Source organism: Catellatospora vulcania, assembly GCF_009720385.1.
In the GTDB taxonomy this organism is placed as follows: domain Bacteria; phylum Actinomycetota; class Actinomycetes; order Mycobacteriales; family Micromonosporaceae; genus Catellatospora; species Catellatospora vulcania.
In genome coordinates this window covers 453320-510990 of the sequence record NZ_ML769302.1, presented here as the reverse complement: position 1 = coordinate 510990, position 57671 = coordinate 453320, and the positions used below count along the sequence as shown (strand labels likewise).

The window sequence follows — 57671 nt, the reverse complement described above, 5'->3', positions numbered from 1 at the left end:
GCTCGGCGACCTTGCGCTGCTCGGCGATGATCACCTGCTGGCGCTCGGCCTCGGCCAGCGGGCCGGCAGCGGCGGAGACGGCCTTGGCGGCGTCGATCTCGGCCTGGATGCCGGCCTGCTTGAGGGCCAGGTTGCGCTGCGCCTCGGCGATCGACTCCTCGGCCAGCAGGCGGGCCTGCTCGGCCTGCTGGCGGGCCAGAGCCTCGGCGATGGCGGCGTCCTTGAGCACCCGGGCGGCCTCGGGCCGGCCCAGGTCCTGCAGGTACGAGCCCTCGGCGAGGATGTCCTGCAGCTGGAACGTGTCGAGCACCAGACCCTGGTTCGTCATCGAGTGCTCCGCCTCCTCCGCGACGGCGGAGGCGAAGGCGGCCCGGTCCCGGATGATCTCCTCGATGGTGAGCCGGCCCACGATGGAGCGCAGTGCACCGGCGAGGACCTCACGGGTGAACTCCTCGATCTCGCTCTGCTGGTGCAGGAAGCGCTGGGCCGAGGCGCGAATCGCGTCCTCGGTGCCGCCGACCTTCACGATCGCGACGCCCTGCAGGTTGGCGCGGATGCCCTGCTTGCTCACCGCGCCCGTGATCTCGACGTGGATACGGCGGCTGGACAGGTCGAGGACCTGCAGCTTCTGGACCACCGGCAGCACGAACACGGAGGCGCCCATGACGACCTTCTGGCCCGACAGGTCGGTGGAGCGTGCCCCGTCGGCGGTCTCGGTGGTCCGGCCCTTGCGGCCGGTCACGATGAAGGCCTCGTTGGGCCCGGCGACCTTGATCCGGGACAGCACGAAGAGGATGAGCAGGAGCACGAGCAGCACGCCGCCCGCGATCGCAATGGTGAGGGCTGTCATTGCCTTCCTTCTTATGGGGGAGCTACTGCTCCGGGACTTCCTGAACGATCACGCTGGTGTCGCTGACGGCGGACGTCACGACGACCTTGGTGCCCAGCGGCACGGGGCGCTCGGCACGGGCGGACAGCTTGACGGGCTGGCCACCGATGCGTACGCGGACCTCGCCGAAGCCGCCGGCGGGTATCGGGGTGACCACCACGCCCCTGGTGCCGACCAGGTCGGCGCGGGTCGGGGTGGCGTCGGTGCGCATGTTCGACATGCGTTTTACCAGGTAGCTGGCCAGTAGAGCCAGTGGTATCGCGGAGACCACAGCGATGAAGATCACCGCGGCGATGCCGAGGGCGTCGCCGGTGAGCTCGTTGACGACGGCGGCGCTGAAGCCGAAGCCGCCGACCAGAGAGGCCACGAGTTCCGTGGAGACGAAGCCGTCGCCGAGGTCGAGGAGGTCACCACCGAGGACGGCCACCGCCGCGATGACGATGCCGAGTGCCCCGATGATCAAAAAGATCAGTGTCGCCGTACCCACGCCGGGAACCGTAGCGACCTCGGGCAACTGTGCCCAGTCACGGCAACATGCTCGCCGGCTACCGCGGCCTTGCTCGGTGTCATCCTCCGCTGCGCTACGGATGACACCGAGCGGCCGCTACCGCGGGCGACGGCGGGTCAGTCCGCCACCCAGCTGATGACCTTGATGGCGCCGATGCCGGCCAGCACCATGGCGAGGCCGATCACCAGGAAGGTGAACAGGCACGGGACCACCACGCCGCGCTTCTTGGTGGGGGCACGGTACGACCCCGCCCACTGGGTCGGTTTGCCCGAGCGTTCCGCCTCGTCGGCCAGCTGCACCAGGCGCTGCGCCGCGGTCTCTGACAGGTGCACGGTGTCGCCCTGGAAGTGCAGCAGCCGCAACCGCTGCCAGGGATCGGGGTTGGCCTTGGCGAACGCCGTCAACTCGGCCTCGCGCACCTCGTCGGTCAGGAAGCCCCACCGGCCGGCCTCCACAGGATTACCGGTCTGCCGGTAGATGGAGGAGAGCAGCGCGCGGATGTCGATGTCGTCGGGAAGGACGGCCAGCAGGGTCCGCAGACGCTGCACAGCCAGATGGGTATGCCCGGCCGCGAGATCGGCGCGCACCCGGGCGAGTACGTCCGCCTTTGCCACTCACTGATCCTTATGGACCGGTGGCATGTCACGCCAGGGGCATTTATAACGGCCGGGTCACAGATCACACCGATGTTTCGGCGCTAGAAGATCCAGTCCAGTGCGGTCCGGGCGCCGACGACCACCAATGCGGACAGCGCGACCAGTGCCGCGACGGCGGCGGCGGTCTGCAGGCGTGATCCACGGCGGGAGTCCGGCTTCGGCGCCTGTGCCGAAGCGGCCGCGGCCAGCAGCGGTGCCAGCCTCACCCGGGAGACGTCGGTCGGCGCGGGTGCGCCGGTCGGCCAGCGCAGCGCGTCGAGGCGACGGTGTGCCGGGTAGCGGGCCTCGAACGCCTCGATTTCGGCGGGTTCGGCCGCTTCGTCCAGGTAGGACCAGCGGCCGGCCTCGACGGCGTTGCCGGTGGCCCGGTAGATCGCGGCAAGCCTGCGCCGCAGATCCAGGTCGGTGGGATGCGCGGCGACCAGGCTGTGCATGCGCTGGACCGCCGGGTAGGTATGGCCACGTGACAGGTCCGTGGTCACCCGATCCATCAGATCTGACTTCCCCATGACCCCACTATGCATATCCGCGGGCCGAGGGTCCATACACCGAGCGTGCCTTAAAGCTGCGCGTCAGGGGCCTATTAGTACAGACGATGGCCTATCTACCGCGTGACGTACGTCAATTTCCGCAGTAGACAGGCCATCGTCACATGAATGAGTGTGCCCGCTCACACTTTTCAAGAACGGGTCCGAAATCAACGATTAACAGTGCCCTTGATGAAGTTCTCGACCGACTCGTGCGCGTCGTGGTCGTTGTACTGCACCGGCGGCGACTTCATGAAATAGCTCGAAGCGGACAGAATCGGGCCACCGATCTTCCGGTCCAGTGCGATCTTCGCGGCCCGCACCGCGTCGATGATGACGCCGGCCGAGTTCGGCGAGTCCCACACCTCGAGCTTGAGCTCGGCGTTGAGCGGGGTGTCCCCGAACGAGCGGCCCTCCAGGCGGATGTAGGCCCACTTGCGGTCGTCGAGCCACGGCACGTGGTCCGACGGGCCGATGTGCACGTCGCTCTTGGACATCTCGTGCGGGATCTGGGACGTCACCGACTGCGTCTTCGAGATCTTCTTCGAGACCAGGCGCTTGCGCTCCAGCATGTTCATGAAGTCCATGTTGCCGCCGAAGTTGAGCTGGTAGGTCCGCAGCAGCTCCACGCCGCGGTCCTCGAACAGCTTCGCCAGGGCGCGGTGCACGATGGTGGCGCCGACCTGGCTCTTGATGTCGTCGCCGACGATCGGCAGGCCCGCGTCCTCGAACTTCTTGGCCCACACCGGGTCGGAGGCGATGAAGACCGGCAGCGCGTTCACGAAGGCGCAGCCCGCCTCGATCGCGGCCTCGGCGTAGAACTTGGCCGCCTGCTCCGAGCCGACCGGCAGGTAGCAGACCACCACGTCGGCCTGGGCGTCCTTGAGGACCTTGACCACGTCGGCCGGGGCGTCGTCGGACTCCTCGACCATCTCGCGGTAGTACTGGCCCAGGCCGTCCATGGTCGGGCCACGCTGCACGGTGATGCCGGTGGGCGCCACGTCGCACAGCTTGATGGTGTTGTTCTCGCTGGCCACGATGGCCTCGGCGACGTCACGGCCGACCTTCTTGGCGTCGACGTCGAACGCGGCGACGAACTCGACGTCACGGACGTGATACCCGCCGAAATCGACGTGCATCAGGCCGGGTACCCGTTCGGACGGGTCGGCGTCCCGGTAGTACTCCACGCCCTGGACCAGGGACGAGGCGCAGTTACCGACACCGACGATGGCAACGCGGACGGAGCCCATAGCTCCTGCCTCCTTCTTCATCTTCGGGCGGACAGCCGATCGGCTGCGCCGCCCAACTCACTGGGCGGAGTCGTCAGGGCCCGGTCGGGCCGTGAGCGGTCGTGCGGAATCTGTGGTGCGCGGGCTCGGTCGGAGCTCGCCCTCGGCCCCGCGCGGCTGCGGGGTGCGGCCGGAGCGCTCGTTCGCGATGAGCTCCTCCAGCCAGCGGACCTCGCGGTCCGCGGCATCCAGTCCGTGCCGCTGGAGTTCCAGGGTGTACGCGTCGAGCCGCTCCGCGGCCCGGGCGAGCACCTCCCGGAAGCCCTCCCGGCGTTCCTCCACCTTGCGGCGGCGGCCCTCCAGGATGCGCAGGCGGATGTCGACGTCGGTGCGGGAGAAGAAGGCGAAGTGCACGCCGAACGCGGCGTCCTCGTATGCCTCCGGCCCCACCTGCGCCAGCAGGTCCTGGAACCGCTCCTTGCCCTCGGCCGTGATCTTGTAGACCACCCTGCCCCGCCGACTGGTCAACGGCGGCACGTCGGCGTCGCCGGCCGGGGTCTCCCCGGCTTCGGTGATCCAGCCGGCGGTTTGCAACCGTCGCAGTGTGGGGTAGAGAGAGCCGTAGCTGATCGCCGCGCGGATCGCGCCCAGCTTGGTGCTGAGTTGCTTGCGCAGCTCATACCCATGCATCGGGGACTCATGCAGCAGGCCGAGGATGGCCAGGTCGAGCATGTCGGCCACCCCCTCTGATCGGTCTCGCGGTCTGGGTCTTCGTCGCGATGTATCGCGCCGATACATCGTTACGTTAGAACGCCGCGACCTGTCCAGGCAATACAGCGGTGCCGACGATCACCAGAAACGATGATCATTGAGCGCTGGGCTTGGCGCTGGTCACGCTGCGTAACGGCGGTCGCGGCACGCCGAAGGAGGGGCTACCCTGCTTTTCATGCGCGCGCAGCAACGAGTCAGTGCGTCGCCTCGTGCCGCCCAGCGGCAGGGCGACGGATTCGTTGACTATTCCCTCCAGCGGCGAGCTCTGCTGCGTGAGGTGTACGCGGGAAGGGTCGGCACGTCAGAGGTGTGCGATGCCTCGCCCTACCTGAAGAGCGCGGCTCGCTTCCACGGCGAGGCCACCGAGAAACGGTGCCCGATATGCCGTCGCGAGTTCGTGATCAACGTGCACTACATCTACGGCGATCAGCTCAAGAATTCCGCGGGACAGGCGCGCTCCCGCGCCGAACTCGCGGTGCTGGCCGACACGCTGGGTGAGTTTCAGGTCTACGTGGTCGAGGTGTGCCGCGGCTGTGACTGGAACCACCTGGTGGAGCAGTACCTCCTGGGACGCGCACACAGGACAGCCCCCCAGCTGTCAGCGGCTGCCGCCACCGCCCCATCCCCGACCGGAACGGTGTGACAGATGACTTCGTACGGCGACCCTCACGCCGGTAACGGGTATGACGACGAGCAGTATCGTCAGTCATACCCGCCGCCGCCCGTGCAGAACACGGGCCGCGCCTCGGTGCCATCCGACGACTACGGCTACGACTACTCGTCGGGCGACCAGGCGGACTACGGGCAGTACTCCGCCAACGGCGGCGGATACCCCCAGGGCGGCGGCTACAGCGGCGCGGACCAGAACGGCTATGGAGACCCCGGCTACGGCCAGGCTCCCGTGAGCCCCCCGATCAGCCCGGCTGCCGGCCGGGCCACCGTCGGCGCCTCCGCAGGGCGGGCGACCGTCGGCGGCACCGCCGGGCGTGCCACCGTCGGCGCCCCTCCGGGACGCGCGAGCGTCCCCGGCGTCGCGGGCCGGGCCAGCGTGCGGCCTGCCGGCCTCGACACGGGCGAGGACGAGCTCCCCTCCGGCAAGGGCAAGAACGCCAAAGCCGGGAAGAACGGCAAACCCGGCAAGAAGAAACGCAACAAGCTGACCATCGCGCTCGCCTCGGTGGCCGTGCTGATCATGCTTGCCGGCGGTGGGATGATCGCGTTCACCTCGTTCCTGAGCGGCGTGCCCGAGCCGGGCTCGTTCAAGCTGCAGCAGAACACCCTCATCTTCGCCTCCGACGGCAAGACGCAGGTCGCCCAGCTCGGCACGGAGAACCGCCGCCTCGTCGACATGAAGGTGCTCGACAAGAAGATCAAGGACACCCTGATCGCGGGCGAGGACCAGGAGTTCTACAACCACGACGGCATCGACCTGTGGGGTATCGCGCGTGCCGCGTGGAACAACCTCACCGGCGGCGCCACCCAGGGCGCCTCGACGATCACCCAGCAGTACGCGCGCGCCGCGGCGGACGACCTCGAGGTCAGCTACGCCCGTAAGCTGCGCGAAGCGGTCTGGGCGCGGGAGCTCGAGCAGGAGTACACGAAGGACGAGATCCTCGGCTTCTACGTCAACACCGCCTACTTCGGCCGCGGCGCGACCGGCGTGGGCGCGGCGGCCAAGGCCTACTTCGGGGTCGACGCGGAGAAGCTGACCATCGATCAGGCGGCGATGCTCGGCGCGGTGCTCAAGCAGCCGGAGCCGCAGTGCGGGGACGTGGAGCTCAAGGACTGCCAGTACAAGGGCTACGACCCGCAGAACGACGAGGCCGCTGCCAAGGACCGCTGGAACTACGTGCTCAACAGCGTGGTGAAGATGAACACGCTGACCCAGGCCGAGGTGGACGAGGTCAAGGCCAAGGGCTTCCCCAAGTGGATCCCGTTCACCCCCGGCGGCAAGAACAACGCCACCTGGGGCATCAAGGGGTCCAGCACGGGTCCGGTGATCAACTACATCAAGAAGGAGATGGAGACTCCGGAGGTCAAGAAGGCGCTGGAGGCCATCGGCATCACCGACTGGAAGAACGGTGGCCTCAAGATCACCTTGACCATCGACGCCAAGGCCCAGTCCGAGCTGGAGAAGCGGGTCAACCGCGAGTACATCGTGGTGGAGATCTGCAAGGACAAGGCAGGCAAGACCGTTCAGTACACCCTCGCCGAGGACGGCAAGACCAAGCTCGACAAGGTCGACGGCAAGCCGCTGCTGACCGACCCCAAGAACCCGAAGGACCCGAAGAAGATCACCTGCCGGTCCGAGGTCACCAAGGCGACCAACACGCCGACCTCGCTGCTCAACAAGTACCCGAAGAACGTCACGGCCGCCGCGGTGTCCATCAACCCGCAGACCGGCGGCGTGCTCGCCTACTACGGCGGCATGGACGGCACCACCTATGACAAGGCCGGCAAGAACGGCGAGGGCGGCCCCTACGTGACCGGCGGGCACTCCCCCGCGTCGTCGTTCAAGATCTACACGCTGGCCGCGGCGGTCAAGGCCGGCGTCTCGGTCGAATCGCACTGGGACCCGACCCCGTTCACGCCGAAGGGCTCCAAGACCAAGCTTCGCAACGCGGACCGGTCCAACCCGCCCTGCGGCACGAACTGCACGCTCGCCAAGATGGCGCAGCTGTCCTTCAACGTGCCGTTCTACAAGGTCACCGAGAAGATCACCCCGGCAGCCGTGATGGACATGGCGTCGGCGGCCGGCGTCAGCATGATCTGGGACGACAGCGGCAAGGGCTTCGACCTCACCAAGAAGAAGGGGAACGAGGTTCCGCTCGGCCCCCACGTCGGCTTCGGCCAGTACCCGATCACCGTGCTCGACCATGCCACGGGCATCGCCACGTTCGCGGCGAACGGCATCTACCACAAGCCGCACTTCATCGAGAAGGTCGAACGCAAGGTGACCGAGGGCGACAAGAGCGTCTGGAAGCCCGTCGCCGGCACCGGGGCGAAGACCAAGGGCGAGCGCCGGATCGACGCGAACATCGTCGGTGAGGTCAACACCGTGCTGAAGAACTACAGCGGCACGAAGTTGAGCGGCCGGGACTCGGTTTCCAAGTCGGGCACCTGGCAGGCCGGCAACCAGTGGGCCGGGCAGAACTCCAGCGCCTGGTACGTCGGTTACACGCCGCAGATCGCGACCGCGGTCTGGGTCGGCAACTACCTGCACGAGTCCGAGCCGATCAGGGACCCCGACGGTAACAAGATCGGCAGTGGCAACCTGCCGAAGACGATCTGGACCTCGTTCATGAACAAGGCCGACGACGTGCTCAAGTTCGGCCCCAAGCCGATCGAGTTCGGCTGCGGCGGCTGCATCGGCGACCAGGACGCCGGCGACGGCAAGGAGACCACGCCGACACCGGACCCGGCTTCCTGCTTCCTCAACCCGAACCAGCCGGGCTGCGAGAACCAGCCGGGCAACCCGGGCAACCCCGGCAACCCGAACCCCAACCCGTCGCCGACGCCGTCGGGCACCGCCGGTGGTGGCATCTGCATACCGAAGCCGGGCAAACCTTGCCCGTGACAGCCTGCTGACGAAGAGGGACCCCCGCAGGGGGTCCCTCTTCTTTTTCCGGGGTGTGGCCGCCCGTCAGCCGGCCGGTGTCGGCGAGGGCTTGCCGGCGCAGGGCCGACGGGCAATGTTGGCCGGATGATGATGCGCTGATGGCATTCGAGTGGCCCGGCTTGCGAGCCTGCTGTGCGTCCGGTCGAGTGGACCGGCACCTGTACAGCAGAGAGGTCTCACCATGAAGAACAAATTGCGCAACGCCGTGCTGGCGGTAGGCATCGGCCTGCTCAGCATCCTCGCTACGGCGACGCCGGCCTCCGCCGCCAGCCAGTGCGGCAGTTCGTGCGACTACCAGGACCCGCAAACGTTCTGGGCCATCACCGAGCCCGGCGGCAACGGCCAGGGATGCGCCTACGACCCGGCCGTCTACACCGCCAAGTCGAAGGCGTACAACGTCGGCGGATACACGGGCGTGCTGGAGCTGCGCTACAGCCCGCGGTGCCGCACGGTGTGGACGCGCCTGCAGTCGGGCAGCGAGTGGGGCTACTACAACGACCTGCGCATCGAGAGCTTCTACACCAGCGGCACCCAGCGCACCTACGACAACGGCAGCGCCGGTTCGGGCAACCACTTCTCCAACATGCTGAACGACGCCGGTTACCTCGGTCGTGCCTGCATCATCACGTACGCCGACGAGATCTACATCGGCACGAACACCTACTCGTCGAAGATCTGCACCGACAAGTTCTGACGCAGAGCAGGGGTACGAACACGATTTGCCACGGCCCTTCCGCAGGCTTGACAGTCTGTGGAAGGGCCGCAGCGTGCGAGGTGAGAGGCCGGCTGCCGCCCGCTCACTTCAGCGCGGCGAGCCGCCGGTCGATGTGGCTGACGAGCTGCGCGATCTGGCTGAGCCCCTCCACCGCGGAGGTGAGCAGCTCCCGCAGCTGCTGGAAGTCCTCACCGTTTCGGGAGACGTCGCCGGGGACTGCGCCCAGCAGGATCTCCCGCTCCAGCCTCTCGATCTCCGCTCCCGGGCACAGGCCGAGCTCGTCCCGGACCCGCCGACGCAGGTCCCGCACGATGTCCAGCGCGTCCGAGGTCCGGCCGCCGCGGTGGAGCAGCCGCGCCAGCGTGGCGACGAGCCCTTCGTGGTACGGCAGGAGAGAGATCCACTGCCGGAGGTCGGCGAGGAACTCCGCGTCGATCCGGTCGCTCCGCTCGGTGATCTTGGCGTACTGGATGACGGCGCAGACCTGCAGCTCCTCCAGGTGGATCTTCGCCGGGGCCAGCTCCGCGGCGTCCACGTCCTCCAGGACCCGGCCGTTCCAGAGGAGCAGGGACCGGCGCAGCAGTTCGCGGGCTCGCTCGGTGTCGCCGTCCGCGGCGCACAGTTCAGCCGACCGGACGAGTCCTCGGAAGACCACGGCGTCGAGCATCCCGTCGTCGACGTGAATGCGGTAGCCGGTGGGCTGCCGGACGATGTCGACACCCGCCAGGGATCCCGTGAGCTGGCGCCGGAGCAGGCTCACGCAGTTCTGCACCTGCTCGCGGGCGGTGGCAGGCGGGCTGTCCGGCCAGATGACGTCGATGAGCCTGCTCGTGCTCAGCAGCCGGTTCGGCTGAAGCAGGAGCGCGGCGAGGATCTTGCGGTGGCGCGGGCCGGCGAGTGCCAACTCGACGCCGTCGGTGCCTCGTACGGCCAGAGGCCCAAGGATCTGGATGCCCACCGGTGTTGCTCCCATGTGCTACTTGCTGCCGGCCCCCGTGACCAGCGAGACGTGAGCCTAACGGTTATCCGGCGTACGTCCAGTCCTAGTCACCGGGCTTCAGATGGAGACGACCGGGGGGCCGTTCGGGGGATGCCTGTGACGCCGGTCTCTGCCGGGCAAATCGGTACACATCGGAGCGGCGCGGAGGTCGTCCACCGCCGGCACCGGTGGCACACATCACACGTGGTCCGGTCGGAATGGCCGTTCGATGGACTCGCGGTGGGCCTTCGGTGGGGCGTTCCCGCACCGTCGGTCCCGCAGGCAGCCACTTGTCTGCGGAACCCCTTCCCGGCCCTCCTCGCACGTCGGGTCCGTGCCGTACATGACGCACCGTCCCCTGGAGGACACGGCCGGACCGAACCGAACGGAGAGTCATGTCCCCAAGACGATGGCGCCGCGCGGGGCTGCTGGCAGCGGCGTGTACCGCGATCGCCATGCTCCCGCAGGCTGTGCAGGCCGCGCCGCCGGCTCCCTCACCCACGGCGGATCCGGCCGCTGCCGCAGACGCGTCGCCGAAGCTGCGAGGGTCGGTGGATCCGGCCCGGCGCGACACGGTTCTTCGCAAGGACTGGGCGAAGTCACCCGACGTGGCCTGGACGACGTCCGGCGATGCGACGGGCTTCCACGTGATGACGGCGACCGCCGCTTCCGGCTACAGCTGGCGCACGGTGGCGACGCTGTCGGAGCCCGGGTTCGACACCGACCAGTGGATCGGCAACGCCTGTCTCACCGGGTCGGCCAAGCGCGTGGTGGTCGTGTACGCGCCGCGTACCTTCACCAACAAGCAGGAGCTGTTCGATCGCGGCGGCTTCACCGCGGTGGTGGACCTGGCCTCCGGCCGGGTGACCAAGGTGCCGGTGCAGTCCTCCCTGGCCTACTTCAACCCCGGCTGCGGCGTCGGCGAGACCGCGCTGATCTCCCAGTTCGGCGGCGCGGGCAAGGCGCAGACCCGGCTGCTCGAGCTTGACGCCGCCCGCGGCAAGCTCGCCACTCCGATCACGACGGAGGGGCAGCTGACCTCGGCCGTGCCGACTCGGGACGGCATCGTCGCGGCGGGCGCGGGCCGGCTGTTCCGCGTGGCGCGCGACGGCGGCCAGACGGAGGTCGCGCCGACCACCGGTGTGGCGTACCTGCTGAAGCCGGACGCGGACGGCGGCGTGGTGTTCCTGGAGCATGCGGGCGACCAGGCGAGGGTCCGCCGGCTCGCCACTGCGGTGAAGGCCGGCGCGGCCCGCACCCTGGCCGAGGGCAAGCTGGCAGATGTCGACCTCGCCGCGGGCGCCGCGGGCCGGGTCTTCATCACCGGCAAGACCGGCAAGGTGGCATCCCTGCCGGGCAGCGTGCGCCGCACCGAGGCGCCGCGGGGAGCGACCTTCTCCTCACACGGCGACATCGCGCTGAACCGGGTGCACTGGCTCGGGACCGAGGACCCGCGGGTGCCCGTGGCCGACCCGGGGGCGCCGCGCGCGGTCCGGATCGACGCCCGGGTGCTCGCGACCGGAGCGGACGTCACCTTCGGCGTCGGCACGGAGACGGCACCGTCCGCGGCGACCGCGTCGGGCGGGGCGCTGCACCCCCGGCTCGCGGCTCTGGCCGGTCCGGCACCCACCGGCCTTGCCGCCACCGGTCCCGCGGCGCTGGCCGCGGCGACCGGTGACCCCAGCGCGCCCGTGGAGGACGAGCGCTACTGCTCGGTCCCCCGCAACGACCCGCGCAACCAGGCGCTGCAGCCCAAGCCGCGTCAGGTCGAGTGGGCCATCAACCAGGCGATCACCAACACGCCGTACGCCGCTCGTCCGGCCAACTGGATGAATCTCGGCATGCCGGCCTACTCGCCGCTGAGCCTGTTCCCGCGCGTGGAGCTCGTCGGCGGCGGCCGCGTCCCGGCGCAGGTCTACCTGGGCATCGTGGCGCAGGAGTCGAACATGTGGCAGGCGTCGCGGCTCGTCGTGCCGGGTGTCACCGGCAACCCGCTGATCGGCAACTACTACGGCACCGACGTCTATGACGAGGACACCACCGACGACTGGGACGTCCGCTGGGACAAGGCGGACTGCGGTTACGGCGTGGGCCAGGTGACCGACGGCATGCGGCTCGCGGGCAAGGAGAAGCCGGGCGAGGTGGCGCTGCCGTACAACACGCAGCGGGCCGTCGCCCTGGACTTCGCGGCGAACGTCGCCGCCGGCGTCCGGATCCTGCAGGACAAGTGGAACCAGACCCGCAACGGCGGGTTGACCGTCCACAACGGCGACGCTCGGAAGATCGAGAACTGGTTCTACGCGATCTGGGCCTACAACAGCGGCTTCTACCCGCAGAGCGACGCCTACAAGAACAACGGCGCATGGGGCGTGGGTTGGGGCAACAACCCGGCCAACCCGAACTATCCGGCGAACCGGCTGCCCTTCCTGGAGGGCGGTTACAACGACGCCCGCATTCCGCAGTTCTGGCCCTACCAGGAGAAGGTCATCGGTTTCGCGGCGTACCCGCCGACCCTGCCGGACAGCGCGACCACGGAGGTCGCGGCCTACCGTGCGGCCTGGTGGGGCGGCACGAACCCGATCGCGAACCGGACGAACGCCAAACCTCCGGTCACCGAGTTCTGCGATGCCAGCAACGACTGCATCCCGGGCAGCACCTTCGTGCCGGACGACCCGGCGGTCACCCCGGCCAAGCCGGGCCCGTGCGCCCACAAGAACGCGGCCGGCCAGTACGACCTGCACTGCTGGTACCACCAGCCGAGCACCTGGAAGGCCGACTGCCCGAACGAGTGCGGCAACGAGGTGCTGCGGTTCGACCCCGGCTACGCTTACCAGGACGACGCGGTCAGCTTCGTGCCCAACTGCAGCACCTCCGGGCTGCCCGCGGGCGCGCTCGTAGTCGACGACGTGCCGAACGGGACGCCGTCGATCCGCCCGGGCTGCACCCCGCCCGCCAGCCATGGCGCCTTCGCCCTCAACTTCGAGCGGGACGCCCTGAACCAGTTCGCCGGCAAGGTGGACTTCCACCAGATCGGCGGCGGATTCGGCGGGCACTTCTGGTTCGCCCACACCAGGAACCCGTCGTACGCCGGCGGGAAGATGAAGGTCACCGGCACCTGGACCCTCGACCGGTCGCTGTCGGCCTGGACCCGGGTCATGGTGCACATCCCCGACCACGGCGCGCACACCCGCCAGGCCACCTACGAGATCGACCTGGGCAACGGGTCCTTCACGAAGCGCCGCGTGGTGGCGCAGCGCACCCGTGAGCACCGCTGGGTGTCGCTCGGGGTGTTCCCGGTGAACGGGACCCCGCGGGTCCGGCTCACCACGGACACGCCGGACGGCGCGGGCAGCGAGGACGTCGCCTGGGACGCGGTGGCCTTCGAGGCGCTGGCGGGCAAGCCGCGGCACCAGATCGTCGCGCTCGGTGACTCCTACTCGTCGGGCGAGGGGGCTTCGGCCGCCGACGGCGTGGACTACTACAAGGAGACCGACTTCAAGCTGCTGCAGTACGTCGACGGTGAGATGAAGCCCTTCTACCAGAACGTCTGCCACCGTTCGAAGTACGCGTGGTCGCGGCAGGCCGCGCTGAGCGACGATCCGGACTCGATCGGCAAGCGGGCCGACGAGTGGGACCCGACGATGGACTACCACCTGCAGGCGTGTTCGGGCGCGCAGAGCGAGAACCTGCTGCCCTACCACACGGTGCCGTACGGCCAGCCGAAGCCGACCAACGCCTTCGGGCAGACGGGCACGCCGGGCTCGGGCGAGCTGTCGCAGCTCGACCAGGGCTACCTGGACGAGAACACGACGCTGGTGACGCTGTCGATCGGCGGCAACGACGCCCGGTTCAGCAAGGTGTTCACGCACTGTGTCTTCGGCGGGGTGGGGCTGCCCAGCCTGTGCCAGGACGACACGCTGGACGGCGAGCCGAAGCCGATCGGCGAGTACACCGAAGAGCTGATCAACGGCAAGGTCAAGGACTCCATCAAGATCGTGCTGCAGGAGATCCACAAGCAGGCGCCCAACGCCAAGATCATGCTCATGGGGTACCCGAAGCTGCTGGAGAACTCGGGTGGCTGCGTGCCGGGCATCGGCACGTCGGAGGCCCCGTGGCTGAACGCGACCGGTGGGCTGATGGCCACCCGGATGAGCGAGGCCGTCGACGAGGTGCGGCTGGCGACGCCGGGCCTGGCGATCGAGTTCGCCAACCCGGTCGCGTCCGGGCTGTTCGACGGCAAGGGGGTCTGCGGCAACCCGGAGACGATCAACGCCGTCGTCACCGACCTGACACCTGGCGAGGACGGCCCGCTGCCGGACTTTCTGCCCGAGGACTGGAACGCCAACGGGGCGTCCCAGCAGTCCCTGCACCCGAAGATCTCGGGTGCGCGGATCTACGCTGACATCATGCAGAACGTCGTCCGTACGAAGTTCGGCCTGTGAGCAGCAGGTTCCACACCGTGGTCGCCGGGGCGCGCGTGCGCGTCCTGGCGGCCACGGCCGTCATGCTCGCCCTGCCGGGGGCGGCCGGATGCCAGAGCCTCGATCCTGATCAGGCCGCACTGGACCTGGCCACCGAACGGGTTCGGGACCAGGCGCGGACATCCGCCGCCGCGATGCAGGCAGTGCTGCGGGAACGCACCGCGCCCGCCGACCAGGCGCTGCTTCACTCGCTTGAGCAGGCGGTGACCGTGCCGGGGTACGGCGTCGGCACCGTCTTCGACCGGGCCGCCGGCTCTGCCGAGGGCATCCGGCTGGACGTGGCCTTCGACCAGGCCGGCGAGGTGCGCCACGCGCGAATGCTGGTCCGGCTCTGCGTACGCATCACGGGCCGGCCGGGACCGGAGGCCGAGGCGGTCATGGACGACGTCGCCTGCGGTCCGGCACTGCCCACCCACACCGATCTGGGCACGGTGGACCGGGTGGTGAGCCTGTCGGACTGACCCGCGGCCGTCATGCCCGGGGCCGCCTGCCTTGTCTGTCGCACGGTCATCCGCTGCGCGGCTCGGTCAGGCGGCCCCGGGTGCTTCCTGCCGACCGCACGCGGCACGCGGGGCTTGCTGCACTTCCCGGATTTCTGAGGCAGGATGTCGGGCTATGAGTGATGTTCGTGAGCACGTGGTGTCGCCCGGCAGGGAGGACGGCTTCGTCCGAGGGCTGACCGAGGCGATCGGCGGACCGCGCGGCGAGCACGCCGTGCCCGAGACACCCTCGCGCGGCGGGCGGTTCTGGACGGCCGCGCGGATCGTGCTCGCGCTCACCTGCCTGACGCTGGCGCTGCACTGGGTCCAGAAGTCGCCCTGCCGGGACGGCGCCTGGGCGGACTACAAGCAGTACACCCACTTCTGCTACACCGACGTGCTGGCGCTGTACTACGCCGAGCACCTCAACGAGGGCCTGGTGCCCTACCTCGAGTACCCGGTGGAGTACCCGGTGCTGACCGGCGCGTTCATGGGTGCGCTGGGGCTGCCGATCCACGCGCTCGGCGAGAAGAACAGCGCGATCCCCCAGGCGACGCTGTTCTACGACACCAACGCGTTCGTGCTCAGCCTGTTCGCGATCGCCTCGGTCGCCATGATCCTTTCGCTGCGCCGCCGCAGACCGTGGGATGCCGCCCTGTTCGCGTTGTCCCCCGTGCTGCTGGTCACCGCGACGGTGAACTGGGACATGCTGGCGATCGTGCTCGCCGTGGCCGGCATCTGGCTCTGGGCCAAGAAGTATCCGGCCGCGGCGGGGGTGATGCTCGGTCTCGGCATGGCGGCGAAACTCTGGCCTGCCTTCCTCTTCCTGCCGATCCTGATCGTCGCCCTGCGCTCGCGGCAGTACGCGGCGCTGGTCAACTCGGTCGCGGCGGGGGTGATCGCCTGGCTGGTGGTGAACGTGCCGGTCATGTTGATCAACTTTGAGAACTGGCGGCGCTTCCTCGACCTCAACTCCGAACGCATCATCGACTGGGGCACCTCCTGGTACGTCGCCCGCCACTTCGACCCGTTCGGGCTGGAGCTGTGGGGCGACGTCCCGACGGTGACCAACGTGTCGCTGGGCCTGTTCGTGCTGGGCTGCGTGGGCCTGCTCGTGTTCGGCTTGCGGGTGAAGACGCCGCCGCGGCTGGCGCAGCTGGCCTTCCTGGTCGTCGCGATCTTCCTGATCACCAACAAGGTGTGGTCGCAGCAGTTCACGCTGTGGCTGCTGCCGCTGCTGGTGCTGGCCCGCCCGAAGTGGCCGGCGTTCCTGGCCTGGCAGCTGGCCGAGGTCTGCTACTTCCTCGCCTTCTACGGCGAGCTGATGGGCGCCTCGGGCAAGCAGGTGTTCCCCGAGGGCGTCTTCGTGCTCGCCTCGGTCATGCGGCTCGGCACCGTGATCCTGCTCGTGGTGCTGGTGATCCGGGACATGATCCACCCGGAACTGGACGTGGTGCGGCGCACGTACGCCGACACCGACACCCCCGATCCGGACGGCGGCCCGGCCAACGAGCCGTTGCCGGCCGACCCGGCGGCCGAGCGGCCGGTCCCCGCGATCGCCTGACGCTCCGGCGACATGACAAGAGCCCCCGCCACCGGGATCGTCTCCCAGGTGACGGGGGCTCCGTCGTGCCGCCTGCCTACGACAGGGTGAAGACGACCGCGTCCGGGGCGTCGGTGCGCTGCACGCCGAGGCCGTCGGCGGGCGCGGTCAGCGCCGGCTCGTACGGCGTGCCCTTGGCCTCCTCGCGCAGCACCAGCACGGTCTTCACGCCGAGCTCGCGCAGCCGGCTCACGCTGGCCTGGTCCGGGAACGTCTTGGTCAGCTCCCGGATCTCGCTGAGCGTGGCCGGGGTGAAGCCGCTGTTGCCGTTGACGATCGGGGTCAGCCGGTCCGTGGACCAGACCATCACCTTCATGTCCATCAGCGCGTCGCTGGGCAGCACCAGCATCGGGCCCTGCGCGGTCGCCATGGACGGCGGCTGCAGCGGCACCACCGGGTGCTCGGTCACGTTCAGACCCTCGGCCAGCACCAGCAGCAGCGGCAGGAAGGTGGCCAGCCGCAGCAGCGGGTGCGGCCGGGACGGCACCCGGTCCTCCGACACCGTCTTGGCCTGCTCGACGAAGGCGGTCACCGCGCCCGCGGCGAGGATCGCCAGCAGCAGCGTGGTCCAGATGACGAGCCGGCCGGGGGTGCGGATGCCGCTCCAGCCCGGGAGGATGTCGTACAGCGTCATGTAGCCGGGGCGGCCGCCGAAGAACTTGGTGCCCATGGCCAGGGCCACCGTCAGCACCACGCCGCCGAACAGCAGCAGCCGCTGGCGCACGGTCCAGATCGACATGATCAGGCCGGCGAAGGCCAGCCCGTAGAGGACGAAACCGGGCAGCAGGCTGGTCTCCCCCGCCGCCTGGCCGAGCACCTCCCGCGCGCCGGAATGCGCCTCGCCCCACGGCATGGACTGGGCCGGGCTGGTGAAGAAGCCCAGCACCGGCGGGGAGTAGAAGTTGACCTCCCAGTCGGAGCGTTCGGCGTACGGGTGCAGCTCCAGGACCTTGAAGTAGGCCAGCGCCATCAGGCCGCCGGTCGCGGCGAAGACGAGGCCGCCGACGGCGTCGTAGGTCAGCAGCTTCGCGCCGAACGGCTTCGGCTCGCTCCAGAACCACTTCCGGCGTACGAAGTAGGTGATCACGCAGGTGAGCACGATGCCCGCCAGGGCGTACGCGAACGGCAGGCCGATGCCGAAGCCGAGGCTGATCTGCCAGGCGGCGACCAGCCAGCCCGCCAGCGCCCAGCCCGGCTTGCGCAGCTCCGGCCGGTAACCGTGGCGCAGCGAATACCCGTGGCCGCGGGCCAGCATGGCCAGTGCCAGGGCGATGCCGCCGACCGACATCACGTGCATGTGCCCGGCCTGCGCCAGCCGCCACGGCGCGTACGCGAACGCGGCGCCCGCCACGGCCGCCCCGGTCTTGCCCGAGCCCAGCTGCCGGGCGAGCACGTACGCCCCGAAGAAGGCGAGCGCGTGCAGCAGCACGTACATGATGTTGTAGCGGACGAGCGCGGCTTCCAGCCCGGTGCCGAACAGTCCGGCCGGGGCGTACCCGAGCAGGGTGTCGGAGAAGGCGAAGCTGTACTTCTCCGGGTAGAAGCTGTTGGAGTTCCACAGCTGCGACCAGTCGTTCTTGAGCACGTGCCCGGACCACGCCATCTGCCACGCCTGCAGGGTGGGGTCACCGGTGTCCTGCGGGATCGTGTACGCCGGGTAGCGCAGGGTGGGCCAGGTCATCGCGGCGGCGAGCACCAGCGACGCGTAGGCGGCCAGGGCCCACTCGTGCAGCAGGGCGTACCGCGTGCCCCGCAGCACCCGGCGCAGCCGGGTCGGGTTCTCCTCCTCCGTGTCCGGCGCGAACCGGGCGAAGGCGTCCTCCTCGACCGGCTGAGGCTCGGGTGCGGCGTGGCGAGGGGCGGCCGGTTCCGTGACGGTGGTCGGCTCCTTGGCGGGCGCGGCGTCGGTCCCGTTCACAGGTTCCCCTCTACTGGTGTGCGCGCAGGTACGCGATGTCGGCGGACTGGCCCTCCGCACCGCCTGGTGTCTCCACCACGGCGGGCGCGCCGGCGGCGCGCACCACGGCGGCCACCAGCTCGGGGTCGATCATCCCGGGTTCAACGTTCTTGACTGTCAGATTGTCGTGCCGATCACGGCCGGAGTCGAATCCGTCTCGCGATCCGTTCGCGTGCACGAGGTCGATCCGCCCGGTGATGGACTTCACCCGGTCCACGATGTCGAGCAGCTCCTCGCCGCCCGCGTGGGCGTGGCAGGTGTCCAGGCAGAAGCCGACGCCGAAGTCGCCGACCGCGTCCCACAGCCTGGCCAGCTCGTCGAAGCGCCGCGCGCACGCGTTGTCGCCGCCGGCGGTGTTCTCGATCAGGACCCGGACGGGCAGGCCGCCGTCGTCGTGTGCCTTCTGCAGCGCCTTGCGCCAGTTGTCGATGCCGACCGCGACGTCCTCGCCCTTGTTGACGTGGCCGCCGTGCACGATGAGGCCGCTGGCGCCCACTGTGGCGGCCGCGGCGGCGTGCTGGCCGAGCAGCTTGCGGCTGGGGATGCGGATCCGGTTGTTGGTCGATGCGAGATTGAGCACATACGGGGCATGCACGAAGATCTCCACCGGGCTGGCCCGCAGCGCGTCGGCGTCCGGCCGGATCTCCGGGGCCTTCCAGCCCTGTGGATCGGCGAGGAAGAACTGCACGACGTCGGCGTTTCGCGCGGTCGCCTCAGCTAGTGGATCTTCATAATCGACGTGAGCCCCGATAAGCATTCGACCAGTATTACCGCTCCCCGCGGCATGCGCTGTGGTCGCATGCGCAACCGGAGCCGGTTTGTTGCGTTGATTCCAATGCCGCACCGTGCTCCCCCAGCCGGGGAACCTGCGGGGCGTGCCTCCTCGCCCCCCGCGAGGCGACCGGATCCGGGGCGCACGCCCCAGGGGGAGATGCGTCATGTCGTACGCCATCCGTCGACGAGCCGCGGCCTTCGCGGCGGCCGGCCTGCTCGTGGGCCTGCCGCTGCTCGGCGCCAGCCCGGCCGGGGCCGTGGAACCCGAGGCGGCGCCCGGCGTCAGCTTCAGCGGCGGCGGTCTTGGCCTGCTGCTGTGCGGCTCCAAGCCGGCCACCACGAAGATCACTGTCGCCGCCGAGTCCAAGGTGCGCCTGACCAACGGCCTGGGCCAGGGCGCGACGCTGCAGATCGACGGCAAGGACAGCGCGACGGTCTCCGACGGCGAGACGGTCGAGGTGCAGTTCCACCGCGGCCCGGTCAAGGTGGCCATGGTGCCCGAGTGCCTGCTGAACCTGAACCCGACCTTCGAACCGCTGACGGTCGACGTGGTCAGCCGCTCGACCTCCCCGTCGGGCAGCAGCTCCGGCAGCAGCGGCGGCGGGCAGGGCAGCGGGTCGACGCCGAGCAAGAAGCCGTCCGCCAAGCCCAGCCCCACGAAGGGCGCGGGCCAGTCGGCCGGCGGCAACCGGCAGACCACCCCCGCTGAGGTGCCCGGCGACGGCGGCGAGACGGTGAACGTGCCGGACCCCACGGGAAGCCCGCTGTTCGAGGACCCGGCACCGCAGGGCGGCGAGACCGAGCCAGCGCCGGAGGAGTCGCCGAAGGGGACGGTGGTCGGTCAGGATTCGTCGAAGATCGACGCGACCCTCTCGTCCGTGAACTCTCCGGATAAGGGTCCAATCGGACTTCTTGCAATTATCGCGACAGTGTGTGTCGTTGGTGTCGCAGCCGGGGCAATCCGCGCTATTATCGCTCAGCGAGCAACTCGGGCAGAGTTCGCGTAAAATTTAAATACTCCGCGGGGCGCTTCTTTCCAACATCGTCGGTGTGGTCGTTCCTCCCCAGGTCCCACCCAGCAGTTCGGACGGAAACGCCCCGCGGTCCTCCTCACGAGACGCGGTCACCTGGATCAGGTGGCCGCGTCTCGCTTCGTCTGTCGACATCCCGACCGGCCCCGCCCGCCGGCCCCGCCTTGATCGTCCGACTTGCCAGGCAATCGGGCGTATCTTGGCCGCTCATACGCCCATCTGCCTGGCAAGTCGGGTGATCTGGGCCGGATCGGGCGTGGGGAGCAGGCCCGGCCGGGGACGGCGACGGCGGGGGCGGGCGGCCGACCAGGTAACATAGCCGGGTTCCGTGTGCCGCGGGCAGATCCCGCGGCATTCGCATGGAACGACGCAGACCTCCTGCTACGGACAGTCCGTAGCCGAAGAGGCCGGTCACCGGCCTCGCCAAGCCCATAGGAGGTGAGTACGTCTTGCGTCACTACGAAGTAATGGTCATCCTCGACCCCAGTCTCGAGGAGCGCACCGTCGCCCCGTCCCTGGACACGTACCTCAACGTGATCCGCACGTCGGGTGGTTCGGTCGAGAAGCTCGACGTGTGGGGCCGTCGCCGGCTCTCGTTCGAGATCAACAAGAAGGCCGAGGGCATCTACGCCGTCATCGACCTGCAGGCCACGCCTGCGGCCGTTGCCGAGCTGGACCGCCAGCTGCGACTCAACGAGTCGGTGCTGCGCACCAAGGTCATCCGTCCGGAAGTTCGCTGAACTTCCTGACAATCGCGACGCCCGGACCACTTCACGTGTGCTGTCGCATCCCTGTGGGAACCTTTGCGGCAGAACAAATGTGAACCGAGGAGAAGGTCATGGCTGGAGAAACCACCATCACGGTCATCGGCAATCTTGTCGACGACCCTGAGCTGCGCTTCACCCCGTCGGGTGCGGCTGTGGCGAAGTTCCGTCTCGCATCGACCCCCCGCACGCTGGACCGCGCGTCCGGCGAGTGGAAGGACGGCGAGCCGCTCTTCCTGTCGTGCAACATGTGGCGGCAGTTGGCGGAGAACGTAGCCGAGTCGCTGCAGAAGGGCTCCCGCGTCATCGTCTCCGGACGGCTGCGTCAGCGGTCGTACGAGACGAAGGAAGGCGAGAAGCGCACGGTCTACGAGCTGGAAGTCGACGAGATCGGCCCGTCGCTGCGGTATGCCACGGCGAAGGTGCAGAAGATGTCGCGTTCCGGCGGCGGAGGCGGTGGGGGCTACGGCTCCGGCTCCAGCGGCGGCGGCAACAGCTCCAGCGGCGGCGGCGGAGGCTTCTCCGACGACCCGTGGGCCACGGCTGCTCCCGCAGGCGGTTCGGGTGGCAATTTCGACGACGAGCCACCGTTCTGACAGGTGACCGAACGCGGTCCCCGGTCAGTGGAAAAAGACTGAGGTAGAGATCATGGCGAAGGCTGCGGCCCTGCGCAAACCGAAAAAGAAGGTGAACCCTCTCGACAAGGAGGGGATCACCTACATCGACTACAAGGACACCGCGCTGCTGCGCAAGTTCATCTCCGACCGCGGCAAGATCCGCGCTCGGCGGGTGACCGGCGTGACCACGCAGCAGCAGCGGCAGATCGCTCGGGCGGTCAAGAACGCCCGCGAGATGGCGCTCCTGCCGTACACCACCACCGGTCGCTGAGAGGAGGGCACCTGATGAAGATCATTCTGACGCACGAGGTGTCCGGTCTCGGCACGCCCGGTGACATCGTTGAGGTCAAGGACGGCTTCGGCCGTAACTACCTGCTCCCCCAGGGTTTCGCGATCCTGTGGACCAAGGGCGCGGAGAAGCAGGTCGACTCGATCAAGCGGGCCCGCGGGGCTCGCGAGGTCCGCGACCTGGGTCACGCCAACGAGCTCAAGGCGCAGCTCGAGGGCCTGAAGGTCACCCTGTCGGCGCGTGCCGGCCAGGGCGGCCGTCTGTTCGGCTCCGTGACCGCGAACGAGGTCGCCGAGGCGGTTCGCTCCGCCGGTGGCCCCGCGCTGGACAAGCGCAAGATCGAGCTGCCGGCCGCCATCAAGTCGACCGGCGGCTACACGGTGCAGATCAAGCTGCACCCGGACGTGACCGCCAAGTTCAACCTGAACGTGGTCGCCTCCAAGTAAGGCACTCGCAACACGCGGCAGGCCCCCGGACCACTCGGTCCGGGGGCCTGCTTCCGTTCCCGGTCAGAACAGGCGCTGGGCGGTGTGGATGAGGTCGGCGAGATCGTCGACGGGCCGCTCGTCTAGGCGGCCGGCGGCGTCGTCGGCGATCTTCGCGAGGTCGGCCAGCTGCACGGCGCGGGCGCCGTCACCTCCGCGAAGCGCCACGGCGAAGAATGCCGCCGCGTAACACACCCGCAGCCGCGCGTCGGCCGAGGCGAAGTCGCCGGACAGGTCGCCGACGGCGATCGACTCGTACGTCTCGGAAGGCTGCTTCGTGCTCGGGTCCAGCCACCGCACCCGCACCTCGGCGACCCGGCCGGCGGCCTCGGGCGTCAGGCGCACCAGGTAGAGCGCGGTCACCGAGTGGCCGGGGCCGACCTCGCCGCCGTCGACGCGGTCGTTGCGGAAGTCGTCGTCGGCGACCTTGCGGTTCTCGTAGCCGACCAGCTCGTACGACGCGACGCTCTTCGGGTCGAACTGGACCTGCGCCTTGGCGTCCATCGCCCGCAGCGCCAGGGTGGCCGGCAGCCGCCTTACGAAGACGTCCCGGGCCTGGCGGCGCTCGGAGACGTACACCACGAACCCGTCGCCGCGGTCGGCCAGCCGCTCCATCAGGTCGTCGCCGTAGTCGCTGCCGACACCCACGCCCAGCAGCGCGATCTCCTTGTCCGCCTCCTCGCGGACCTGGCGCAGCATGCGGTCCGCGTCGGTGGTGCCGGTGTTGGCCAGACCGTCGGAGAGCAGGATGACCCGGTTGCTGTAGCCCTGCCGGAACCCGTCCCGCGCGGTCTCGTAGCCGGTGACCAGGCCGTCGCCGAGGTTGGTGCTGCCGCCGGCCCGCAGCGAGTCGATGGCGTCGTGCAGGCGCTGCTTCTCGGCGACCCGGGTCATCTCGCGGACCACCTTGGCCCGGTCGTTGAAGGTCACGATCGCCACCGCGTCGGTGGGCCGCAGCTGGTCGACGAGCGTGTGCAGGGCGTCCTGCACCAGGCCGAGGCGGTCCGGGTCGGCCATGGACCCGGACACGTCGATGACGAAGGTGAGCGCGGCGTCCTTGCGCTGCTCGCTGTCCTCGCCGCGGGTCTGCAGGCCGATGCGCAGCAGCCGGGTGTCGCCGGAGGCCTCGTGCGAGGCGGGCAGCCGGGTGCCGTCCACGTGCACGGCGAAGCCGTCGCCCTTCGGCTGCGGGTAGTGCTGGTCGAAGGAGTTGACGAACTCCTCGGGCCGGACGGTGTCCGGGTCGGGCCGGCGGCCGTCGCGCAGGCGGCCGGCGGCGTAGCCGTACGAGGCGGTGTCGACGTCGAGCGCGAAGGTGGACAGGTCGTCACGCTCGGGACGCTGCGGGCCGGCCTCGTTCTGCGCGCCGTCGCCGCCGGCGGGTGGGCGTGGCGCGCTGTCGGGCGCTTTGCTCGAACTGCAGCCGGCCAGGGCGAGCACGGTGCAGAGTGCGACCGCGGAACTCTTCAGTCTCATCGGGACCTCCCGTGAAGCCGGTTCCGGGCCGGATGATTCCGGCCGGGTCGGATACCGGACTTCATGGGAAGCGCAGCGATGATCATTTACCGCTTATGACGCGTACCTGAGACGAAAGCGGAACCGGTCGTGACCAAACCGTGCGCTTGCCGTGATCTGGCGAGAACGCCTCAGATGATGCTGAGCAGGACAGTCGTCGCGCCGCCGGCCACCACGGCCGAGCAGAACCCGATGGTGACCGCACGCCAGCTGTCGCTGACCCAGCGCAGCACCGCCGCCATGGCCAGCGCGCCGAGCAGGGCCAGACCCCAGCGGGGGGCCTCGGCGATGAGATCGCCGAGGGCGCCGGACCGGGGCGACTCGCAGCCGCCGAGTCCGGCCGCGATGCAGGCCGGGTCGGAGTCGCCGGACAGCAGCAGCGCCCGCACGATCAGCACCAGCAGTGGCACGGCGTAGAAGCCCGCCGCCCAGAGCATCGCGGTCCAGTAGTCGCGCTCGGTGCGGTGCGGCTCGTCGTAACCCGTGTCGTAGCCTGTGCGGGTCTCCGGTGGCCGGAGGTTGGTGAGGTTGTCCGGCCAGCGGTCGTCGTAGCCGTCGTAGTTCTCGTCGGTCACGTACGTGTGGAATCCGGCGTCGGCGGCGGGGCCGTAGCCGGGGCTCGAGCCGTAGCCGGCATCCGCATCCTGGTGGTCGGCGGAGCGATAGCGGTCGGCCGCGTTGCCCTGCCGGGGAACCGTGGGGTCCGACGGCTGCGGCCAGCCGCCCGCCCTGATGTTCGGCGCGGCAGGCTGCTGCGCTCCCCAGCCGTCACCCTGAGACGACCAATCCGGATATCCCACGGTCGGAGCCTGGCGGAGACCGATATCCCGGGCAATCCCCCGAACCGGCGAGAATAGGCAACCAGCGATCTTATGATCTACGCCACGCCGCGCGAAAATCTTGGAAAGAATCTTGTTTGCACAGCCTGTGCGCATCGAAAGACCAGGTCAGAGCGTTATCCACAGCGTGTGGGCGAAAGTTGTCCACAGGCTGTGCACAGGGTCCCCCACAGGCTGGGGCGGGTTGTCCACAGGTTGCCCCCAGCCTCGTCCACGGGGGTGTTTGTGCGGGGTGATTCACGCGCCTAGGGTCAATCGAATCGGGTTGTGAGGGAGGCGCCGTGACATCGGTCGGGGACGGCGTACGCGGGCAGTTCACCGCGGTCCAGGCAGCCCCGGCGGCCGAACAGGTGCCCTTCGAGAAGACTCCCCCGCAGGACGTGGCCGCGGAGCAGTGCGTGCTCGGGGGCATGCTGCTGTCCAAGGACGCCATCGCCGACGTGGTCGAGATCCTGCGGGCCAACGACTTCTACCGGCCCACCCACTCCACCGTCTTCGACGCCGTGCTCGGCCTCTACGGCCGCGGTGAGCCCGCCGACGCGATCACCGTCGCGGCCGTGCTCGAGAGCGCCGGCGACCTGGCCCGCATCGGCGGCGCGCCGTACCTGCACACGCTCATCTCGACGGTGCCCACCGCCGCCAACGCTTCCTACTACGCCCGCATCGTCAGCGAGCGCGCCGTGCTGCGCCGCCTGGTCGAGGCCGGCACGAAGATCGTGCAGCTGGGCTACGGCTCCGCGGCGGGTTCGGGACGCGACGTCGACGACGTGGTGGACCTCGCCCAGCAGGCCATCTACGACGTCACCGAGCGCCGCGTCAGCGAGGATTTCGCGATCCTCGCCGACATGATCCAGCCGACGCTCGACGAGATCGAGGCGGTGGGCGCGGCCGACGGCAGCATGCGCGGCGTGCCGACCGGCTTCAGCGACCTCGACCGCCTCCTCAGCGGCCTCCAGCCGGGCCAGCTCATCATCGTTGCCGGCCGCCCTGGTCTCGGAAAGGCGCTTGCTGTCGACACGCCCCTGCCGACGCCGGACGGCTGGACGACCATGGGCGAGGTCAGGGCAGGCGACCGGCTCATCGGTGCCGACGGGCGGCCGACCACGGTGCTGCGCGCGTTCGACGTCATGCACGGGCGTCCGTGTTACGAGGTCGAGTTCTCTGACGGTTCGATCATCGTCGCCGACGCCGAACACCTCTGGACGACCACGACCCGGGCGAGTCGCCGACAGCGTGCCGAGACGAAGGCCACCCACCAGTGGCCGCTCGACGCGCGGATCGACGCCGAGGCTGTGCTCCGGGAGGCGATGGAGCGTCCCGACGAGCTGGTGACGCTCCGCGAAGCGGTGGAACTCGCCGGGCAGCGGTTCCGGCACGTGCTGCACCTGGTCGCCGCCGAGGTCGGCTCCGCGGAGAAGAAGGTCCAGCAGTACGAGCGCAACGGCAAGCCGTGGCACCGGGCCATGCCCGCCTACTCGCTGCAGGCGCTTGCCGCGGGCCTGTCGCAGCGCGTGAACCGGCTGATGAACGCGGAGACCACGGCCCCGCCCGCGGAGCCCGTCACCACGGAGCAGATCGCGGCCACGCTGCTGCATCCCACCGACGGCAGGCTCAACCACGCTGTCGAGAACGCGTCCGCCCTGGTCCTGCCCGACCGGGACGACCTGCCGATTCCGCCGTACACGCTGGGGGCCTGGCTCGGCGACGGTCACTCCGGTGCCGCCCGCATCACCTCGGCAGACCCGGAGCTGGTGACCTACCTCGAGTCCGACGGATTCGTCGTGAATCCGGAGTCCGGCCAGCTTCTCTACTCGATCCAGGTTCCCGAGCTGCCCCCGCTGCCCGAGCGGGTGTGCGTGGTGTGCGGCAGGAAGTTCGCCCCCAAGGCCGCGAGCGTCTACACGTGCGGCCGGTCGTGCGGCGGCCGGTCGAAGGGCATGGTTCCCACGGACACGCGAGACGGTTGCGCGACGTGCGGAAGGGTCACTGCCGGCACCGGTGGCCCGGCCCGTCGATGCGCACCGTGCCACGAGCGCTACGGATCGTTCGTCGGCTACCTGCGCGCGGCTGGCGTGTTCGGCGACAAGCATGTGCCGACCGCCTACCTGCGCGCGTCGGAGGCCCAGCGGCGGGCGCTGCTGGCCGGGCTGATGGACACCGACGGGACCGTCGCGCCGGCCGGAAACCTGCAGTTCACGGTGACCAGTAAGAAGCTGTTCGACAGCGTCCGGGAGCTGGTCGTCAGCCTCGGCTACCGCTGCTCGGTGAGCACCAAGCAAGTGAAGGGCCGGACCGCCGAGTCCTCGACCGCGTACACGCTGAACTTCTCCACGGCCGACGAGATCTTCCGCCTGGAGCGCAAGAAGCTCGCCCACAAGGAGCGCTGCCGGACCAGAAACCTCGAACGGACGGGCAGCCGGTACATCGTCGCGGTCCGGCCAATTCCCAGCGTGCCCGTGCGCTGCGTGACGGTCGACAATGACGATCACCTTTACCTCGCGGGCAGGTCGATGATCCCGACGCACAACAGCACCGCGAGCATGGACTTCGCCCGCCACGCTGCGGTTCGGGCCGACATGGCCAGCGCGATCTTCTCGCTGGAAATGTCGAAGACCGAGATCGTGATGCGTCTGCTGTCGGCCGAGGCGCGGGTTCCGCTGCACGTGCTGCGCTCCGGGCAGCTGTCCGACGACGACTGGACCAAGCTCGCCCGCTGCATGGGCGAGATCTCCGAGGCGCCGATCTTCGTCGACGACACGCCCAACATGAACCTGATGGAGATCCGGGCCAAGGCGCGCCGTCTCAAGCAGCGGCACAACCTGAAGCTGATCGTCGTCGACTACCTCCAGCTGATGAGCTCGCCGAAGAAGACCGAGAGCCGCCAGCAGGAGGTCTCCGAGCTGTCGCGTGGCCTGAAACTGCTGGCCAAGGAGGTCGAGTGTCCGGTGATCGCGGTCAGCCAGCTGAACCGTGGCCCCGAGCAGCGCACCGACAAGCGCCCGCAGCTGTCCGACCTCCGTGAGTCCGGCTCGATCGAGCAGGACGCCGACGTCGTGATCCTGCTGCACCGCGACGACTACTACGACAAGGAGTCGCCGCGGGCCGGCGAGGCGGACTTCATCGTGGCCAAGCACCGCAACGGCCCCACCGACACCATCACCGTCGCCGCGCAGCTGCACTTCTCGCGCTTCGTGGACATGGCGATCTGACCTTAGGCGCGACGTCGTGCGCAGGCAGTGGGACGTGCTCGCGGTGATCTCCGCGGGCGGTGCGCTCGGCGCGCTGGCCCGCTATGCGATGAGCCGGGCGCTGCCGGCCTCCCCCACCGGGTTCCCGTGGGGGATCTTTCTGGTCAACGTCACGGGCTGCCTGCTGATCGGGGTGCTGATGGCGCTGATCGCGCACGTGTGGCCGGGGCGGCGGCTGCTGCGCCCGTTCCTCGGCACCGGCGTGCTGGGCGGGTACACCACCTTCTCCGCCTATACCGTCGACATCGTGCGGTTGGCGGACGCCGGAGCGGTCGCGGTCGCAGCGGCGTACCTGGTGGGCACGCTGCTGGCCGCGCTGCCGGCGGTGTACGGCGGGATGGTGGTGACCAGGTGGCTGGTACGACGGTGAGCGGTCTGCGCCTGACGATCCTGGTCGGTGAGGGTGACCGGTGGCGGCACCGCCCGATGTACACCGAGATCGTGCACCGGGCGCACGCGGCAGGGCTGGCCGGCGCGTCGGTGCTGCGCGGCGTCGAGGGCTTCGGCAGCCACTCGCGCATCCATACCGACCGGTTGCTGTCGCTGGCCGAGGAACTGCCCATGATGGTCGTCATCGTGGACGCGGAGGAACGAGTGCGCGGTTTCCTGCCGCAGCTGGCCGAACTGGGCCTGGAAGGCCTGGTCATGCTGGACCCGGTCGAGGTGGTGCGGTGAGCGGGTCTCGCGAGCGAATCCGGCAGGCTCGGGCGCATCGTGACGACTCGCGAAGCGAGCAGGAATGATGACCGTGCTGCTGGTGGCGCTCGGCGCGGCCGTGGGCGCACCGCTTCGCTACCTGGTCGACCGGGCGGTGCAGGCCCGGCACGACGCGCTCTTCCCGTGGGGCACGCTCACCGTGAACGTGGCCGGGTCGCTGGTGCTCGGCCTGCTGACCGGCGGCGCGCTGGCCGGAGCGGTGTCCGGTGACGTGACGGTGCTGCTGGGCACCGGGTTCTGCGGGGCGCTGACGACCTACTCGACCTTCGGGTACGAGACGGTCAAGCTCGTCGAGTCGGGCGCCTTCGGCCAGGCGTTCGCCAACGTCGCCGTCAGCGTGACGGCCGGGCTGGCCGCTGCCGCGGCCGGCTACGCCCTGACGGTCTGAACCCGGTCAGCCCTCGCTCCGCTGATCATGAAGTTGTGGCGGTGACACGCCGTCGACCCGTGCCATAAGTTCATGATCAACGCGAAGGGGGAGGGACCAGAGGGCCAGGGCTGCGGGGTAGAGGAGGTAGCCGAAGCGGGTGGCGGGCATCAGCAGGATGGCGAGGAGCAGGCCGGTGGCGGTTACCAGGGCCGCCGCGCCGGCGTCGCGGGGTGGGCGGCGCAGCAGCCACAGGCCGACGGCCAGGCCGGCGAGCACCAGCAGTGCCAGCGCGACCAGCCGCCCGCCGGGCACGTGCTGCGCGATCAGGTAGCCGAGCAGCGGTGACGCGGCCGGGCTGGTGACCAGTCCGTGCCCGGTCGGGAAGAGGACCACGTTCTCCAGGAACGCCCCCGGGTCCACCAGCAGCGCGGGGACCAGGGTCAGCACCGGCAGCCCGACGGCGCCCGCGGCATAGCGGCCACCTCGCCCGCGCACCAGGGCGTACGCGCCGAGCACCAGGACGATCGGCCACGCCAGCAGCTTCATCGCCGCTGCGGCTCCGACGGCCGCTCCGGCCCAGCCGAACCGGTCGCGGGCGGCGAGCGCGAACGCCAGCAGGCACAGCGCCAGCACCGGCAGGTCGTCCCCGCCGGTGGCCAGGGTCAGCGCGCACAGCGGGAGCACCGTCGCGGCCTGCACCGCGCGTACGAGCAGCGCGTCGCGGCTCGCGGTGCCGTCGCGCAGCAGCCGCACGGCCGAGGCGACGGCGAGCGCGGTGACCAGTGCGAACCAGATCCGGGCATCGGTCCACCAGGTGCCTCCGAAGACCGCGCGGGGCAGGCCGAACAGCGACATGCCCGGCTGGTACGGCGTGTAGCCGAGCAGCGGGTCGGCCAGCGCGGCGATGCCGTCGCGCCCGAGGTAGGGCGTACCGCTGTCGAGCAGCCGGCGGGCCGACGCCTCGACGACGAGCACCTCCTCCTGCGCCCGCCCGCTCGCCCCGCCCGCCCGCGCCACGGCCTGCGCCACCAGCGGCACCAACGCCACCGCCGCCCATGCCCCTGCGGTGACCCATGCCCGCGCGACCGCCCCGGTCCCCCGCGCCCCCGGCAAGATCGTCGGACCTGCCTGGCACTCGTGCGTATCTTGGGCGCGCTTTCCCCCACCTGCCTGGCAAGTCGAGTGATCGTGCGCGGGCGTGGCGGCGCGGCGGCGGCGCAGCGCGAGCTGGACGAGGACGGCGAGGGTCGCGGCGGCGTAACCCCAGACGGCGACCGCGCCCCAGGCTCGGTGCGAGGTGAGCGTGGACGAGGTCGCGGTGGACCAGGCGAACAGCGCGGACAGGGCGTAGAGGCCCAGGTCGGCGGCGAGACCGCCGGCGGCGTGGTCGACCGACCGCCAGATCCGGCCCGGGGCGCGGCTCACGCCGTCGCCTCGTGGAGCGCGGCGCTGTTCGACGCCGCCGTGCCGGTGATCCGCTCGCTCATGCGGAGGAGTCTTACACCCGCTCGCCGCCGGCCGTGCCGGTGGTGCCGGAGGGCCGGGAGGCCCGGCCGGGGGTGCGCTTGGCCGGCATCCGCACGACTGCGGCCGGGTTGTGCAGCGGCTCGGCGAGCCGGACGGGGCCGTCGTCGGCGCTGACCAGGGCGAGCACCTCGTCGATCGGCATCGGCTTGGCGAACAGGTGGCCCTGGCCGGCCGTGCAGCCCAGGTCCCACAGCATGTGCCGCTGGCTGTCGCGTTCCACGCCCTCGGCGACGACCAGCAGGTCCAGGTGGCGGCCCAGCTCCAGGTGGGAGCGGACCACGGCCGCGGCGCTGGGCGTGTTCTCCATCTGCATCACGAACGAGCGGTCGATTTTCAGTTCCTTCGCGGGCACCCGCGACAGCACCGACAGCGAGGAGTATCCGGTGCCGAAGTCGTCCAGCGCGATCATGCAGCCCAGCTCGGCCAGCTCGGCCAGCACCTTGTCCACGATGTCCAGCTGGCTGACGTTGTGCGACTCGGTCAGCTCCAGCACCAGCGCGTCCCCGGGCAGGCCGTGGTCGTCCAGGCGGCGGGTGACCAGCGCGGGCAGCCGGCGGTCGAGCAGGCTGCGCGGCGAGATGTTCACCGCGACCGGCCACCGGCAGCCCAGCGCGCGCCAGCGCGCCGCCCCGGCCAGCGCCTGGTCGAGCACCGCGTCGGTGAACGCGGTGAGCAGGCCGGACCGCTCGATGGAGCCGAGGAAGCTGCGCGGGTCGACCATCCCCTTGTCCGGGTGCTGCCAGCGGGCCAGCGCCTCTGCGCTGATCGGCTCGCCGCTGGCCAGGTCGACGATGGGCTGGAACTGGAGGATGAACTCCTTCTCCGCCACCGCGCGCGGGAGCATGCCGCCGACGACGAGCCGGGCCCGGTCGGCGGTGTCGTTGTCGGGGGCGTACGCGGCGACCGAGCGCCCGGTGCGCTTGGCCTGGTACATCGCGATGTCGGCGCGGCGCAGCAGCTCCACGAAACCGCCTTCGCTCGGCCCGGTGGCCACGCCGGCGCTGGCCGACACGACCAGCGGCATGCCGTCGACGTCGACCGGCTCGTGCAGTGTGGAGAGCAGGTGCTCGGCCTGGTAGAGGGCGAGGGCCGGGGCGGGCAGGTTGCGCAGCAGCACCGCGAACTCGTCGCCGCCGAGCCGGGTGACCAGCGCCTCGGGCCCGGCCGCCGCGGACAGCCGCTGCGCCACGGCGATCAGCACCTGGTCGCCGGCGCCGTGGCCGAGCGCGTCGTTGACGTCCTTGAAGTGGTTGAGGTCGAGCACCAGCAGCGCGGTCACGCCGCGCCCGCCGCGCCGGCGGTCGAGGGCGTCCTCGGTCTCCAGCTGCAACCGCCGCCGGTTGGGCAGGCCGGTGAGCAGGTCGTGGGTGGCGTCGTGCTGGTGCTGCCCGGCGAGGTGCTCCAGCTGTGCGTACGAGGCGGCGTTGCGGATCGCGGTGCACAGTGCGCCCGCGAACGCCCGCAGTGTGAACTGCTCCCGCTCGGACAGCGCGACCGGGACCTGGAAGCACAGGCGCAGCTCGCCGACGCGCTCGCCGTCGTTGTCGCCGACCAGCGGGACGACAGCGGTGGTCGCCTCGTCCACCGGGCTCTGATCGGGTTTGCCGTGGTAGGTGATGGCGCTCTGGGTGCCGCGGACCGACTGCTGCACGCCGTCGAGGCACACCTCGATCTCGACCCGGTCGGCGGAGAACAGCCGCGCGCCGTTGTGGACGGCGGTGTGCAGCACGGTCTCCATCTGCACGACGTTCATGGCGTCGGTCGCCTCGGCCAGCTGCTGCCAGGCCAGCCGCTCGGCCCTGGCGCGCAGGCGGCCGCGGTAGGTCAGGTGAAGGCTGAACACGATCGCCGGAATGGCGATGAGCAGCTGCGCCTCAGCCGCGAGCACGGCGAGGGCGAGCACGGCCACGGCGAAGCGTACGAACGCGGAGCCGAGGCGCAGGTCCAGGTCGGCGAGGAAGCGGTCCCGCATGCTCGTGCCGGTCGCGAGCGCGATCACCGGGATGATCGCCATCTCGTCGGCGATCAGTGCGGCGAGGTAGGCCAGAGCGAGCGGCCCCAGGTGCTCCAGCGGCGGCTGGACGGCACCGCCGGCCAGGGCCAGGGTCCCGGCCGCGACGGCGCACGTGACGATGCCCTTGGCGACGCCGAACACGAACTTGATCGGCGGCAGCTTCCGGGTGGACTTCTCGATGGTGAGGCCGACGGCGGCGCACAGCACCGCCCACTGCGGCGGCAGCAGCACCGCTGCGATCAGCAGTGCCGAGTCGGCCCAGGTGACGTCCAGGTTGTTGGATCCCACCCGCACCCGCACGGAGATCAGTGCGGCGAAGGTGATCAAAGCGGTCAGCGCGACGGCCTGCAGGGCCGTACGGGAGTCGACCCCGCTGCTCGTCGCGGTGCCGACGGCGACGAGCACCACGGCACCGGCGATGAGCGCGACGATGCGAACAAGCAGCTTGAGCTGCCGATCGGTCTGCTGCGGAGCAGGGGTCTGGCTGGCCAACGTCGGACCTCTTCCGTCAGAGACAGATGGTCGTGAGTGTGGACAGCCTAAGGGATTGTCAGTGCCACTCGAAGGTGCGCATCTCCGGCTCCTCTCCGCTCGACCTTGTTGCTTGCCAATGTCTGATGCAGAGCGTAGTTTCTGCACGGTCGATTTCTAGTGGTGGGTTCACATTTCAAATAACAATGGCGATTTATCACGAATAGTGGTGAGTCGCCTACGCACTGTGTTCGCATCCCATATTCGCCCGCCCAGCAACTAGGCTCATGTCGTGACAGAAGGAACAGCTCCCTCCTCACCTCAACTGACTCATGTGGACTCCCGCGGGGAGGCCCGGATGGTCGACGTCGCGGGCAAAGAGATCACGCTGCGTGTCGCCGTCGCGGCAGGGCGCGTCGTCACCACGCGTGACGTGCTGGATCTGCTGCGCGGGCGCGGCGTGCCGAAGGGCGACGCGCTCGGCGTGGCCCGGCTCGCCGGCATCATGGCCGCCAAGCGCACTCCCGATCTCATTCCGCTCTGCCATCCCATTGCCATCCACGGCGTCACCGTGGACCTCACCGTCACTGACGACGGGGTGGACATCCAGGCGACCGTCCGCACCGCTGACCGTACCGGTGTCGAGATGGAGGCGCTGACCAGCGTCGCGGCAGCCGGGCTCGCGCTCATCGACATGATCAAGGCGGTGGATCCCGCGGCGTCGATCGACGGCGTGCGGGTGCTGCGCAAGGAGGGCGGCAAGACCGGCCTCTGGGAGCGCGGAGCCATGCCGGCGGGTTCCCGGCAGCCCGCCGCGCCAAACATCGGAGCGCCGAAGGTCAGCGTCATCGTCGCGTCGACCCGGGCGGCGACCGGCGTGTACGCCGACCGCGGCGGCCCGCTGCTCGCCGCAGGGCTGCGGGAGTTCGGCTGCGAGGTGGACGAGGTCGTCGTGGTGCCCGACGGGGAGCCCGTACGCGAGGCGTTGCGGGCGGCCCTGGCCCGGCGGCCCGACGCGATCGTCACCACCGGCGGCACCGGCATCAGCCCGACCGACCGGACCCCGGACATCACCCGCGAACTCGTCGACTACGAGGTCCCCGGCATCGCCGACGCGGTACGCGGCAGCGGCGCGACCCCGCTGGCGGCCCTCTCCCGCGGCGTCACCGGCGTGGCCGGGCGGACCCTCGTGGTCAACCTTCCCGGCTCGACCGGCGGGGTCCGGGACGGGCTCGCCGTGCTGGCGAAGGTGCTCCCGCACGCCGTGGAACAGCTGCGCGGCGCGGACCATCCGGCCGCAACCGCCACCGGCACCCAGGTCTAGGGTCGAAACATGAGCGAGCGCAGCGAGCGAATCATGTGCTTCTCGGGCTGTGCTGACGACGAGCGAAGCGAGGAGGAAGCATGAGCGCTCCCCCCGAGGACTGGGCGTCGGCCCGCCGCAGCGTGCACGCCGCAGCCTGGCGGGCGCAGCTCGCCCCGGTCACCGTGCCGCTGGCCGAGGCCGACGGGCTGACCCTGGCCACCGCCCTGGCGCCGCGCAGCGACCTGCCGGCCTTCCCCACATCGAGCGTCGACGGCTGGGCGCTGCGCGGCCGCGGCCCGTGGCGGATCACCGGCCGGGTGCTGGCCGGCAACGTGCCCGCGCCGCTGTCCGGCGACGGTGTCGCCGTCGAGATCGCCACCGGGGCGATGGTGCCCGAGGGCACCGAGGCCATCCTGCGTGTCGAGCACTCCACCCGCAGCGGCGACCTGGTCGACGGGACGCCGAAGAGCGAGCGGGAATGGCGGATGCCGGGCGAGGAGGCCCGCGCCGGTGAGCCGCTGCTGCCCGCAGGCACGCCGGTCACCCCGGCCGTGATCGGCCTGGCCGCCTCCTGCGGCCACGACACACTGCCCGTGCGCCCGGCGCCCCGGGCCGCCATGCTGGTCTTCGGTGACGAGCTGCTCACCTCCGGACCGCCCGCCGACGGCCGCATCCGCGACGCGCTGGGCCCGTCCGTTCCGGCCTATCTGCGCAGGCTGGGCGTGGTCTGCAAGCCCACCGCCGCGCCGATCAAGGACACCCTCGACGCGCATGTCGAGGCGCTGCGGGCGGCGTTGGAGAGCGGCGTCGACCTGGTCTGCACCACCGGGGGCACCATGCACGGCCCGGTGGACCACCTGCATCCGGCGCTGGCCGAGCTGGGTGCGGCGTACGTCGTCAACACGGTGGCGGTGCGGCCCGGTTTCCCGATGCTGATCGCGGCGGTGCCGCACGGCGGGCGGACCCGTTTCGTCGCCGGGCTGCCCGGCAACCCGCAGTCGGCCGTGGTCGCGCTGGTGTCGCTGGTCGTCCCGCTGCTGGCGGGGCTGGCCGGCCGGCCCGAGCCGGGGCTGCCGCGGGTCACCCTCGGCGAGCCGGTGCCGGGCCGCGGCGACTACACCCACCTGGCGCTGGTACGGATCGACCCGGTCGACGGGCTCGCCCGGCCGGTGTCCCACGTGGGCTCGGCGATGCTGCGCGGCCTGGCCGGCGCGCAGGGATTCGCCGTCATCCCGCCCGGCGCCACGGGTCGCGCCGGGGACACCGTCGAACTGGTGGAGGTCCCGTGAACCGGGTCGTGCTCGCCGAACTCACCACTGAGCCGCTGGACGTGGCCGCGCACGAGGCCGCGGTGGCCGACCCCCGGGCCGGGGCGGTGGTCAGCTTCGCGGGTGTGGTCCGCGACCACGACCACGGCCGGTCCGTGGACGCGCTCACCTACGAGTCCCACCCGAGTGCGGCCGAGGTGCTGCGCGAGGTCGCCCAGGAGCTGGCCGACGACCCCGACGTATACGCCGTGGCGGTGTCCCACCGGTACGGCCCGCTGAAGATCGGGGATGTGGCGCTCGCCGCCGCGGTCTCCACCGCCCACCGTGCGGCGGCCTTCACCGCCTGCGCCCGGCTGGTCGACCTGGTCAAGCAGCGCCTGCCCATCTGGAAGCACCAGACCTTCACCGACGGCACCGACGAGTGGGTCAACTGCCCCTGACGGGCCCGCAAAAACAGGGAAACTGCTGCTTCCGTGGTACTGGAAGCAGCAGTTTCCCTGAAACTGCTCAGCGGTCCGCCGGTGCTCCCGCCTTGGCGGGGGCTGGGGCGGTGGGGCGGAGGGGCGTGAGGGCCGGGCGGGCGGTGGGGACGCGCGGGGCGGTGGGACCGCCGAACGCGGGCTCGGCGCCGGGTCGGGACGGCAGGGCCGCGACCAGTGCGATCAGCGCGATGGCGAGCGAGTTCTCGGCCAGCATGCCGAACAGGCCGTCGGCGTAGTGCGACACCGCCGGGAGCTGGTGCTCGTACGGCCAGATCGGCGCGATCAGGAACAGCAGGTAGAGCGCGATCGCCGCACCCGCGTGCCGCGCGCCGACCAGCGCCGGGAACCAGATCGGCTCCCGCAGCCCCGGTGTGGCCCGCCCACGCGCCGCCAGCCCGCGACCGGCCGCCCGGCGGCGCAGCGCCTGGTCGGCGAGCGCGACGACGGCCGGCACGACCCAGACCAGGTGGTGCGTCCAGGAGATCGGGCTGACCACGTTCGCGGTCAGGCCGACCAGGGTGAACGCGATCAGCTCGTCGCCCTCGGCGTGTGCCGCGGCGGCACGGGTGAGCCCGACCGCGAGCAGCACCAGCGCGAACGCGATCCAGAGCGGGCTGGGCGCGGTCGCCGTGTCGTACAGCCGCGACAGCAGCCCGGCCAGCGACTGGTTGGGCGTCATGTCCGCGACGCCGACCCGCTCGGTCTGGAAGATCACGTGTCCCCAGTACAGGGCGGACTCGTGCGGGACGATCACCCAGGCGGCTGCCGTGGCGGCCAGACCGGAGACCGTGGCCGTGAGCGCGGCCCGCCACTGCTTGCTGACCAGGAAGTACACGATGAACAGCGCGGGGGTCAGCTTGATCGCCATGGCGATGCCGATGCCGATGCCGGCCCAGCGCCAACCCTTGCGCAGCGCCACCAGGTCCGCCATGATCACCGCGAACAGCAGCAGGTTCACCTGGCCGAAGCCGAGCGTCTCGCGCACCGGCTCGATGGCGGCGAACAGCGGCAGCGCGACGGCGACGGTCAGCCAGCGCGGCCAGCCGCACCGGTCGGCGACCGGGATCAGCAGCGCGGCGAGCACCATGCCCAGCGCGACCAGGCCGAAGAGCAGGTTGAACAGGCCCGCCGCGCCCGGTGTCAGCGCTGCCATGGGCAGCATCAGCAGCGCCGCGAACGGCGGGTACGTGAACCCGAGCGTCGTGTCAGGTGCGATGAACTCGTACAGCTCGCCGCCACCGCTCCACCACACCACCGCGCCGTGATAGATCTTCATGTCGAAGAAGTCGTACCACCGTCCGAAGTTCTGCTCCGTCACCCAGGCGGCGTAGCAGATGGCGGCGACGATGCCGACCCGGACGAGCGTGCGACGATCCCACTGCGGGGATCTCCAGTCACGGATGAATCGGGGGGTCCTGGTGAGGCGGGGCTGACTGCCAACGCCGGGTGCCGGCATGGCGTCGCCACCTCCTTCAAGGGGTCGGGTATCGGCATCGTCGCGTGACGACGATCCGGGGTCGGGCCGTTCGTGTCTGCTGAGCAGCCTAGAACGGTGCACCACTCCAGTACCTCCCGTGTTACCCGACCGTGTCCGATCCCACACGACTTTGCGACATTTCTAGCTGGTTAACGCAGCCTGCGAAGTTAAGGTGATTGGCGTCACACCAGTACCTCTGGCTGCGAAAACACGCGCTCTCTATGTCGCAACGGCATGAACGGGAACGAAGAAACGGGATATTCGGGCGGCTCACCCCGCCCCTACCCGGGATCAACCGAGATGTAACTGCGTCGACGCCTTCTCCTGTGCCTTGCGCAGAGACTTCTTCGCGGTCTTCTGCGCGTCGTGCACGGCCTTGCGTCCGCGCCAGCCGAGGCTGGGGGAACCTGCGGTGTCGACGGCGGCCAGCAGCAGGCCGGCCAGCAGTCCGAGATTCTTGGCGAAGTGCACCAGCTCGTCGTTGCGCTTCTCGGGGTTCTCGATGCGCCAGAACGGGTGCCCCACCAGCGTGGCGGGGATGAGGGTGCCGGCCAACAGGGCGGCGGCGGGCCGCGGCGCGGTGCCGGTGGCGAGCATCGCCCCGGCGACCACCTGGACGCCGGCGTTCACCCGGACCAGGGTCTTGGTCTCGGTGGGCAGCCGGGAGTCGACCGCCTCCAGCAGCGGCACGACCTGCTCCGCGAGGGGCTCCGCCTTGACGGCGTACCGGTCGGGTTTCAGCAGCGCCTGTGCCCCGGCCGCGATGAACAGCCCGCCGAGCAGGGCACGCGCGACCCCTCGTACTGGTCTCATACCGTCATTATCAAGGACGTTCGCCCATGCAAAGGACGAAATCCAAACCCTCCAGCTCGCTGTCGAAGAAGTAGTGGTAGCGGTAGTCCTTGACCTCCGCGCACTCGCCCGTGTCGCTGGTGGCGTCGAAGCGCGCCAGCACCTCCAGCGCGCCCGGCGCGCATTCGGTCAGCACCAGCTCCGGGTTCTTCTCGGTGCCGTGATTGGCCACGCAGTCACCTGGCTGGGCGAACCGGGCGGTGCGCGGCGGGCCGGAGGGGGTGGCGGTGGCGACGGGGATCGGCGGCGCGTCGGCGCCGAACGGGTTCGGCACGATCTTGAGCGCGACGAGCACCCCGGTGAAGATCACCAGGGATGCCACCAGCAGTGCTATGCCGATGACGGCGGGACCGCGGCCACCCATGCGCGGCCGGGGTGGGGCCTGCACGATCGGCAGCAGCTCGGTGGGCTGTGCCAGGGGCTCGGTCGGGTATCGGTCAGGGGTGTGCAAAGCGGTGCTCCGCGGGGACGAGATCGGGGTGCGTGCCAAGGTACCGTGCCCGGCATGTCCCTCGATTCCTCCGTCCCGATGTTGTCACTAGCCGCGGGTGCATTCTTCGGAGCGATGACGCCACGGGCGGCCTACCGGCTGTCGGTGGCCTGGGGGGAGCCCGCGCTGGCCGGGTGCGCGGGGTGCGGGACGCCGTTCGCCGCCGGCCCGGCCGGCTGGTGGCGGTTCGCGGCCAGGTGCGCCGCGTGCGGCGTACGCCAAGGGCCGAGTCCCTGGTGGACGGTGCCGGTGGGGGCGCTGGCCGCCGGGGCGACCGCGGTGAGCCTCGCGGGGCAGGGCTGGGCGCTGGCCGCCGGCCTGCTGCTGAGCGTCGCCGGGGTGCTGCTGGTGGCGATCGACCTGGCGGTGCAGCGGCTGCCCGACCCCATCGTCTGGCGGCTGGCCGTGGCGGTCGCGGCGCTGCTCGCGGTCGCGGCCGCGACCGGCGGGGGCTGGAGCACGTACGGCCGCGCACTGGCCGGCGGCGCGGCGCTGCTGGGCGCCTTCGGACTGCTGGCGCTGCTGACCGGCGGCCAGATCGGGCTCGGCGACGCGAAGGTCGCGGGCGTGTCCGGCCTGCTGCTCGGCTGGCTCGGCTGGGGGGCTGTGCTGTCCGCTGGCCTGCTGGCGCTGCTGCTGAACGGGGTCGTCGCGGTCGTGCTGCTGGCCCTGCGCCGGGTGACCTGGCGCGGCTCGCTGCCCATGGGCCCGGCGCTGCTGGGCGGCGTCCTGCTGGCCGTGGTCGCGGCCGGCGGCCTGGCGCAACTGTCCTGAGCTGCGCAAGCATCACCCGGTCGAGCGACACGGCACACCGGTTGTCGGCAACCTGACTGCGGCGGGCCGGCCATCGCCGCGGCCCTCCCGCGCCCCTGGGCGTCCCGTGCCGGGCCGATCCGTTTAGGACCGTTTAGCAAGTCTATGGCATGGGCCGATCAAGTGACCCATGTCACGGGAGGGACGTCGCCACCCGGCGGATGCGGCTCTCACGATCACGTTGAGTGTTCAACTGATCGCCATCGGCGGGCACCTCGATCGCGACGTGGGCCTGTCGTGACAACGGAGTGACGGGCTGTAGCTCACTGGGCAGGCTCCCATGAGTCGGCCGCTCGGTCGGCAACCGTCGTGGACCGGCCGCCGGGATGCGGTTCGGCCTTTGCTGGGGGTGCACTCGCACATGCTCAAGCTCATCACCAAGACCCAGGCCGCCTGGGCGAACCGTGACCGTGGCGCCACCGCTGTCGAGTACGGCCTGATCGTGGCACTGATCGCGGCGATCATCGTCGGCGTCGTCGCCACGCTGGGCACCGACATCGCAGCCGCCTTCCAGACCGTCGTCGACGAGATCTAGGTCCGCGCAGTGGCAGGGCCGGCCTCGGCGCAGGCCCTGCCGCCACGTCCCGCGAAAAGGTGTGAGGCAGCCATGACAAGGCGCGACCGTGGCGCGGCGGCGGTGGAGATGGCTCTCATGCTGCCGCTGCTGCTGCTGCTCGTGTTCGGCATCATCGACTTCGGGCGGATGCTGAACACCCAGATCAGGATCACCGAGGCGGCCCGGGAAGGCGCCCGCGCGGTCACCATCACCAACTCCGGCTCCGCCGCGTCCACCCGGGTCGCCGCGGTGCTCGGCTCCACCCCGCGCACGGTCACCATCACGAATCCGTGCGGCAACGCGGCCTCCACCGCCGACGCGCGGGTGCGGGTGGACCACACCTTCGCCTTCATCACCCCGATCTCAGGGCTGGCCTCGCTCTTCGGCGGCACTTCCCTGGGCACGGTGCAGCTGAGCGCGACAGGAGTCATGCCATGCCGCTCGTGAGCCGACGCGACCGGGGCGCCGCCACCACCATCGTCACCATCCTGCTGGCCGGCGGCGTGCTGCTCGGCATGACGGCGCTGGTGGTGGACGTCGGGCGGCTCTATGCCGAACGCGAGGACCTGCAGTCGGGCGCGGACGCGGCGGCCATGGCGGTCGCCCTCGACTGCTCCCGCCGCAACGACCCGGTCCGCGACGCCGAATGCCGCGCCGCGGCCGGCACCACCTCCGCCTACGCCAACAGCAACGCCGCCGACGGGGTCAGCAGCTTCCGGTACGTCTGCGGCTCCGACTCCCGGCTGCCCTCGTGCACCGGCGCCGGGCAGGGCAACCTCACCGACTGCCTGGGCCAGCGCCCGTCGAACGTGTCCTGGGCGGAGGTGCGCACCCGCACCCAGCTGCCCGGCGGCAGCTTCATCCTGCCGCCGGTGTTCGCCCAGACGCTGGCCGGCGGATACAGCGGCACCAGTGTCGAGGCGTGCGCCCGGGTGGGCTGGGGCCCGCCCGCGGGTGGCTTCGCGCTGACCTTCTCGCTGTGCGAGTACCAGGCGGCGGTCGGTGCGGGCGACTTCGTCACCGGGACGCCCACCGCCGGCGACGAGCGGGTGCTGCACGTGCACGGCCACCCGGCCGCCAACCCGTGCCACTCCGGCCCGTCCGGGGCCAACCTGCCCGGCGGCTTCGGCTGGGTGAACCACAACTCGTCCTGCCTGACCACGATCACCGGCAGCACGTACGGGTCGGACCCGGGCAACGGGACGCCCAACGACTGCAAGGACGACCTCACCGCGCTGATCGACGCCCGCCGGCCGGTCGGCATCCCGATCTACGACAACGTCACGGGCAACGGCAGCAACGGCGTCTACACCCTGCGCGGGTTCGCCGCCTTCGTGGTCACCGGCTACCGGCTGGCCGGCATGAGCCCGCGCGAACGCGACTCCTGGCTCACCGGCGGCAGCTCGTGCAACGGCAACGACGACTGCGTCTACGGCTACTTCACCAACGCGATCGTCGAGTGGACCGGCTCGTTCGGCAACTCCTCCAGTCTCGGCGCGACGGTCGTCAAGACCATCGGCTGACCCCGTACCCCTAAGGAAGTTTCATGACCCGGCGCATTCTCGGCGTGGTGCTCGCGATCGTCCTGGCGGTGCTCGGCACCGCGGCGGTGCTCCTCTACGTCAGCAAGGCCCGCGACTCCGTCGCCGCGGGGCAGACGGCGGTGACCGTCGTCGTCGCCACGCAGCGGATCCCGGCCGGCACCAGCGGCGCCTCGGTGAAGGCGCGCGGGCTGACCGAGGAGGTCGTCATGCCCGCCGGCGCGCTGCCGCCGGACGCGCTCACCGCGCTGTCCGGCGAGCTGGACGAGCTGGTGCTCACGCACGACGTGCAGCCGCGCCAGCTGCTGCTCAAGGGCATGTTCGGGGCCGCCACGAAGCTGTCGGGCGGCGTGGCCGTGCCGGAGAAGATGATGGCGGTCAGCCTCAAGATGGCGGTCGAGGAGGAGGTCGGCGGGTTCGTCCGGCCGGGCTCGCAGATCGCGGTGTTCGCCACGTACACGCTGGTCGACGCGGAGTACAAGAAGATCACCGGGGAGAACAACAAGGGCACGAAGCTGCTGCTGCCGCGGGTCGAGGTGCTGGCCGTCGGCGCGTACGGCGAGGACGGGGTGACCTCGGCCCAGCAGAACGACGCCGCGGTTGCCGAGAACGGCAAGGTGACCCTGCTGGTCACCGTCGCGGTCACCCAGGAGCAGGCGGAGCAGCTGGTGCACTCGGTGCGCATCGCCGAGCTCTACCTCGCGCTGCTGACCGACACGTCGGAGACCCGGGTCAAGCCGGGCGTCGCGGTGGACAACCGCACCGTCGGGCGCTGAGGACGATCCGATGACGATCATCTACGAGTTCGATCCCCGCTTCGCCCATCACCTGGCCACGCTGCTGGGCGACGCCGTGGTGGTGGATACGGCGCCGGCGCTGGTCGAGCAGGTGAACGCCGACCGGGACGAGCACCTGGTGCTGTTCGGGCCGAGCGTGCCGCTGGCCGACGCGGTGGCGTTCGCCGGGCAGTGCCGGCTGCGCCGGCCGGAACTCGGGGTGGTCCTGCTCCGCCCGGAACTCGAGGTCGACGTGCTGGCCGATGCGCTGAAAGCAGGTATACGCGAAGTGGTCGACCCGTCGAATCATGCGGCCGTGCTGGCCGCGAGCGCCCGCTCCCGGGACCTGTCCCGGCAGCTGGCCGGGGCCAACCGGGCCACCGGCCGGGCCCCGGTGCCCGGACCGCCCGCCCAGCAGCCGTCCGAGGATCCGAACGAGCCGGTCGACGGCCAGGTCATCACGGTGTTCGCGGCCAAGGGCGGGTGCGGCAAGAGCACCATCGCCACCAACCTGGCCGTGGTCCTGGCCCAGGGGACCAAGGCCACGGGCCGCCGCCGGGTGTGCCTGATCGACCTGGACCTGGCCTTCGGCGACGTGGCCATCATGATGCAGCTGTCGCCGCAGCGGACCATCGCCGACGCCATCCCGGTCGCGGACCGGATCGACGAGACCGGGCTGCGCACGCTGCTGACCCGGTACGCATCCGGCGGGGCTGAGGTGGACGTGCTGCTGGCCCCGGTGCAGCCGGCCGTCGCCGAGGAGGTGACCCGTGACCTCGTCACCGAGGTGGTGCACCTGGCCCGGTCCATGTACGACTTCGTGGTCATCGACACCGCCAGCGCCTTCACCGAGCAGATGCTGGCGGCGCTGGACGCCACCCACCACTACGTGCTGGTCGGCACGCCCGAGCTGCCCTCGCTGAAGAACCTGCGGGTCACCCTCGACATGTTCGACCTGCTCGACTACCGGCGCGAGGCCCGGACCGTGGTGCTGAACCGGGCCGACTCCAAGGTCGGCATCACCATGACCGAGGTCGAGAAGGTGATCCGGGTGCCCATCGCGGGGTTCATCCCGAGCAGCCGCGACGTGCCGATCTCCGCCAACCGCGGGGTCCCGCTGGCTGCCGGTCAACCGCAGCACCCGGTAAGCAGCGCGATCCGGGAACTGGCGGTCAAACGGTTCCTCGGCGCACCCGCACCCGCCAAGCGCGGCATGTTCGCACGGAAGAAGGGCTGAACCGATGTCCCTGCAGGATCGACTCGGCGTACGCGGCGTCCCCACCACGGGTGCCGGCGTCCCCACCGCGGGCACCGGTGTGCTCAGCGAGCGCATCGGCGGCGCCAACGAGGCCTCCGGCGCGGTGGGCGGCGGGCACGCGATCCCCGTGTCGTCGGTGCCGGTCAGCTCGGTGCAGTTCGGCCGGCGCAACACCCGGCGGGCGTACGACCCGCTGGCGGCCGTGCGCAAACGGGCCCACCAGGCGCTGCTGGAGCTGCTCGGGCCGCAGCTCTACGACACCGTCGCCGACGACGCCGAGCTGGAACGCCGGGTGCGCGAGGCGCTGCCCGAGGTGCTGGCCAAGGAGGAGGCGCACCTCACCGCGGGCGACCGGGCCACGGCGTACCGGCAGATCCTCGACGAGATCCTGGGCCACGGCCCGATCGAGCCGCTGCTGCGCGACCCGGAGATCACCGAGATCATGGTGAACGCCTGGGACCGCATCTACGTCGAGCGGTTCGGGCACATCCACGCGGTCGACGCCGCGTTCATGGACGAGACCCACCTGCGCCGGGTGATCGACAAGATCGTGTCCCGGATCGGCCGCCGCGTCGACGAGTCCTCGCCGATGGTCGACGCCCGGCTGCCCGACGGCAGCCGGGTCAACGCGGTGGTGCCGCCGATCTCGCTGGACGGGGCCGCGCTGACGGTGCGCAAGTTCGCGGCGGACCCGTACACGGTCGAGGACCTGGTCCGCTTCGGCACCATGCCGCAGCGCGTCGCCGAACTGCTGCGCGCCTGCGTGCAGGGCCGGCTGGACATCCTGATCTCGGGCGGCACCGGCACCGGCAAGACCACGCTGCTCAACGTGATCTCGTCGTTCCTGCCCGCCGACGAGCGGATCATCACCATCGAGGACTCGGCCGAGCTGCGGCTGGCCCAGGACCACGTGCTGCGGCTGGAGTACCGCCCGCCGAACGTCGAGGGCCGCGGCGAGGTCACCATCCGCGACCTCGTCCGCAACGCGCTGCGCATGCGCCCCGACCGGATCGTCGTCGGCGAGGTGCGCGACGGCGCGGCGCTGGACATGCTCCAGGCGATGAACACCGGCCACGACGGCTCGCTGACCACGGTGCACGCCAACACCCCGCGCGACTCGCTGGCCCGCCTGGAGACGATGGTGCTGATGGCGGGCATGGACCTGCCGGTGCGGGCGATCCGGGAGCAGGTCGCCAGCGCGGTCGACGTGGTGGTGCAGCTGTCCCGGATGCGGGACGGCACCCGGCGGATCACCCACATCACCGAGGTCACCGGCATGGAGGGCGACGTCATCACGCTGCAGGACCTGTTCGTCTTCGACCACCGGGCGGGCACGGACCAGTACGGCCGCCACCAGGGCGCGCTGGTCAGCACCGGGCTAAGGCCGCGGTTCGTCGACCAGCTGGCCGACCACGGGATCACGGTCTCCCCGGAGCTGTTCGGCAGGGGCCAGTGAAGCGCGCGGCGGGTATCCCGGTGCGCTTCGGTGCGGTCCTGCTGGCGGCCGGTGCGGCGGTGGCCGCGGCGCTGCCCGCGAGCGCGGCCGAGCCCGGCATCACGGTCTCCGGCCTGCGGCAGGAGGCGGGGCTGGTGGAGTTCTACCTCTCCGCGACCGACCTGCCGGTGGGCACGGCGCTGGACCAGGTCGGCGTCGCCGTCGGCGACCGGGCGCTGCCGGTCACCAGTGAGCAGATCAGCGCAACCCAGGGGGCGACCGCGCCGCGCCGCGCCGTCGTGCTGGTGCTGGACACCTCCGGGTCCATGGCCGGTGCGCCGATCGAGGCGGCCCGGGAGGCCGCTCGGCGCTACGTGCGGGCGCTGCCCGCGGACGTCGAGATCGGTCTGGTCACCGCGGCCGCACCGGCGAACGTCGTACTCCCGCCGACGCGGGACCGCGCCGCCGCGGACAAGGCGGTCGACGGCCTGGCCGCCAAGGGCGAGACGGCGCTGTACGACGGGATCCGCGCCGCCGCGGGCCTGGTGGGCAAGGGCGACTGGGGGCAGCGGCGGATCGTGGCGCTGTCCGACGGCGCGGACACGGCGTCGACCGCCACGCTGGCCGCGGCCCGTAAGGCCACCGTCGCGATCCCGGTCGACACGATCGCATTCCAGACCCCCGCCGCCATGGCGGGCATCCTGGGCAGCCTGTCCAAGAACACCGGCGGCGCCGCCTACACGGTGGCCGATCCGGCGGCGCTGGGCGACGCGTTCGCCGAGGCGTCCGGATCCTTCGCCGGGCAGCTGCTGGTGCGGGTCACCGTGCCGGCGGAACTCTCGGGGCAGCAGGTCCGGCTCGCGGTGAGCGCGGCGGGCGCGCGCACCGAGGTGCCGGTCACCCTGGCCGTGGACACCGGGGCGACGGTCCCCCTGACGGGTGTGACCTCGCCCGGCCCGGGACCGACCTGGCTGCTGGTGCTCGGCGGACTCGTCTTCGCCGCGCTGCTCGGCGCATTCCTGCTGGTGGTCTCCCCCATGCTGGCCGCGGCCGAGCGGCGGCGGCGGCTCACCCAGGTGGACCAGTTCGTCGCCGCGCCGCGGCGGGCCACCGCGCCGGGGGACTCCGGCCAGGTCGCGGCCGCCGCCCTCGCGCTGTCGGAGCAGGTGGTGAAGTCGGCCAACGCCGAGGGCCGCCTCGCGACGCAGCTCGACCGGGCCGGGATGCGGTTGCGGCCGCACGAGTGGCTGCTGCTGCGGGCGCTGGTCTGCCTGCTCGCCTCCCTGCTGCTGGCCCTGTCGTTCGGGCTGGGCGCCGGGGTCCTGCTCGGCTCTCCGGTGGGGTGGGCGCTCACCTCGCTCTACCACCGCAACCGCGCGGCCAAGAGGGTCAGCGCCTTCCGTGAGCTGCTGCCGGACGCGCTGCAGCTGATCGTCGGATCGCTGCGCTCCGGCTTCTCGCTCGCGCAGGCCGTCGACGCGATGGCCCGGGAGCTGCCCGACCCGATCTCGGCCGAGTTCGGCCGTGCCCTGGGCGAGACCCGGCTCGGCGTGGACATCGAGGACGCGCTGGACCGGACCGCGACCCGGATGCGCAGCAAGGACCTGGCCTGGGCGGTCGTCGCCGTCCGGGTGCAACGCGACGTCGGCGGCAACCTGGCCGAGGTGCTGACCACCGCGATCGAGACCATGCGCGAGCGCGAGAGCCTGCACCGCGAGGTCCGCTCGCTGTCGGCGGAGGGCCGGCTCAGCGCCTGGATCCTGCTGGCACTGCCGGTCTGCGTCGGCGCGTTCATGTTCCTCACCCGCGCCGATTACATCCGCCCGCTCTACACCCACCCGGCGGGCATCGTGATGAGCGTGCTGGGTGTGCTGCTGGTGGTCGGCGGCGCGGCATGGCTGTTCAAGATGATCAAGATCGAGGTGTGACGGTGTCCGGTCAGCTCATCCTCATCATCGGCGCGGGCGCCGTCTTCGCCGCGATCGCGCTCGCCGTGCTGACCCTGGCCTCGGCCAGCGTCAGCCGGTCCGGCGTGGCCAAGGCGCTGGAGACGATCGACACCGTGTACGCGCCCGGCAGCGCGTCGGCCGCCGAGGAGAAACTCGGCGACCGGCTGCGCCCGGCCGTGGCACAGATGTCCGCGCTCGGCAGGCTGCTCACCCCGAAGGGGGCCGGAGCCCGCCTGCAGCGCCGCCTCGACCACGCCGGCAACCCGGCGGCCTGGCCGCCGGAGCGCGTCGTCGAGATGCAGGGGCTCGGCCTCGTGGTCGTCGCCTTCCTCGGCGGGGCGTTCGGCTTCGCGTTCGGCTTCGGACCCGGCGCCCTGATCCTGTCGGTGCTCGCCGGTGCGGCGCTCGGCTTCTGGGCGCCCTTCCTGCTCGTCTACGACCTGGGCGTACGCCGCCAGCAGCAGATCCGCCGCCAGCTGCCCGACGCGCTGGACCTGCTGACCCTGTCGGTCGAGGCGGGGCTCGGCTTCGACGCGGCCCTGGCCCAGGTGGCGGCGGCCATGCCCGGGGCCCTGGCCAGGGAGTTCGCCCGCATGCTGCACGAGATGCAGATGGGTCAGCGCCGGGTGGAGGCACTGCGCGCGCTGGCCGCCCGGACCACCGTGCCCGAGCTGAAGACCATCACCATGGCCCTGGTCCAGGCCGGCGAGCTGGGCATCCCGATCGCCGGGGTGCTGCGCGAGCAGGCTCGGCAGATGCGGGTCAAGCGCCGCCAGCGCGCCGAGGAGACGGCCCGCAAACTGCCCGTGAAAGTGATCTTCCCGCTGGTGCTGTGCCTGTTCCCGGCGCTGTTCATCGTCGTGATCGGGCCGGGCGCCATCAACGTGATGGAGTCGTTCGGCGGCCGGTGAGGCGCCGGCTCGTGTCACGCGGCTGGTGCGCGGACCTGCGGCAGGGGCCGCAGGTCCGCGGTCGGGTCAGATGAGGTACAGCCGGGCCGCGGCCTGCAGGGCCTGGGTCCGGTTGTGCACGCCGAGCTTGTCGTAGAGGCGGGCCACGTAGGTGCGCACCGTCGACTCGGTCAGCCGCATGCGCACCGCGATCGCGGCCAGGCTGCCGCCGGTGTTCAGCTGCTGCAGGATCTGCTCCTCGCGCGGGCTCAGCGCGGTGGACCGGGTCCGGCGGCGGGCCATCGCCTCGGCCAGGTTCGGCGCGGTGAACGAGGCCGGGGCCACCGCGGCGTGCCGCACCGCCGACATCAGCAGCTCCACCGGCGCGGAGCGCGGCAGGTACGCCGAAAGCCCGGCCTGCAGCGCCTGTAGCAGCAGCCCGTCCTCGGCGGGGCCGGTCAGCACCAGCCCCAGCTGTGGACGGGCGGCCCGCAGCTCGGCGGCCAGTTGCAGCCCGCCCTGGCCGGGAATCGCCGCGTCGATGGTGACCACGTGCGGGTCGAGGTCGCCGATCAGGTCTCGGGTCTCCTCACCCGTGGCGGCCTGACCGACCAGGTCGATGTCGGGGTGGGTCGCACAGGCGGCGCTGTACCCCAACCGCACGAGCGTGACGGGGTCAACCGTGATCAGCTTCACTGACAAGGGGGCTCCTCGTGACGCTGCGGACACTTCCGTCCTGTTGAGCGCCGCAGGGCCCGCCGGTGTCACTGTCCCTGTCACCGAACTCATTCGTTCGGGTGTCGCGGCCCGTCAGATCAGGCGAAGCTGCTGGTCACGGGGCCGTCGCGGGGTGAGGTCGCCGAGCTGTTCGAGCAGGCCCGCGTCGACCGCCGCCAGGAACGGCGTCGGCCGGGAGTCCCGCTCGCTGCCGTAGCGGACCCGCCGTGCCGCGTGGCTCAGGTAGAGCCGCCGCTGCGCCCGGGTCAGCCCGACGAAGAACAGCCGGCGTTCCTCGGCGACCTCCGCCTCGGTCGGCGCGGAGCCGGGGAAGCGCAGCGGCAGCAGCCCGTCCTCGCACCCGGCCAGGAACACCACCGGGAACTCCAGGCCCTTGGCCGCGTGCAGGGTGAGCAGGGTGACCGCCTCCGCGCGCGGGTCGAGCGCGTCGACCTCGGCTCCGGTGGCCACTTCGCCGAGGAAACGCTGCAGGTCCTGCCCGCAGCGCAGGGCGAGCGGGGTGAGCAGGTCCACGGCGGCCCACACCTCGTCCGGCTCCGGCGAGCCGCCGCCCAGGGCGGGACGTTCGATGAGCACCTTCGCGGTGAGCTTCAGCCGGGCCGCGACCGAGCCGGTCAGCCCGGTGGCCAGGCGCAGCTCGGCCAGCAGCGTGTTCACCCCGGCCCGGCTGCGCAGCCGGTCGTGCGAGCGCTTCTGCACCGGCACGCCCGCCCGCGACAGCGCGTCCACGATCGCGGCGGCCTGCGCGTCGGTGCGGTACAGCACCGCGATGTCGTTGAACGACACCGTCGTGCCGGTCACCCCGCGCACGTCGGCCTTGGTCCGGTGGGACACGCCGCCGACCAGCTCGTCGACCTTTCGGGCGATGAACGCGGCCTCGTCGGCGGGGCTGCTCGCCGCATACTGCCCGATCAGCGCCGCCTCCGGGTCTACCTTCGCCGGGTCGAGGCGGCGGCCGGGCACCAGCGAGCTGGGCGCGATCGCCTGCACCGCGGCGGCCAGGATCGGGGCCGACGAGCGGTAGTTGCGGGTCAGCCGCACCACCCGGGCGTCCACGAAGTCCCGGGAGAACTGCAGGAAGAACGACACGTCCGCGCCGCGGAACGAATAGATCGCCTGGTCCGGGTCGCCGATCGCGCACAGGTTGCCGTCACTGGGCACCAGCAGCCGCAGCAGCGCGTACTGGTCCGGGTCGACGTCCTGGTACTCGTCGACGAACACCCACGGCCAGCGCGAGCGCAGCTTGTCCTGCAGCGACGGCTGCGCCTTCAGCAGCGCGACCAGGCGCGGGATCAGCTCGTCGAGCTGCACGCCCTCGCCGCCCGGCTCGTCCGCGACGATCAGGTCGGGCTCCTGCTCGCGCAACAGCGACAGGGCCAGCGCGTGGAACGTGGACACGGTGACGTCCTCGGCGACCGGGCCGAGCAGGCCGCGCAGCCGGTGCCGCAGCTCCTCGGCGGCCCGCCGGGTGAACGTGATGGCCAGGCAGTCCTCGGGGTAGACGTTCATCTCCGCGCACAGGTACGCCAGCCGGTGGGTCAGCGTGCGGGTCTTGCCCGTGCCGGGCCCGGCGACGATCAGCAGCGGGCCGCCCGGGGCGGAGGCGGCCACGCGCTGCATCGCGTCGAGGCGGTCCAGCAGCCCGGTGCCGACCTCCTCCATCCCGGCCAGCATCGGCTCGAACGGCTCGTGCGGCGACGGCTCCGGCGGCAGCGGCGGCGCGGAGACGGGTTTGGTGCGGCGTACCGCAGGCTTGCTCGCGGCCTGCTTGGGCGCGCGGGCCTTGCACGGCGCGGGCACCACCGGAGCCGCGGGCAGGTCGAACAGGGTGTCCGCGGTGTCCTGCGGGCGCAGCTCACCGGGTTCGAAGAGCCGGATCACGCCGTACTCGCCGTCGTAACCCGGCACCCGGGTCACCTGCCCGGCCCGCAGCCGCCGCAGGGCCTCGCCGAGCAGTTCGCCGCCCGCCGCGGTGACCTCGTCGATCGGGGCCTCCATGAGGATGGACAGCTCCGAGCCCAGCGCCGCGACCAGCGCGTTGACCCGGCCCTCGACGGTGCGGGTCTTCGGGCCGACACCCTCCAGCTCGCCGACGATCTCAGGCAGCTGCACCAGGTGGGTGACCGGGCGGGCGTTCGGCGCGGGAGTGCCCTCGGGCCGGTCGGCCAGCGCCTCGACCCGGGCCAGCACGCCGATGGTCAGCGGCCGCTCGCACACCGGGCAGACGCCGCCGGTCGCCCGGGACTCGGCCGGGGTCCAGTTGATGCCGCAGTCGCGGTGCCCGTCCCCGTGGTACTTGCCCTCCTCGGGGAAGAACTCGATCGTCCCGGCCAGGCCAGGCGCGCCCGCCAGGGCGGCCTTCAACGCGAAGTAGTCCAGTGGGCAGTCGAACCGGGTCGCCTCCCGGGCCAGGGCCTGCGGCGAGTGCGCGTCCGAGTTCGAGACCAGGGTGTACCGGTCCAGGCTGGACACCCGGTGGTTCATCGCCGGGTCGCTGGACAGGCCGGTCTCCACCGCGGTGATGTGCTCGGCGAGGTCGGCGTAGCAGTCGGCGATCGCGTCGAAGCCCGACTTGCTGCCCAGCGCGGAGAACCACGGCGTCCAGATGTGCGCGGGCACCAGGTACGCGTCCGGGCTCGCCTCCAGGGTGATCTCCAGCAGGTCGCGGGAGTCCAGGCCCAGGATCGGGCGGCCGTCGCTGGCCAGGTTGCCGACCCGGCCCAGCCGGTCGCGGAAGCGCTGGGCGGCGTCGAGGTCCGGCAGGTAGATCAGGTGGTGCACCTTGCGGGTGCGGTCGCCCCGCTTGTAGATCGTGGAGATCTCCGAGCTGAGCATGAACCGGGCCGGCTCCCCCGCGGCCAGGCGGGCCGGCAGCCGCTGCGAGACGTCGCGCTCGGCCTCGGGCGACAGCCGGAACAGGCCGGGCTCGGCCTCGCGGAGCGAGTCGCGCAGGTGCTCGTACCAGGCGGGATGGGTGACGTCGCCGGTGCCGAGCAGGGCCACGCCCTTGCGCCGGGCCCACCACGCCAGCGTGGGCAGGTCGAGGTCCTTGCTGCACGCACGCGAGTACCGCGAGTGGATATGCAGATCAGCAGTCCAGACCGGGGGCACGCAGCATCCTGACACGCCCCGCCCGTCCGGCGGCACCCGCCACGCGCGTCAGTGAGAGTTGTTACCTACATCGCGCGCAGTTCGACGAGTGTGATATCCGGCGGCGCGCCGACGCGCACCGGCGGGCCCCAGAAACCGGCGCCGTTGGTGACGTACACCTGGGTGCCGTCGACCTCGCCGAGACCGGAGATGACCGGCTGCTGCAGGCCCGCGATCAGGTTGAACGGCACCATCTGACCGCCGTGGGTGTGCCCCGACAGCTGCAGGTCGACGCCGTGCTTCGCCGCCTCGAACGCCTGGATCGGCTGGTGCGCGAGCAGCACCACGGGCTTGTTCGGGTCCCGGTCCCCCAGCGCCTTGCCGAAGTCCGGGCCGCCCGCGCCGAGGTCGCCGCCGCTGACGTCGTTGACGCCCGCCAGGGTCAGCCCGCGGATCTCCAGCCGCTCGTTCTGCAGCGGCCGCATGCCCAGGCGGGAGACCTCGGCCAGCCACTCCTCGGCTCCCGAGAAGTACTCGTGGTTGCCGGTGACGAAGTAGGCCCCGTCGCGGGAGCGCAGCTCCGCCAGCGGAGCGGCCTCGTCGCCCAGCTCGGCGACGCTGCCGTCGACCAGGTCGCCCGCGACGGCGATCAGGTCGGCGTTCATGCCGTTGATGAAGCGCACGATGCGGCGGCTGTGCTCGACGCCGGTCAGCGGGCCCAGGTGGATGTCACTGACCAGGGCGATCTTGTATCCGTCCATGCTGCGGGGGAGCTTGGCCAGCGGGATCTGCACCCGCTTGAGCACCGGATCGCCCAGCGCCGTCTGCACGCCGTACGCGGTGATGCCGGTGGCGGTCAGCCCGGCGAAGATCGCCGCACTGCGTGCGATGAGCAGCCGCCGGCTCGGGTCCGCGGGCCCGCCGCTCTTGCCGTCCGTGCTTGATCCGTCGACTTGCCCGGCACCCGTGGCTTTCGGGGTCTCGCTTTCGCCCACCTGCCCGGCAAGTCCGGTGACCTTGGCCGACTGCGCGTCGCCGTCGGCGGCTGCGCCCGTGACCGCTGCGCCCACCAGGCCGGGCTCGGCCAGGGTGGTCCCGGCGGACGGCGTCGCACTCGTGCGGGCCCAGGTGCGGTTGGCGATCACGCGGGGGAGCTCCAGCACCAGCAGCGTGACCAGCAGGTAGAACAGGACGGCGAGCCACATGTAGCCGACCAGCGGGATGACCCAGGACGCCTTCGCGCCGATCACCCGCGGCACGATGAAGGCCGCAAGCAGCGCCACCGCGAGCGCGATGATCGCGACAGCGCCGATCCGGCGGCCGCGCTTCGTCGTGGTGGTGTCCTTGACCAGGCGCTTGTACAGGTACCAGTGGATCGGGCCGACGACGATCAGCACGATGCTGAAGAACATCAGCGCTTGCAGTACCACGGGGGTTTTCCTCTCACCCGCCCGCGAAGGGCGGCAGCACGTCCACGGTCGCGCCGGACGGCAGGGGCACGCGGCGGTCGTGCCACGCTAGCCCGTCAACCAGAAAGCTGGCTGAAAGCAGCACCCGGCCCAGCACGTCCCCGTGCGCGGCGCTCAGCTCCTTGATCAGCTGCGTGAGGTCCTGCCCGGCGGGCAGCTGCTCCTCGGTGACGCCCGCGGCGGCGCGGGCTCCGGCGAAGTAGCGGATCGTGATCACGGTCATCCCCCGATGGCGGACATGGGGCGTACGGGCTGGAGGAACGAGGGGTCGTCGATGCCGTGGCCGGGCAGCTTGCCCCACATCGCCTCGCGCCAGCGCGCCGCGATGTCCTCATCATCCGCCCCGCCGCGCAGCAGCCCGCGCAGATCGGTCTCACCGGTGGCGAACAGGCAGTTGCGCACCTGGCCGTCGGCGGTGAGCCGGGTCCGGTCGCAGTCGCCGCAGAACGGCCGGGTCACCGAGCCGATCACGCCGACCTTCGCCGGACCGCCGTTCACCAGCCAGGTCTCGGCCGGGGCCCCCGCCCGCTCGGCCGGGTCGGGGCTGAGCTCGAACTCGGCCTCCAGCGACGCCAGGATCTCCGCCGCGGTGATCATCTGATCCCGGCTCCAGCCGTGCTGCGCGTCGAGCGGCATCTGCTCGATGAAGCGCAGCTCGTAGCCGTGCGCGAGGGCGAAGCGCAGCAGCGCCGGGGCCTCGTCGTCGTTGATCCCGCGCAGCAGCACCGTGTTGAGCTTGACCGGGGTCAGCCCGGCCGCGGCGGCCGCCGACAGCCCGTCGATGACGTCGTCGAAGCGGCGGCGCAGCGCGATCGCGGCGAACCGGTCGGGGTCGATGGTGTCCAGGGAGACGTTGACCCGGTTCAGCCCGGCGTCGCGCAGCGGCACGGCCAGCCTGGCCAGCCCGATGCCGTTCGTGGTGACGGAGAGCTTCGGCCGGGGCAGCAGCGCGGCGCTGCCCGCCACGATGTCCACGATGCCGGGGCGCAGCAGCGGCTCGCCGCCGGTGAAGCGCACCTCTTCGACGCCGAGCCGGGTCACCGCGATGGTGATCAGCCGCAGCACCTCGGCGTCGGTGAGGATCTCCGGCTTGGGCAGCCAGGGCAGCCCTTCTGGGGGCATACAGTACGAACAGCGCAGATTGCACCGATCCGTCAGCGAGACCCGCAGATCCACGGCACGGCGTCCGTACCGGTCGATCAGGCCTGGTTTGGCAGAGGTCACCTCACGAACCTATCGCGTGACAATCGGAATGCACGTCCCGTGGCCACCTGGCAGGATCGCGGCCGTGTTGCTGACCCTCTCGACCACGCATTCCCCGGCCACCGACCTCGGCTTCCTCCTCGTCAAGCACCCCGACCGCGTGCACAGCTTCGAACTGAGCCACGGCACGGCGACCGTGCTCTACCCGGAGGCGAGCGAGCAGCGGTGCACCGCCGCCCTGCTGCTGGAGATCGATCCGCAGCGGCTGGCCGACACCCGTGCCGACGGGCAGCAGCTCAACCAGTACGTCAACGACCGGCCGTACGCCGCGTCCAGCCTGCTGGCGGCCGCGCTGAACCGGGTCTTCCGCACCGCGGCGCGCGGCGTCTCCAAGGACCGGCCCGAGCTGGCCGCGACCGCGATCCCGCTGTCGATCCGGGTGCCGTCGCTGCGCGCCAAGGGCGGCCTGAAGCTGGCCGAGCGCCTGTTCGCGCCGCTGGGCTGGACCGTGCGCGGCGACGTGCTGCCGCTGGATCCCGAGTTCCCCGAGTGGGGCGACAGCCGGTACGTGGACCTGACCCTCGACGGCGAGCTGCGCCTGGCCGACGCCCTCAACCACCTCTACGTGCTGCTGCCCGTGCTCGACGACGCCAAGCACTACTGGGTCGCGCCCGACGAGATCGAGAAGCTGCTGCGGGCCGGTGAGGGCTGGCTCGCCGGGCACCCCGAGCGGGCGCTGATCATCCGGCGCTACCTCGCGCACAGCCGTGCCCTGGCGGTCAGGGCCGACGCGGCGCTCGCGCCGCTGGAGGAGACGCCCGCCGACGACTCCGTCGCCGAGGGGGCGGTGGCGGAGAAGGCCAAGCCGCTGAACGTACGCCGCCGCGCCGCGGTGCTGGCCGCGCTGGCCGAGACCGGGGCGACCCGGGTGCTCGACCTGGGCTGCGGCGGCGGCGCGCTGCTGGGCGACCTGATCCGGGAGAAGCGCTACACCGAGATCGTCGGGGCGGACGTGTCGCCGAAGGTGCTGGAGATCGCCGAGCGGCGGCTGCGGCTGCACCGGCTGCCCGACCGCCAGCGCGCCCGGATCAAGTTGATCCAGTCCGCGCTGACGTACGTCGACGAGCGGCTGCGCGGGTACGACGCCGCGGTGCTGATGGAGGTCATCGAGCACCTCGACCTGCCCCGGCTGCCCGCGCTGTGCGCCGCGGTGTTCGGCGACGCCAAGCCCGGCGCCGTCGTCGTGACCACGCCGAACGTCGAGTACAACGTGCGCTACGAGACCCTGCCCGAGGGCGGGCACCGCCACGACGACCACCGCTTCGAGTGGACGCGAGCCGAGTTCGCGGCCTGGTGCGACCAGGTCGCCGCCGACTACGGCTACACGTACACGCTGCGGGGAGTCGGCGACGAGGACCCGGAGGTCGGCCCGCCGACCCAGCTCGCCCTGTTCACCAAGACGACCACCGAGGAGGTGCCCGCATGACCTACCCCATCGCGCTGCCCGAGCTGTCCCTGGTCGTGCTCGTCGGCATCTCCGGATCGGGCAAGTCGACCTTCGCCCGGGAGCACTTCCTGCCCACCCAGGTGCTGTCCAGCGACGCCTTCCGGGGGCTGCTCGCCGACGACGAGAACGACCAGGCCGCCACCAAGGACGCCTTCGAGGTGCTGCACCTGGTCGCGGCCAAGCGCCTGGCGGCCGGCCGGCTCACCGTCGTCGACGCGACCAACGTGCAGTCGCACGCCCGCGCCGCCCTGGTGGCGGTGGCCAAGGCGCACGACGTGCTGCCCGTCGCCGTGGTCATCGACACCCCGGAGGCGGTCTGCTGGGAGCGCACGCAGGCCCGGCCCGACCGCACGTTCGGCCGCGAGGTGCTCCGCCGCCAGCACCGCGACCTGCGGCACTCGCTGAACAAGCTGGCCCGCGAGGGCTTCCGCAAGGTGTACGTCGTCAGCGACCCCGCCGACGTCGAGCTGCGCTACGAGAAGCTGTTCAACGACCGCACCGAGCTGACCGGGCCCTTCGACCTCGTCGGCGACGTGCACGGCTGCCGGGCCGAGCTGGAGCAGCTGCTGTCCGCGCTCGGCTGGGAGCTGACCCGCGACGAGTCCGGCCGGGCCGTGGACGCGAGCCACCCGGACGGGCGTACCGCGGTGTTCGTCGGCGACCTGGTGGACCGCGGCCCGGACTCCCCCGGCGTGCTGCGCCTGGTCATTAACATGATCGCTGCCGGCCGGGCGCTGTGCGTGTCCGGCAACCACGAGAACAAGCTGCTGCGCCACCTGCGTGGCCGCAAGGTGCAGCTCACCCACGGCCTGGCCGAGACCGTCGCGCAGCTGGAGACCGACCCGGTCGACGGGCTGCCCGCCTTCTTGGACGGCCTGATCAGCCACTACGTGCTCGACGGCGGAAAGCTCGTGGTCGCGCACGCGGGCCTCAAGGAGGCCTACCACGGCCGGGCGTCCGGTCGGGTGCGCTCGTTCGCCATGTACGGCGACACCACCGGCGAGACCGACGAGTTCGGCCTGCCCGTGCGCTACCCGTGGGCGCTGGAGTACCGCGGCCGCGCCATGGTCGTCTACGGGCACACGCCCACCGTCACGCCCGAGTGGGTCAACAACACCATCTGCCTCGACACCGGCTGCGTGTTCGGCGGCAAGCTCACCGCGCTGCGCTACCCGGAGCGGGAGCTGGTCGAGGTCGAGGCGGCGCAGGAGTACTACGAGCCGGCCCGGCCGCTGCAGCCCGCCGCCCCGCCCGACCGGGCCGCGGGCGCGCTGCGGCTGTCCGAGGTCACCGGCCGCCGCCACGTGCAGACCCTGCACGGCACCGTCACCGTGCCCGCCGAGCACAGCGCGGCGGCGCTGGAGGTGATGAGCCGGTTCGCGGTCGACCCGCGCTGGCTGCTGTGGCTGCCGCCGACCATGGCCCCGTCGTCGACGTCGGCCGTGGACGGATACCTGGAGCACCCCGCCGAGGCGCTGGCCGACCTGCGGCACGCGG

The 57671-nt window shown here is 71.1% G+C and carries 50 protein-coding genes (2 of these 50 running past the window's edge); 29 read left to right on the top strand and 21 right to left on the bottom strand.

Features of this window, described 5'->3' with window-relative positions; all coding sequences use genetic code 11:
* From F6W97_RS06640 to F6W97_RS06615, 6 genes are all read right to left on the bottom strand, one after another.
* Positions 1-850, bottom strand: partial view of a flotillin family protein gene (locus F6W97_RS06640; RefSeq protein WP_155369231.1) — the 5' portion only. Its footprint begins 629 nt before the window's first position; only the first 850 of its 1479 coding nucleotides appear in the window; the start codon lies at positions 848-850; the stop codon falls past the left edge of the window.
* 22 nt (positions 851-872) lie between these two features.
* Positions 873-1376 (bottom strand): NfeD family protein, encoded by a 504-nt coding sequence (locus tag F6W97_RS06635; RefSeq protein WP_196279002.1) that lies wholly within the window; start codon positions 1374-1376, stop codon positions 873-875.
* 137 nt (positions 1377-1513) lie between these two features.
* Positions 1514-2011, bottom strand: coding sequence for a DUF6584 family protein (locus F6W97_RS06630; RefSeq protein ID WP_155369229.1), 498 nt, complete (start codon positions 2009-2011; stop codon positions 1514-1516).
* Positions 2012-2094: 83 nt separating this feature from the next.
* Positions 2095-2562, bottom strand: a complete 468-nt coding sequence (locus tag F6W97_RS06625; RefSeq protein WP_155369228.1) for a DUF6584 family protein — start codon at positions 2560-2562, stop codon at positions 2095-2097.
* A 188-nt stretch (positions 2563-2750) separates the two neighbouring features.
* Positions 2751-3830, bottom strand: a complete 1080-nt coding sequence (locus F6W97_RS06620) for an inositol-3-phosphate synthase (RefSeq protein ID WP_155369227.1) — start codon at positions 3828-3830, stop codon at positions 2751-2753.
* Positions 3831-3887: 57 nt separating this feature from the next.
* Positions 3888-4541 carry a PadR family transcriptional regulator gene (locus F6W97_RS06615; RefSeq protein WP_155369226.1) on the bottom strand — a complete coding sequence of 218 codons (654 nt, stop codon included), beginning with the start codon at positions 4539-4541 and terminating at the stop codon, positions 3888-3890.
* A 214-nt stretch (positions 4542-4755) separates the two neighbouring features.
* Between F6W97_RS06615 and F6W97_RS06610 the strand changes: the two genes are divergently transcribed.
* From F6W97_RS06610 to F6W97_RS06600, 3 genes are all read left to right on the top strand, one after another.
* Entirely contained in the window at positions 4756-5223 is a 468-nt protein-coding gene (locus F6W97_RS06610) for a DUF5318 family protein (RefSeq protein ID WP_186315614.1), read from the top strand.
* 3 nt (positions 5224-5226) lie between these two features.
* A complete protein-coding gene (locus tag F6W97_RS06605; protein WP_155369225.1) occupies positions 5227-8157 on the top strand; it encodes a transglycosylase domain-containing protein in 2931 nt (976 codons plus the stop codon).
* 223 nt (positions 8158-8380) lie between these two features.
* Positions 8381-8893, top strand: a complete 513-nt coding sequence (locus F6W97_RS06600) for a DUF2690 domain-containing protein (RefSeq protein ID WP_155369224.1) — start codon at positions 8381-8383, stop codon at positions 8891-8893.
* Positions 8894-8996: 103 nt separating this feature from the next.
* Here the strand turns inward: F6W97_RS06600 and F6W97_RS06595 are convergent, their stop codons facing one another.
* Positions 8997-9887, bottom strand: coding sequence for an AfsR/SARP family transcriptional regulator (locus tag F6W97_RS06595; RefSeq protein WP_155369223.1), 891 nt, complete (start codon positions 9885-9887; stop codon positions 8997-8999).
* Between the two features lie 401 nt (positions 9888-10288).
* On the opposite strand from F6W97_RS06595, the gene F6W97_RS06590 reads away from it, so the two are divergent.
* From F6W97_RS06590 to F6W97_RS06580, 3 genes are all read left to right on the top strand, one after another.
* Positions 10289-14335, top strand: coding sequence for an SGNH/GDSL hydrolase family protein (locus tag F6W97_RS06590; protein ID WP_155369222.1), 4047 nt, complete (start codon positions 10289-10291; stop codon positions 14333-14335).
* Positions 14332-14835: a hypothetical protein gene (locus tag F6W97_RS06585; RefSeq protein ID WP_155369221.1), complete on the top strand. Its 504-nt coding sequence runs from the start codon at positions 14332-14334 to the stop codon at positions 14833-14835. Before F6W97_RS06590 ends, F6W97_RS06585 begins: the two co-directional genes overlap by 4 nt.
* 154 nt (positions 14836-14989) lie before the next feature.
* The gene (locus F6W97_RS06580) at positions 14990-16417 is read left to right on the top strand and encodes a glycosyltransferase family 87 protein (RefSeq protein ID WP_155369220.1); all 1428 of its coding nucleotides are present in this window, start codon (positions 14990-14992) and stop codon (positions 16415-16417) included.
* A 76-nt stretch (positions 16418-16493) separates the two neighbouring features.
* On the opposite strand, the gene F6W97_RS06575 is transcribed toward F6W97_RS06580, so the two are convergent.
* On the bottom strand, positions 16494-18374 hold the full coding sequence (locus tag F6W97_RS06575; protein ID WP_155369219.1) for a hypothetical protein: 1881 nt from the start codon (positions 18372-18374) through the stop codon (positions 16494-16496).
* 10 nt (positions 18375-18384) lie between these two features.
* Positions 18385-19170, bottom strand: coding sequence for a deoxyribonuclease IV (locus tag F6W97_RS06570; RefSeq protein WP_155369218.1), 786 nt, complete (start codon positions 19168-19170; stop codon positions 18385-18387).
* 181 nt (positions 19171-19351) lie between these two features.
* On the opposite strand from F6W97_RS06570, the gene F6W97_RS06565 reads away from it, so the two are divergent.
* From F6W97_RS06565 to rplI, 5 genes are all read left to right on the top strand, one after another.
* Positions 19352-20194, top strand: coding sequence for a hypothetical protein (locus F6W97_RS06565; protein WP_155369217.1), 843 nt, complete (start codon positions 19352-19354; stop codon positions 20192-20194).
* Between the two features lie 473 nt (positions 20195-20667).
* Positions 20668-20958: a 30S ribosomal protein S6 gene (gene rpsF, locus F6W97_RS06560; protein ID WP_120317645.1), complete on the top strand. Its 291-nt coding sequence runs from the start codon at positions 20668-20670 to the stop codon at positions 20956-20958.
* A gap of 98 nt (positions 20959-21056) precedes the next feature.
* Complete coding sequence (locus F6W97_RS06555; RefSeq protein WP_155369216.1) at positions 21057-21578, top strand: single-stranded DNA-binding protein; 522 nt, start codon at positions 21057-21059, stop codon at positions 21576-21578.
* Between the two features lie 52 nt (positions 21579-21630).
* Positions 21631-21870 (top strand): 30S ribosomal protein S18, encoded by a 240-nt coding sequence (rpsR, locus tag F6W97_RS06550; RefSeq protein WP_120317647.1) that lies wholly within the window; start codon positions 21631-21633, stop codon positions 21868-21870.
* 14 nt (positions 21871-21884) lie between these two features.
* Complete coding sequence (gene rplI, locus F6W97_RS06545; protein WP_155369215.1) at positions 21885-22334, top strand: 50S ribosomal protein L9; 450 nt, start codon at positions 21885-21887, stop codon at positions 22332-22334.
* Between the two features lie 63 nt (positions 22335-22397).
* On the opposite strand, the gene F6W97_RS06540 is transcribed toward rplI, so the two are convergent.
* Both F6W97_RS06540 and F6W97_RS06535 read right to left on the bottom strand, forming a co-directional pair.
* Positions 22398-23849: a vWA domain-containing protein gene (locus tag F6W97_RS06540; protein WP_155369214.1), complete on the bottom strand. Its 1452-nt coding sequence runs from the start codon at positions 23847-23849 to the stop codon at positions 22398-22400.
* 170 nt (positions 23850-24019) lie between these two features.
* Positions 24020-24688, bottom strand: coding sequence for a hypothetical protein (locus F6W97_RS06535; protein ID WP_155369213.1), 669 nt, complete (start codon positions 24686-24688; stop codon positions 24020-24022).
* A 320-nt stretch (positions 24689-25008) separates the two neighbouring features.
* On the opposite strand from F6W97_RS06535, the gene dnaB reads away from it, so the two are divergent.
* The 4 genes from dnaB to crcB (F6W97_RS06515) all read left to right on the top strand — a co-directional run bounded on the left by dnaB (position 25009) and on the right by crcB (F6W97_RS06515) (position 29080).
* Positions 25009-27936, top strand: coding sequence for a replicative DNA helicase (gene dnaB, locus F6W97_RS06530; RefSeq protein ID WP_330164955.1), 2928 nt, complete (start codon positions 25009-25011; stop codon positions 27934-27936).
* Between the two features lie 16 nt (positions 27937-27952).
* Positions 27953-28345 (top strand): fluoride efflux transporter CrcB, encoded by a 393-nt coding sequence (gene crcB, locus F6W97_RS06525; protein WP_155369212.1) that lies wholly within the window; start codon positions 27953-27955, stop codon positions 28343-28345.
* Positions 28327-28650 (top strand): DUF190 domain-containing protein, encoded by a 324-nt coding sequence (locus tag F6W97_RS06520; RefSeq protein ID WP_155369211.1) that lies wholly within the window; start codon positions 28327-28329, stop codon positions 28648-28650. Before crcB (F6W97_RS06525) ends, F6W97_RS06520 begins: the two co-directional genes overlap by 19 nt.
* 67 nt (positions 28651-28717) lie before the next feature.
* A complete protein-coding gene (crcB, locus tag F6W97_RS06515) occupies positions 28718-29080 on the top strand; it encodes a fluoride efflux transporter CrcB (protein WP_155369210.1) in 363 nt (120 codons plus the stop codon).
* A gap of 6 nt (positions 29081-29086) precedes the next feature.
* On the opposite strand, the gene F6W97_RS06510 is transcribed toward crcB (F6W97_RS06515), so the two are convergent.
* Both F6W97_RS06510 and F6W97_RS06505 read right to left on the bottom strand, forming a co-directional pair.
* Positions 29087-30487, bottom strand: a complete 1401-nt coding sequence (locus tag F6W97_RS06510) for a glycosyltransferase 87 family protein (RefSeq protein WP_155369209.1) — start codon at positions 30485-30487, stop codon at positions 29087-29089.
* 73 nt (positions 30488-30560) lie between these two features.
* Complete coding sequence (locus F6W97_RS06505) at positions 30561-33095, bottom strand: putative bifunctional diguanylate cyclase/phosphodiesterase (protein ID WP_155369208.1); 2535 nt, start codon at positions 33093-33095, stop codon at positions 30561-30563.
* Positions 33096-33399: 304 nt separating this feature from the next.
* Here F6W97_RS06505 and moaCB point away from each other — a divergent pair, with 304 nt between their 5' ends.
* The 3 genes from moaCB to F6W97_RS06490 all read left to right on the top strand — a co-directional run bounded on the left by moaCB (position 33400) and on the right by F6W97_RS06490 (position 36088).
* The gene (gene moaCB / locus F6W97_RS06500) at positions 33400-34398 is read left to right on the top strand and encodes a bifunctional molybdenum cofactor biosynthesis protein MoaC/MoaB (RefSeq protein ID WP_269059671.1); all 999 of its coding nucleotides are present in this window, start codon (positions 33400-33402) and stop codon (positions 34396-34398) included.
* Positions 34399-34478: 80 nt separating this feature from the next.
* The gene (locus F6W97_RS06495; RefSeq protein ID WP_155369206.1) at positions 34479-35669 is read left to right on the top strand and encodes a molybdopterin molybdotransferase MoeA; all 1191 of its coding nucleotides are present in this window, start codon (positions 34479-34481) and stop codon (positions 35667-35669) included.
* Positions 35666-36088 carry a molybdenum cofactor biosynthesis protein MoaE gene (locus tag F6W97_RS06490; protein ID WP_155369205.1) on the top strand — a complete coding sequence of 141 codons (423 nt, stop codon included), beginning with the start codon at positions 35666-35668 and terminating at the stop codon, positions 36086-36088. Before F6W97_RS06495 ends, F6W97_RS06490 begins: the two co-directional genes overlap by 4 nt.
* A gap of 67 nt (positions 36089-36155) precedes the next feature.
* On the opposite strand, the gene F6W97_RS06485 is transcribed toward F6W97_RS06490, so the two are convergent.
* The 3 genes from F6W97_RS06485 to F6W97_RS06475 form a co-directional block, all read right to left on the bottom strand.
* Positions 36156-37532: a glycosyltransferase 87 family protein gene (locus F6W97_RS06485; RefSeq protein ID WP_230686500.1), complete on the bottom strand. Its 1377-nt coding sequence runs from the start codon at positions 37530-37532 to the stop codon at positions 36156-36158.
* Positions 37533-37898: 366 nt separating this feature from the next.
* Entirely contained in the window at positions 37899-38420 is a 522-nt protein-coding gene (locus F6W97_RS06480) for a DoxX family membrane protein (protein WP_155369203.1), read from the bottom strand.
* 10 nt (positions 38421-38430) lie between these two features.
* A complete protein-coding gene (locus F6W97_RS06475; RefSeq protein WP_155369202.1) occupies positions 38431-38910 on the bottom strand; it encodes an LppU/SCO3897 family protein in 480 nt (159 codons plus the stop codon).
* A 114-nt stretch (positions 38911-39024) separates the two neighbouring features.
* On the opposite strand from F6W97_RS06475, the gene F6W97_RS06470 reads away from it, so the two are divergent.
* The 9 genes from F6W97_RS06470 (at position 39025) to F6W97_RS06430 (ending at position 48188) form a co-directional block, all read left to right on the top strand.
* Complete coding sequence (locus tag F6W97_RS06470; protein WP_155369201.1) at positions 39025-39723, top strand: prepilin peptidase; 699 nt, start codon at positions 39025-39027, stop codon at positions 39721-39723.
* A gap of 400 nt (positions 39724-40123) precedes the next feature.
* Complete coding sequence (locus F6W97_RS06465; RefSeq protein WP_155369200.1) at positions 40124-40297, top strand: Flp family type IVb pilin; 174 nt, start codon at positions 40124-40126, stop codon at positions 40295-40297.
* A gap of 72 nt (positions 40298-40369) precedes the next feature.
* Entirely contained in the window at positions 40370-40765 is a 396-nt protein-coding gene (locus F6W97_RS06460; protein ID WP_155369199.1) for a TadE/TadG family type IV pilus assembly protein, read from the top strand.
* Positions 40753-41841 carry a pilus assembly protein TadG-related protein gene (locus F6W97_RS06455; protein ID WP_155369198.1) on the top strand — a complete coding sequence of 363 codons (1089 nt, stop codon included), beginning with the start codon at positions 40753-40755 and terminating at the stop codon, positions 41839-41841. The genes F6W97_RS06460 and F6W97_RS06455 overlap by 13 nt, the downstream gene beginning before the upstream one ends.
* A gap of 23 nt (positions 41842-41864) precedes the next feature.
* Positions 41865-42635 carry a Flp pilus assembly protein CpaB gene (gene cpaB / locus F6W97_RS06450; protein ID WP_155369197.1) on the top strand — a complete coding sequence of 257 codons (771 nt, stop codon included), beginning with the start codon at positions 41865-41867 and terminating at the stop codon, positions 42633-42635.
* A gap of 10 nt (positions 42636-42645) precedes the next feature.
* Positions 42646-43872, top strand: a complete 1227-nt coding sequence (locus tag F6W97_RS06445; RefSeq protein ID WP_155369196.1) for an AAA family ATPase — start codon at positions 42646-42648, stop codon at positions 43870-43872.
* 4 nt (positions 43873-43876) lie between these two features.
* Positions 43877-45349, top strand: a complete 1473-nt coding sequence (locus tag F6W97_RS06440; RefSeq protein WP_155369195.1) for a CpaF family protein — start codon at positions 43877-43879, stop codon at positions 45347-45349.
* Positions 45346-47256 (top strand): VWA domain-containing protein, encoded by a 1911-nt coding sequence (locus tag F6W97_RS06435; RefSeq protein ID WP_155369194.1) that lies wholly within the window; start codon positions 45346-45348, stop codon positions 47254-47256. Before F6W97_RS06440 ends, F6W97_RS06435 begins: the two co-directional genes overlap by 4 nt.
* A gap of 2 nt (positions 47257-47258) precedes the next feature.
* Positions 47259-48188, top strand: coding sequence for a type II secretion system F family protein (locus F6W97_RS06430; RefSeq protein ID WP_196279001.1), 930 nt, complete (start codon positions 47259-47261; stop codon positions 48186-48188).
* Positions 48189-48254: 66 nt separating this feature from the next.
* Here the strand turns inward: F6W97_RS06430 and F6W97_RS06425 are convergent, their stop codons facing one another.
* From F6W97_RS06425 to moaA, 5 genes are all read right to left on the bottom strand, one after another.
* Complete coding sequence (locus tag F6W97_RS06425) at positions 48255-48863, bottom strand: response regulator transcription factor (RefSeq protein ID WP_230686499.1); 609 nt, start codon at positions 48861-48863, stop codon at positions 48255-48257.
* Positions 48864-48977: 114 nt separating this feature from the next.
* Positions 48978-52016, bottom strand: a complete 3039-nt coding sequence (locus tag F6W97_RS06420; protein ID WP_230686456.1) for a UvrD-helicase domain-containing protein — start codon at positions 52014-52016, stop codon at positions 48978-48980.
* A 65-nt stretch (positions 52017-52081) separates the two neighbouring features.
* On the bottom strand, positions 52082-53407 hold the full coding sequence (locus F6W97_RS06415) for a metallophosphoesterase (RefSeq protein ID WP_155369567.1): 1326 nt from the start codon (positions 53405-53407) through the stop codon (positions 52082-52084).
* Between the two features lie 31 nt (positions 53408-53438).
* Entirely contained in the window at positions 53439-53687 is a 249-nt protein-coding gene (locus tag F6W97_RS06410; protein ID WP_155369190.1) for a MoaD/ThiS family protein, read from the bottom strand.
* The gene (gene moaA / locus F6W97_RS06405) at positions 53684-54664 is read right to left on the bottom strand and encodes a GTP 3',8-cyclase MoaA (protein WP_407924558.1); all 981 of its coding nucleotides are present in this window, start codon (positions 54662-54664) and stop codon (positions 53684-53686) included. Before moaA ends, F6W97_RS06410 begins: the two co-directional genes overlap by 4 nt.
* Positions 54665-54752: 88 nt before the next feature.
* Between moaA and F6W97_RS06400 the strand changes: the two genes are divergently transcribed.
* Positions 54753-56153, top strand: coding sequence for a 3' terminal RNA ribose 2'-O-methyltransferase Hen1 (locus F6W97_RS06400; RefSeq protein WP_155369188.1), 1401 nt, complete (start codon positions 54753-54755; stop codon positions 56151-56153).
* A protein-coding gene (locus F6W97_RS06395) for a polynucleotide kinase-phosphatase (RefSeq protein WP_155369187.1) crosses the window boundary here: on the top strand, positions 56150-57671 show its 5' portion. It continues 1103 nt past the right edge of the window; the window shows 1522 of its 2625 coding nt (coding positions 1-1522); its start codon is at positions 56150-56152; its stop codon lies off the right edge, out of view. The genes F6W97_RS06400 and F6W97_RS06395 overlap by 4 nt, the downstream gene beginning before the upstream one ends.

Excerpts from the sequence above, each read along its gene's own strand:
- F6W97_RS06625 (WP_155369228.1), bottom strand. The coding sequence starts at position 2,562 with ATGGGGAAGTCAGATCTGATGGATCGGGTGACCACGGACCTGTCACGT.
- F6W97_RS06620 (WP_155369227.1), bottom strand. The coding sequence starts at position 3,830 with ATGGGCTCCGTCCGCGTTGCCATCGTCGGTGTCGGTAACTGCGCCTCG.
- F6W97_RS06615 (WP_155369226.1), bottom strand. The coding sequence starts at position 4,541 with ATGCTCGACCTGGCCATCCTCGGCCTGCTGCATGAGTCCCCGATGCAT.
- F6W97_RS06610 (WP_186315614.1), top strand. The coding sequence starts at position 4,756 with ATGCGCGCGCAGCAACGAGTCAGTGCGTCGCCTCGTGCCGCCCAGCGG.
- F6W97_RS06605 (WP_155369225.1), top strand. The coding sequence starts at position 5,227 with ATGACTTCGTACGGCGACCCTCACGCCGGTAACGGGTATGACGACGAG.
- F6W97_RS06600 (WP_155369224.1), top strand. The coding sequence starts at position 8,381 with ATGAAGAACAAATTGCGCAACGCCGTGCTGGCGGTAGGCATCGGCCTG.
- F6W97_RS06595 (WP_155369223.1), bottom strand. The coding sequence starts at position 9,887 with ATGGGAGCAACACCGGTGGGCATCCAGATCCTTGGGCCTCTGGCCGTA.
- F6W97_RS06590 (WP_155369222.1), top strand. The coding sequence starts at position 10,289 with ATGTCCCCAAGACGATGGCGCCGCGCGGGGCTGCTGGCAGCGGCGTGT.
- F6W97_RS06580 (WP_155369220.1), top strand. The coding sequence starts at position 14,990 with ATGAGTGATGTTCGTGAGCACGTGGTGTCGCCCGGCAGGGAGGACGGC.
- F6W97_RS06570 (WP_155369218.1), bottom strand. The coding sequence starts at position 19,170 with ATGCTTATCGGGGCTCACGTCGATTATGAAGATCCACTAGCTGAGGCG.
- F6W97_RS06565 (WP_155369217.1), top strand. The coding sequence starts at position 19,352 with ATGTCGTACGCCATCCGTCGACGAGCCGCGGCCTTCGCGGCGGCCGGC.
- F6W97_RS06555 (WP_155369216.1), top strand. The coding sequence starts at position 21,057 with ATGGCTGGAGAAACCACCATCACGGTCATCGGCAATCTTGTCGACGAC.
- rpsR (WP_120317647.1), top strand. The coding sequence starts at position 21,631 with ATGGCGAAGGCTGCGGCCCTGCGCAAACCGAAAAAGAAGGTGAACCCT.
- rplI (WP_155369215.1), top strand. The coding sequence starts at position 21,885 with ATGAAGATCATTCTGACGCACGAGGTGTCCGGTCTCGGCACGCCCGGT.
- F6W97_RS06540 (WP_155369214.1), bottom strand. The coding sequence starts at position 23,849 with ATGAGACTGAAGAGTTCCGCGGTCGCACTCTGCACCGTGCTCGCCCTG.
- crcB (WP_155369210.1), top strand. The coding sequence starts at position 28,718 with ATGACCGTGCTGCTGGTGGCGCTCGGCGCGGCCGTGGGCGCACCGCTT.
- F6W97_RS06495 (WP_155369206.1), top strand. The coding sequence starts at position 34,479 with ATGAGCGCTCCCCCCGAGGACTGGGCGTCGGCCCGCCGCAGCGTGCAC.
- F6W97_RS06480 (WP_155369203.1), bottom strand. The coding sequence starts at position 38,420 with ATGAGACCAGTACGAGGGGTCGCGCGTGCCCTGCTCGGCGGGCTGTTC.
- F6W97_RS06470 (WP_155369201.1), top strand. The coding sequence starts at position 39,025 with ATGACGCCACGGGCGGCCTACCGGCTGTCGGTGGCCTGGGGGGAGCCC.
- F6W97_RS06465 (WP_155369200.1), top strand. The coding sequence starts at position 40,124 with ATGCTCAAGCTCATCACCAAGACCCAGGCCGCCTGGGCGAACCGTGAC.
- F6W97_RS06460 (WP_155369199.1), top strand. The coding sequence starts at position 40,370 with ATGACAAGGCGCGACCGTGGCGCGGCGGCGGTGGAGATGGCTCTCATG.
- F6W97_RS06455 (WP_155369198.1), top strand. The coding sequence starts at position 40,753 with ATGCCGCTCGTGAGCCGACGCGACCGGGGCGCCGCCACCACCATCGTC.
- cpaB (WP_155369197.1), top strand. The coding sequence starts at position 41,865 with ATGACCCGGCGCATTCTCGGCGTGGTGCTCGCGATCGTCCTGGCGGTG.
- F6W97_RS06445 (WP_155369196.1), top strand. The coding sequence starts at position 42,646 with ATGACGATCATCTACGAGTTCGATCCCCGCTTCGCCCATCACCTGGCC.
- F6W97_RS06440 (WP_155369195.1), top strand. The coding sequence starts at position 43,877 with ATGTCCCTGCAGGATCGACTCGGCGTACGCGGCGTCCCCACCACGGGT.
- F6W97_RS06415 (WP_155369567.1), bottom strand. The coding sequence starts at position 53,407 with ATGTTCTTCAGCATCGTGCTGATCGTCGTCGGCCCGATCCACTGGTAC.
- F6W97_RS06410 (WP_155369190.1), bottom strand. The coding sequence starts at position 53,687 with ATGACCGTGATCACGATCCGCTACTTCGCCGGAGCCCGCGCCGCCGCG.